We start from the raw sequence: 55,465 nt of genomic DNA on the forward strand, positions 1-55,465 counted from the left end.
GCCCTCGCCCAGACCGGCGAGCAGCGGCGCGCCGGCGGCGGCGACGTCCAGGGCGCGGACGACCAGCCGGGCCGCCGGCCGGCCCGGTCGGGTCGCGGCGGCCGCGTCGGCGTCGAGCAGGGTGTGCGCCTCGCCGTTGACGTCCACGGCCGACCACAGCGCCGTCACGTCGAGACCGAGACCCCCGAGGGCGTCGCGGAGCTGGGTCGGGGAGGTGGGGCGGCTCGGGTCGTCGTGCAGCGGCCACCACTCGTCGTCGCTGTGCCGCTCGTGCGCCGGCCGGCGGTCGAAGAGTTCGGTCAGCGCGAAGTCGTTCTGCGCCGCGACCACGACCACGGCGCCGGCGGCGGCGGTCCGGGCCAGCGCGGTGGCCCGCCGCGCCCAGTCCTGCTGCGGCGAGTCGGTGCTCATCACCCGGTCCACGCCGTCGGCGGCGACCACCAGGTCGAACGCCGTCCCGGCGGGCAGCGAGTCGACGAACCCGTCGAGCGAGCCGGCCACGAAGGTGACCTCGCCGTCGGGCCGCGCGTCGCGCAGCGCCTCCGCGTCGGTCACCGAGCGGACCAGCACCGTCGTCCGGGCGCTGCGCGCGGCGATCGCGGCGATGACGTCGGTGCCGTGCGGGCCGACCACCAGGGCGTGCGAGGCCCGGGGCAGCAGGTCGGCCAGGAGGGCGACCAGCACCGGGCCGCCGGCCGGGGCGCGCCCGCCCGAGTAGTCGCTCCAGGGCTGCATCTCGCCCCGGACGACCTCGACGTTGATCGAGCCGTTGTCAGTCACGTTCGTTCCAATCGAAGAGCATGCGCATCTCGGCCGGCGACATCATCCAGTCGCGCCCGAGTTCCTCGTCGGTGATGTCCCTGGCCACCTTGACATCGATGTCCTTGCCCAGCATCTCGGGCCAGAGCCGGGCCACCCGGGCGATGCCGCCGAAGACGGGGTTCTCGCCCTCCATGGCCATCGGGTCGCCGTAGACGGCCGGCTCGCAGCCGGCGGCGACGCCGAAGAACACCGCCGTGGAGAGCCGGTTGGCGGCGACCCGCTTGTGTCGGCGGAACGCCTCCAGCTGCTTGTACAGGAAGCGCCGGTCGGTGCCCTCGTAGTTCCAGCCCCGCTTGCCGAAGCTGATCACGTCGAAGCCGGCCTTCTCGTAGAAGCCGCGGACCTCGGGACGCTCGTACTCGGTGTAGTAGAGGCTGAACGTCACCGGGCCGGTCTCGGTCTCCCGGATCTCGTCGATCAGTCGGGCGTGGTCACCCTGGATCTTGCCGCCCTCCCAGCCGTGGAAGAGGAACCACAGGGTGCCCTCCCGCTCCTCCTCGGGCACCCGACCCAGGTCGGGTTCGAGGTCCATCAGATAGAGCCAGGGGGCGCCGATGACGTGGTAGTTGCGCCGGCCGAGGGAGTGGCCGCGCCGGCGGGGCGCGTCGCTCCACACGTAGCGCCACGCGCCGTCGAAGAACTCGTGCACCGGGTTCCAGCCGCAGCCGACGTTCCAGCCGTGCTGCAGGTAGCCGCGGATCCGCGGGGGGAACTCGTCGTCCAGGCCGCAGTGCCGGGCGAGGATGTGCGTCTGGCCGTAGTAATGGTTGTGATGGTGCATGATCACCGTACCTCGAGATGCAGTCGGCCGGAGCGGGGTCGCAGGCTGGTCGACCGACCGCCGGTCTCGGCGTCCAACGGCAGCCGGGCGATGAGGAAACCGTCGGCCTGCAGGGCGTACGGCGACCCGCCCGCCGCCGGCAGCGCGAACAGCGTCCAGTCGGCCAGCATCCGGTGCGCCGGCTGGTCGGCCAGCGGCGGCACGTGCAGGTCGACCAGGTCGACCGCGGCGGACCAGCCGTCGGTGTCCGCGCGCAGCTCGCACGGCACGTCGACGTGGTCGTCGGAGTCGTCCAGGTAGCGCCGCCACACCACGTCGCCCAGCGGGCCGTCGTCCCAACGGCGTCCGGTCACCACGAGCCGGTCGCCCGCGTCGATGCGGACCTGTTCGGCGCGCAGCTGCACCGGGCCCTCGAAGACGTTGACGTACTGGTTGGGCGAGCGGGTGACGGTGATCAGCCGGCCGTGGTGCACGGTGGACACCGCGGCGTCCAGCCCGGTGGCGAGCAGCAGCCGCCGGCCCTGGTCGCTTTCGATGCTCGGCACCCGGGCGGTGCGCTGGGTGAACGGGTCGTCCGGGTTGACCGAGTCGTGCAGGTCGTCCAGGGGGATCCGGGCGGTGAACGCCGTCCGGCTGCCGTCGGGCCGGGTGTCCAGGTCGACCCGCAGGTTGCCCGCCGAGCGGGACAGCTGCAGGTACGCGCCGGTCAGATCGGCGGGCAGCCGCCCGGAGAGCGTCAGGGCGTCGTCGGAGACGACCGCCCCGGTCAGCTCCACCGGGCGCACCGACTTGCGCAGGGCAAGCTCCCCGGTGCTGGTGCCGCCGGGCTGGATCCACACGTCGTCGCTGACCCACCCGCCGGTGGCGTGCTGCGGGTTGCCGGGCTGCGGGTTGCTCACCGTGCCGCGCCGGCGCAGCAGGCCGGAGCGGAAGTCGACGGCGAGGTGCGCCGCGGTCACCCCGGCGGGCATGGCGGCCAGCGCCGCGCGGGGCACCCGCACCTCGAAGCCGACCAGCGCCTGCTCGGTGTGCGAGTCGCGGGCGGTGAACCGCTGGACCGGCAGGTCGACCCGCTTGCCGCCGTAGGTCAGCGCCACCCGCAGCGTCGAGTTGGTGCTGGTGGGCAGGTGCCGGATCTCGGCGGTGCCGCGCACCACCAGCGCCGCGTCGTCCCAGCTCAGATCGGTGACGGTGGAGTGCACCTTCAACTCCTGCCGCGGCAGCCGGTACAGCTGGCGCGGCACGCCCGACCCGCCGCTGGCGGCGGGGTAGGCGTTCTCGTAGCGCCAGGGCAGCACGGAGTGTCGGCGGGCCCGGGCGCCGCCGGCCAGGCCGCCGTCGGCGCGGAACTCGGCCAGCCGGCGCAGCAGGTCGGCGTCGCCGGCCTCCAACGCGCGGTACTGCAACCGGTCGTACGACGAGGCGGCCTCCAGCACGGCGGGGTCCAGCCGGTGGGTCAGCCGCTGCCCCAGCGCGACCAGCGGTTCCCGCTCGTGCTCCTCGGCGGTGGCGAACGCCTGCACGACGGTGGCCAGGTCGATCTCGGCGAAGTGCCGGTGCACGATGGGCCGCAGCTCGGGGGCACGCTTGTCGAGCAGGTCCAGCACCATCTCGGCGGAGACGATCCGGTCGGCCAGGTTGCCGTACTGGAACTTCTGCTGGGTGATCGACTCGCCGGACTCGCGCTCACGCCAGAAGTAGACCGGGGCGGCGAGGCAGTCCACGGTGACCGCGTCCAGGTGGCCCTTGAGGGTGACCGGGTAGTCCTCGTACCGGATCGGCGGGAACTCGAGCTTGAACTCGTCCCAGAAGGAGCGCCGGTAGACCTTGTTCCAGACCATCCGGTCCAGCGCCAGGTTCGGGTACTCCAGGATGTGGGTGGCCTGCCGGTCGGCGGTGAAGATGCTGCGGTGCAGGTACGCCACCCGTACGCCGGAGGTGTTGTTGAACCGGCGGGCGTTGCCACCGACGAGGGAGGAGCCGCTCTGGTCGAGGGAGCGGACCATCACCTCGTAGGCGTGCGGGGCGACCAGGTCGTCGCTGTCGACGAAGGTGATGTACTCGCCCTGGCTGTTGCGTACGCCGGTGTTGCGGGCCGGTCCGAGCCCCTGGTTGTCCTGGGTGACGATCCGGAAGCGCGGGTCGCGGTCGCAGAACTCCTGCGCGATGTCGGCGCTGTGGTCCTTGGACCCGTCGTCGACCAGGACGACCTCGAAGTCGCGGAACGTCTGCCGGGTCAGCGACTCCAGGCAGTCCCGGATGTAGTCGCCGACGTTGTAGAAGGGGACGACGATGCTAAGCCGAGGCGCCATGCCGCCTCCTCCCGGCAGCCGGACGCGTCGCGGCTGCGGCGAGACGTCTCGCCACCGTGCGACACCGGACGGGGCTGGCGGCGGACGCCTGGTACTCCACGACACCACTTTCTTCAGGGTTGGGGCCGACGATCGGCACCCAGGCTAGCCGAACCGGGCGTGCCCGCCGATTACCGGCCCGAGCCTGTTGTACCGCGATGTACCGCGAATGCACATGCTGAGGCTGCGCCGACCGGGTCGGTGACGTGACCGCCGTCACCTCCGCTCAGCGGGCAATCACTTTTGGTGATGCCGTGACCAGCGCGTACGCCATCCGCAACGCCAGCCCGCGGGCCCGGCCACGACCGCGTCGGCGGTCGGATCGGCGGTGACCTTCGGGGGTGTGCGCCGACGGTAGACGATGCCGGGCCGGCCGCGACAGGGGCGATGTTCCTGCGCCGGGGCGTACCGGACGCATACGGTCGCAGGTGATGGGCGGTGAGGCGACGTGGACCCGACCGGCCCGGCGGAGCCGGCCGGTGCGGACCGGCCTGCTGCTGGGCGGCCTGGCGATGATCCTGTGCCTGGTCGGGGTGGCCGGGCTGGGGGCGTGGAACCTGCAGGTGATCATCGGGGCCAGCGGCCCGGTGCGGGAGACCGCCGACGGGTTCTTCCGGGAGGTCTCCGCCGGTGAGGTGGACCGGGCGTACGAGCGGCTCTGCGCGCCGGCCCGGGGCCGGTGGAGCGAGGTGGGCTTCGCCGGCTGGGTGCGGACCCCGCCGGTGGTCAGCGGCTACGAGATCGTCGACGTGTCGGTGCGCACCAAGGGCGGCAAGCCGGTCGGCGAGGTGATCGTGCGGGTCACCCGCGACGGGGGCGCCAGTGAGCAGCGGACCCTGCCCATGGTCCGGGAGAAGGGGGAGTGGCGGGTCTGCGGCGACCCGTTCTAGATCAGGAGCGCGGGCCGAGGTCGCCGGAGCGGAAGTGCCGCCGGCAGAGCACCTGGTAGCGCACGTCGGCGGTATCGGCGGTGTCGCCGATGACCACCTGGGCGCCCTCGCGCACGACCCGCCCGTCGACGACGCGGGCGTTGAGCAGCCCCTCCCGGCCGCACCAGCAGAGCACCTCGATCTGGATCCGGGCCACGGAGTCGGCCAGCTCGAACAGCCGCTGCGCGGCGGGGAAGAGGCAGGAGCGGAAGTCGGTGGCCAGGCCGAACGCGTACACGTCGACGTCGTAGCTGTCGACCAGCTCGGCCATCTGCTCGACGTGCTCCACGTTGTAGAAGGACGCCTCGTCGCAGATGAGGTAGTCGACGCGTACCCCCTCGGCCCAGGTGTCGCGGACCAGCGCGCGCAGGTCGAGGTCGTCGGTGACCTCGACGGCGGAGTGGGCCAGGCCGATGCGGCTGGTGACCTGGGGCCCCAGCGACCGGTCGATGCGGGTGGTGACCAGCCCGCGCCGGCCCTGCCGCGCGTGGTTGTAGTTCATCTGCAGGGCCATGGTGGACTTGCCGCAGTCCATCGGCCCCCAGAAGAACTTCAGCGCGGCGGCGTGCAGCGGTCGCCCGTCGACGCCGCGGGCGGCGGCGCAGCCGGCCCGGCTGTCGTCCGGACCCGGGAGGGGGCGGGCCAGGCAGGTCGGGGCGGCAGCGGCGTCGTCGGTCACGTCGGGGCAGCCTAGTCCATCGAGCGGCCCCGATCCGGCCGGTCAGAGCACCCGGGGCGGGGTGTTGCCGGCGGCGACGATGGCGCGCCGGATCGGCACGGCGGCCAGCAGCGCGAAGCCGACCACGAAGAAGATCAGCAGTGAGACCAGGCCCACCCGGTAGGAGGCGGTGAGCTGGAACACCAGGCCGAAGGCGAGCGGGCCGAGCCAGCTGGTGCCCTTGTCGCTGATCTCGTAGAAGCCGTAGTACTCGCCCTCGCGACCGGCGGGGATGAGCTGGCTGAACAGCGAGCGGCTCAGCGCCTGGCTGCCGCCGAGCACCAGGCCGATCGCCCCGCCGAGGATCATGAACGGCAGCGGCGCCTCGGCGGGCAGCCGGAACGCGGCGATGATCACGCCGGTCCAGAGCACCAGGGACAGCAGTACGGTCTTCCAGGCGCCGATGCGCCGGGCGAGCGCGCCGAGGGCGAGCGCGCCGCCGAAGGCGAGGAACTGCACCAGCAGGATCGTCACGATCAGGGTGCTCTGTTCCAGCCGCAGCTCCTCGGTGCCGTACTGGCTGGCCAGGGTGATGACGGTCTGGATGCCGTCGTTGTAGACCAGGAAGGCGAGCAGGAAGAACAGCGTCAGCGGGTACGCCTTGATCTGGCGCAGGGTGTGGCCGAGCTGCCGGAACCCGTCGGTGAGCACGTTGCCGCCGCCGCGCAGCGCCGCGGCGGTGGGGTGTTCGCGCAGCCAGCGCAGCGGCACCAGGGTGAACGCCGCCCACCAGATGCCGGCGGAGACGATCGACCAGCGGGCCAGGTCGAGGGTGCGCTGCGGGTTGCCCTCCTCGCTGAGCATGGTCACCGCGACCAGGTTCAGCGCGAGCAGCAGCCCACCGCCGAGGTAGCCGATGGCCCAGCCGCGGCTGGAGATGCCGTCACGCTCGTCCGGGCCGCCGAGCTGCGGCAGGAACGAGTTGTAGACGACGATCGCGGCCCCGAAGGAGATGTTGGCGATCAGGAACAGCGCCCCGCCGAGCAGATACCGCTCACCGGTGACGAGGGCGAACGCGATGGTCGCGCCGGCGCCGGTGAACGCGGCGGCGGCGAGCAGCCGCTTCTTGTGCGTCGACCGGTCGGCGATCGCGCCGACCACCGGCAGCACGAAGACGGTGAGGAAGACCGACAGCGAGATCAGGTAGGGGTAGTACGAGCCCGCGGCGACCCGGATGCCCAGGGGGTGCACGTAGCCGTCGCAGCTGTCGGCGCCGAGTTCGCAGCCGGCCGCCAGTTCGGTGACGGTGGTGAGGAACGGGCCGAGGAAGACCGTGATGACGGTGGTCTGGAACGCCGAGTTCGCCCAGTCGTAGAGGTACCAGCCGCGCCGTTCCCGGCGGGTGCTGGCCGGCGGTGGGGTGTCGGCAACGGCAGGGGTGACCGTCTCGGCCATCGGGGTCCTCGGGGTTCAGGCGGCCCAGTGGCCGCGGCTGCGGTAGACGTCGCGCAGCACGCCGACGTGATCGGTCATGATGCCATCCACCCCAAGATCAAGTAAGTCGTGCATCTGGGCGGGTTCGTCGATCGTCCAGACATGCACCTGCAACCCGAGACGGTGGCAGTAGGCGAGGAACCGGCGGTCCACCACGGGCACCCGGCCGTAGTGCGGCGGCACCTGGGCGGCGACCACCGACTCCGGCAGCCGCAGCGCCCGGCCGTGCAGCGAGGCCAGCCACAACCGGGCCACCCCGCGCATGCCCAGGCTGGTGGCCACCCGGCCCTGCGTCAGCGCCCGCAGCCGGGTCAGCCGCGCGTCGCTGAACGAGGCCAGCAGCACCCGGTCGGCGGCGCCGGCCCGGGTCACCGCGGCGACCGCCGGTTCGACGCCGGGGTCGGACTTCACGTCGACGTTGAACCGGACCTGCGGCCAGGCGCCCAGCACCTCGTCCAGCCGGGGTACGACGGCGGCGCCGCCGACCCGGACCGAGGCGAGGTCGGCCCAGCGCAGCTCGGCGATGCGCCCGCGCTGCCCGGTGACCCGTTGCAGGGTCTGGTCGTGGAAGACCACGGCCACCCCGTCGGCGGTGGCGTGCACGTCGGTCTCCACGTACCGGTAGCCGAGGCCGACCGCCCGGGTGAACGCCTCGACGGTGTTCTCGTCACCGTCGGCGGCGCCGCCGCGGTGGGCGAAGGCCAGCGGCGCGGGCGCGTCGAGGTAGCCGAAGCGGGGCTGCACGCCCGGCAGTATGCCCGCCCCGGGTGGCGTACGGGTGACCGGCCGGCGACCATCCGACCCGACCGATACTCCCTTCCTATCCGTCCCTGTCATGCCTGAGCGGTCAGGCCAGCCAGCCGGCGGTGGTGGCGGTGACCGCCCGGCCGTCGAGGTCGCTGAGCTTCATGCCGACGAACTGCCGGGCGGTGGGCGAGGTCTGCACCCGGGGTGCCGGTTCGGGGTCGGTCAGGGTGGCGACCACCACCGCCGCGGCGTCCGCCGGGGACTGCGCCGCCGCGAACGCCCCGGCGCTGCGCTGAAGGTACGCCCGCAGCGCCGGCCCGTACACGCCGGCCGCGGCGACGGCGGCGTCGGTGTCGATGCCGACGTTGGCGACGAACTCGCTGGCCACCGCGCCCGGCTCGACAACGGTCACGGTGACCCCGACGGTGGCGGCGAGCGGGGCGAGGGACTCCATGTACCCCTCGACGGCGAACTTGGCCGCGCAGTACGCCTCGTTGAACGGCTGCCCGATCACCCCGCCGACGCTGGTGACGCTCACCAGTCGCCCCCGGCTGGCGCGCAGGTGCGGCAGGGCGGCCCGGCTGACGTGCAGCACGCCGAAGAAGTTGACCTCCATGACGGCGCGCACGTCGTCGACGGTCTCCTGTTCCAGGGTGCCGACGTGTCCGGCGCCGGCATTGTTGACCACCGCGTCGAGGCGCCCGTACCGGCCGATCACGTCGGCCAGCGCGGCGGTGACGGAGGCCTGGTCGGTGACGTCGAGCCGGCGTACGTCGATCAGGCCGGCGACCCCGGCGGCGTCGGCGGCGGCGCGCAGCCGGTCGGCGCGGGACACGTCGCGCATGGTGGCCACGGTCCGCCAGCCGGCGCGGGCGCAGCCCAGCGCGACCTCCAACCCGATGCCGGTGGACGTCCCGGTGATCAGCACGGTCTGCTCGCTCATCTGTTCCCTGCTTCCGTGACGGGGTGCTCCGGGCAGAGTCTCATCGTTCGAGCGCACTCGAAGGCAAACCCGACGACCGTCGCGGCCCGCTCAGCCGGGCGGGCGGCGGCGGTGGGAGCGGCTGGTGTCGATCGGCCGGCCGGGGTCGACGTGCCGGGGCCGGTCCGGCTCGTCGGGGCGCAGCGGCACCAGGGCCGCGGTGATCGCGTCGGTGATCCGGTCGGTGCCGATGCGGGCGGCGCCGGGCGTGCCCCGGTCGAGGTCGTGCAGGTCGAGCGGGTCGCCGAAGCGGACCCGGATCACGGGGCGGCGCCACAGGGACCGGGCGAGGCCGCGCAGCATGCCCTTGGGCGCCCGGTACGGCAGCACCTCGTGCGAGCCCCACTGGGCGACCGGGACGATCGGGGCCCCGCAGGCCAGGGCGAGCCGGGCGGCGCCGGTCTTGCCGCGTTCGGGCCACATGCCCGGGTCCAGGCCGATGCGCCCCTCGGGGTAGACCAGCACCACGGAGCCGGCGGCGACCGCGTCGGCGGCGGCGTCGAGGGCGCGGTGCACGGCGGCGGTGCCCCGGTCGACGCGCAGGTGCCCGGCGCGGCGCATCAGCCCGCCGAGGACGGGGGCGCGGAACAGTCCGCCGGTGGCCATGAAGCGGGGGGCGACGCCACGGGCCCGGCAGGCGGCGGCGAGCACCACCGGGTCGAACGGGCTGATGTGGTTGGCGGCCAGGATCAGCGGCCCACGCCGCAGGGGCACCGGCACGTCGCCGGTGACCTCCAGCCGGGCCAGGGCGCCGACGACGAGGCGGGCGACGAGCTGGGCGGCGCGCCACAGCAGCGGCGGCTTCCACATGGTCGGGGTGTTCATCAGTGACGGATGGTCGCACGCATGAGGGTGACGGTGGGGGCCGGTCCCGGGCCGGGCGGCAGAGGTGATCAGGGTCATTGGTCCCGGGTGGGGTCGGGACCCCCGGCCCTGCCGCTTTGTCTACGACGAGCAGTAGTATTTACTACGTCTCGTAGTATGAACAGCTGGGGGTTTCAGGTGGACGCGTTGGACGTCGCCCGCTGGCAATTCGGTGTCACCACCGTCTACCACTTCCTTTTCGTGCCGCTGACCATCGGCCTGTCCGTGCTGGTCGCCATCCTCCAGACCCTGTGGCACCGCACCGGCGACGAGCGGTACCTGAAGCTGACCAAGTTCTACGGCAAGCTCTTTTTGATCAACTTCGCGATGGGTGTGGTCACCGGCATCGTGCAGGAGTTCCAGTTCGGCATGAACTGGAGCGACTACTCCCGCTTCGTCGGCGACATCTTCGGCGCCCCCCTGGCCATCGAGGCGCTGGTCGCCTTCTTCCTCGAGTCGACCTTCATCGGCCTGTGGATCTTCGGCTGGGAGCGGCTGCCCAAGCGCCTGCACCTGGCCAGCATCTGGGCCGCCGCGATCGGCACCAACCTCAGCGCCTACTTCATCCTCGCCGCGAACTCGTTCATGCAGAACCCGGTCGGCTACCGGATCAACCCGACCACCGGCCGGGCGGAGCTGACCGACTTCGTCGCCGTGCTGACCAACAAGGTCGCGTTGGTCACCTTCCCGCACACCCTGTCCGGCGCGTTCCTGGTGGCCGGGTCGCTGGTCGTCGCCGTCGGCCTGTTCCACGTGATCCGCCATCGGGACAGCGCCGACGCCGGGGCGTACCGGTTCGCCACGAAGTTCGGCTCCTGGGTGGTCCTGGTCTCCTCGGCCCTGGTGATGTTCACCGGCGACATCCAGGGCAAGATCATGACGGACGTGCAGCCGATGAAGATGGCCGCCGCCGAGGGCCTCTACACCACCGAGAGCCCCGCCTCGTTCTCCGTGCTCACCGTCGGCAGCCTCGACGGCAGCCGTGAGGTCTTCGCCCTCAAGATCCCGTACCTGCTGTCGTTCCTCGGCACCGGCGACCCGAACGGCACCGTGCAGGGCATCAACGACCTGCAGGCCCAGTACGCCAGCCAGTACGGCGCCGGCAGCTACACCCCGATCATCCCGGTCACCTACTGGAGCTTCCGCTTCATGATCGCCTTCGGGATGGCCGCCGCCGCGATCGCCCTGCTGGTCCTCTGGAGCCAGCGCAAGGGCCGCACCCCGACCAGCAGATGGCTGCTGTGGGCCGGCCTGGTGATGCCGGTGCTGCCGCTGCTGGCCAACTCCTTCGGCTGGATCTTCACCGAGATGGGCCGGCAGCCGTGGATCGTCTTCGGCGAGATGCTCACCCGCAACGGGGTGTCCCGCACCGTCTCCCTGGCCGAGGTGCTCACCTCCTTCACCGCGTTCACGCTGATCTACGCCACCCTGGCCGTGGTCGAGTTCAAGCTGCTGGTCCGCTATGCCAGGGCCGGCGTACCGGAACTCACCCCGGAGCCCGAGCCCGCCGACGACAGCGACGACGCCGAGCGTCCGCTCGCCTTCGCCTACTGATCCCGGAGCGCATCGTGGAACTGACCACCATCTGGTTTCTCCTCGTGGCCGTGCTGTTCACCGGCTACTTCATCCTCGAGGGATTCGACTTCGGCGTCGGCATGCTGCTGCCGGTGCTGGGCCGCGACGACCGGGAACGCCGCGTCCTGATCAACACCATCGGCCCGGTCTGGGACGGCAACGAGGTCTGGCTGATCACCGCCGGCGGCGCGATGTTCGCCGCCTTCCCCGAGTGGTACGCCACCCTCTTCTCCGGCTTCTACCTGCCGCTGCTGCTGATCCTGCTGGCCCTGATCGCCCGGGGGGTGGCCTTCGAGTACCGGCACAAGCGCCCCGAGGCGTCCTGGAAGCGCCGCTGGGACGCGGCGATCTTCTTCGGCTCGCTGGTGCCGGCGATCCTGTGGGGTGTGGCCTTCGCCAACATCCTGCGCGGCGTGCCGCTGGACGCCGACCACGAGTACGTCGGCGGCCTGTTCGACCTGCTCAACCCGTACGCCCTGCTGGGCGGCCTGACCACGCTGGCGCTCTTCCTCACCCACGGCGCGGTGTTCATCGCGCTGAAGACCACCGGTGAGATCCGCGAGCGGGCCGGCGCGCTGGCCGTGAAGCTCGGCCTCGGCACCGCCGTGGTGGCGGTGGCCTTCCTGGCCTGGACGCTGAGCATCCGCTCCAGCGCGGCGGCCGTCGTGCTCGCCGTGGGCGCGGCCCTCGCCCTGGTCGCCGGTCTCGCCGCCGCCCGGGTACGCCGGGAGGGCTGGGCGTTCACCGGCACCGCCGTGGCGATCGCCCTGGCCGTGGCGACCCTGTTCGCGGCGCTGTTCCCCAACGTCATGCCCTCGACGCTGGACGCCGCCGGCACGCTGACGGCGACCAACGCCGCGTCCACCCCGTACACCCTGAAGATCATGACCTGGGTGGCGGTGGTCTTCACCCCGATCGTGCTGGCCTATCAAGGATGGACCTACTGGGTGTTCCGCAAGCGAATCGGGGTACAGAACATCCCGCAACACTGAAGGGCGCGCATGTGGGGCGCGAGGGCGCGGGGCCGGTGCGAGGGGGTCGCACCGGCCCCGCGGTGCGTTCACGCCCCGGCCAGCTCCGCGTCGGCGCGCCGCTTGAGCAGGGTCAGGACCCGGGCCGTGACGGCCGTGTCGGCGGCGGGAATGTCGGCGTACAGCCGGGCGGTGAGGTCGGCGACGGCGTCCGCGATGCGCTGCCGCCGGGCGGCGCCGGCGTGGGTCAGCGCGAGCCCGGAGCCGCCCGCCGGCAGCTCGCGCAGCAGCCCGGCGGCGGTCAGCTCGTCGAGCGTGGCCCGCGCCGTGGTCTGGCCGACCTTGAGCGCGCCGGTCAGCCGGGCGACCAGATCGGCGCGGGTGGCGACGCCGCCCTCGGCGGTCACGGCGTTCAGCGCGACGGACTGGTGGAAGGTGACTGCGCACCGGGCGAGCTCGCGTTCGAGGACGGCCCGGGTGGCGTAGTGGGCCAGGCCGATGACCTGGCCGTTGAGCACGGTCGACATGGGATCCTCCGCGATGTTGGTGAAGCCAACGTTGGCCGGGCCAACATATCAGAGATCGTGGGTGCGGCCAACGATCGCTGGTAGGGTCCGACCATGGCATCCGCCCCCGACCCGCGCGCCCTGCCGAGCTGGCTGCTCACCCAGAGCGCCGCGCACGCCTCCCGGCTCGTCGCCGACGGCCTCGCCGCGGTCCACGCCCGCGGCTACCACTACCGGCTCCTGGCCGCCCTCGCCGAGGACGGCCCGGCCAGCCAGGCCGACCTGGGTCGCCGCTGCGGCATCGACCGCAGCGACGTGGTCGCCGCCCTCAACGAACTGGCCGCCCGCGACCTCGTCCGCCGCACGCCCGACCCGGCCGACCGGCGCCGCAACGTCGTCACCCTCACCGACACCGGCCGGCACGAGCTGCGCCGGATGGGGGAGACCCTCGACCAGGTCCAGGACACCCTCCTCGCGCCCCTGTCCGCCGCCGACCGCGCCGAGCTCACCCGCCTGCTCACCACCCTGCTGGAGCACCACACCGGGCGGTGAAAACCCGGGCGCGCTCACCGAGGGCGACCGCCTAGGGTGTGCCGGTGCCCGTCACCGTCCGCGAACTCACCACCGCCGAGCTGACCGACGCCTGGCAGCTCGGCCGGCTGGCCTTCGGCTCCGACCCCCAACCACCCCCGACGCCCGCCGACGCACCACCCGGCATGACCCGCTACGGCGCGTTCGACGACACCGGCCGGCTCGTCGGCAAGGCCGTCGACCTGCACCACCACCAGTGGTGGGCCGGCCGTGCGGTCAGCGCCGCCGACGTCGGCGGCGTCGCCGTCGCGCCCGAGGCGCGCGGCCGGGGCGTCGCCCGCACCCTGCTGCGGACGCTGCTGCGCGGCGCCCACGACCGGGGCGCCGCCGTCAGCGCGCTGTTCCCCACCGTCGCCGCCCCCTACCGGGCCTGCGGCTGGGAGATCGCCGGCGTGCTGCGCACCGTCACGCTGCCCACCTCGACGCTGCCCCGGCACCGGCCCGGCGACCGGCTGAGCGTCCGCTCCGGCGGCCCCGCCGACCTGGCCGCCACCCTCGACCTCTACGAGAGCGTCACCCGCCACCGCAACGGCCCCCTCACCCGCCGCGGCGCGCTGTACGACCACTTCCGCGCCCAGCGGGAAGACCTGCCCTACGACGGGCTCACCCTCGTCGAGGACGACGGCCGCCTGGTCGGCTACGCCGGCTGGCAGCGCGGCCGCGGCTACGGCCACGACAGCGTGCTCACCGTCGACGACATCGTCGCCACCACCGACGACGCCGCCCGCGAGCTCGTCGGCGTCCTCGCCAGCTGGCACAGCGTCGCCCCCACCCTGCGGCTGACCCTGCTGCCCGGCGACGCCGTCAGCGCCCACCTGCCGGTGGAGAGCGGCCGCGAACACGAGCAGGACACCTGGATGCACCGCCCCGTCGACGTCACCCGCGCCGTGCGCGACCGGGGCTGGCCGCCGTACGTGCGCGGCAGCGTCACCTTCACCCTCGACGACCCGCTCGCCGACTGGAACACCGGCACCTGGCGGCTGGAGGTCGCCGACGGCGCCGCCGACCTGCGCCGCAGCGACTCCGACACCGACCTGCACCTGAGCGTGCGCGGCTTCGCTCTGCTCTACGTCGGCGTGGCCACCGCGTCGGCCGTCGCCGAGGCGGGCCTGCTGCGCCACGCCGCCGGCGTCGACCCGCGCGCCCTGGACCTGCTCGCCGCCGGCGGGCCGGCACACCTGCACGACTACTTCTGACCCGGACCCGGTGGCGCGGCCCGCTACGGCCCGCGCCACCGGCAGCCACCCCGGACACCCCGTCGCAGGCGGTGCCACGGTGACAGCCGGACAACGGCTAGCGGGCCTCGCGCAGCTCCGCCAGTCGCGCCTCGATCTCGGCCAGCTCGGCGCGCAGCTTCTGGGCCTGCTGCTCCGCCTCCGCCCGCTCGGAGGACAGGATCTGCTCCACCGCCTCCTGCACGCCCGGCACGTCCACCAGCGCCACCATCTTCAACGCCTCCGCCGGCCTGACCACGTACGGCTTCGCCAGCGCCTTGGCGCCCTGCTGCGCGGCGACCGTCCACTCGCCGTCGGCGTACGCCAGGGTCACCGTGAGCCCCGCCGGGCCCTTCGGCTTCGCGGCCTTCACCGGCCGCCGCGCCGGCGCCTTCTCCACCTGCTGCTGCTCCACCTTCGGCTCCTCCCGACGCGGCGCCGGCACCCGCGGGGTGTCCAGCACGAACTCCGGAGCCGCCGGCGCCGCCGGCTCCGCCACCGGCGGCTCCGGCTTCGGCTCCGCCACCCGGCGGCCCGCCCCGCGTGGCGCCACGGCCAGGTCGGCGGGGGAGAAGGGCAGCTCGTCGCGGCCGAACCGGACCACCACGAACTCGTCGGACGCCTCCGGGTCGGTCAGCTCCACCACCTGCCCCACCTGCCCGGCGATCTGACCCGCCGAGGCGGTGAACACCACCTTGGGCTTGCGGCCCGCCGCCAACGCCTCCCGGAAGTTCCGTACCTCGTCAGTGGACAAACCGTCGCCCGCCATCACAGCCCTCTTCCGTACACCTGTTTGATTCCTGCCTTGATACCAGTCGGCTGCGACAACCGGAAGATCAACCCCCCAACGCCCGCAACGCGGCGTCGGCGTGCTCGTTCATGCCCAACTCGCTGTGGACCACCGCCAGCACCCGCCGATCCGGGCCGATCACGAACGTCATCCGCCGGGTGCTCAACGGCCCCAGCGGCAACCGCCGACGCACCCCGAACGCCTGCGCCACCGCACCGTCGACGTCCGACAGCAGCGGATAGTCGAACCCGTGCAGCCGGGAGAACTCCGCCTGCTTCTCCACCGGGTCCCGGCTGATCCCCACCCGCTGCGCACCGACCGCCGCGAACTCCGCCGCCAGGTCCCGGAAGTGGCAGCTCTCCGCCGTACACCCCCGGGTCATCGCCGCCGGATAGAAGAACAACACCACCGGACCGGCCGCCAGCAGCTCCGACAGCCGCCGCGGCGTACCCGTCTCGTCCGGCAGCTCGAAATCCTCGACCAGGTCACCGACACTCACACCCACCACGCACCTCCACATAGCCGTCCGACGCGCGGTGAGCGTAAGCGATCACCCCCACACCGCGGCCACCTCATCGGCCACCGACGCCGCCTGGGCGAACCCCGCCCGCGCGGCGTCCGCCCGCCGCGCCGGATCCAGCACGTTGCGGCCGATCGCCGTGCGCGCCGCCCGGTCCGGCGACACCACCGCCACCCGCGCCGACGACCGCAACGCCGCCACCTGCGCCGCCAACCGCGGCATCGGCCCGAACGCCGACGTCATCGGCGCCAGCACCACCACCCGCTGCGCCCCCGCCGCCAGGTCGGCGTTCACCGCCGAACGCATCCCGCCGTCGATGTACCGGCGGTCCCCGATCGTCACCGGCGGCCACACCCCCGGCACCGCGCAACTCGCCCCGACCGCGTCCACCAGCGACACCCCGCTGTCGGCGTCGAACACCACGAACTCACCCGAGGCCGCGTCCACCGCCGTCACCAGCAACCGCCGCGCCGGCCACTCCCGCACCGGCAACCGCGCCTCGATCACCGCCCGCCGCGACGCCTCCGACGGGGTACGCGCCGCCACCGCCATCGCCCCCACCCGGGCCCGCGCCCGCACCGCGTCCCGGCTGCGGCCACCCGCCCACACCAACCGCGCCACGGCCGCCCACCCGAACCGCGCCGCCAGCTCCCCGTGCGCCGGCGCCAACTGCGCCTCGTACGACTCGGCCACCGGCCGCCCCGAACACAACTGCGCGCCCACCACCGACCCGGCCGACGTGCCCACCACCAGGTCCGCGTCGGCCAGGACCACCCCCCGCCGCGCCAGCCCCGCCAGCAACCCCCACTCCCAGGCCACCCCGGTCACCCCGCCGCCACCCAGCACCAACGCCCGCGTCATGTGTGACCACCCTCTCCGAGACCGTCGCGTGCCGGAAACGGTAGCGTCGGCCCACACGGCACGGGGGAGCGGGACATTGAATCCGGTCACGGTCATCACCGGCGGCAGCCGCGGCATCGGCGCCGCCACCGCCCGGCGGCTCGCCGCCGACGGGCACCACCTCGCCATCGGCTACCGCCGCGACCGCGACGCCGCCGCCGCGGTCGTCGCCGAGGTCACCCGGCTCGGCGTACGCGCCGTCGCCGTCCCCGCCGACACAGGCGACGCCGAGCAGATCCAGCGCCTCTTCGACGCCGCCGCAGACCTCGGGCCGCTCACCGGCCTGGTCAACAACGCCGGCATCACCAGCCCGATCGGCCCCTTCACCGAGCTTCGCGCCGACGACCTGCGCCGCGTCGTCGACGTCAACCTCATCGGGTACGTCCTCTGCGCCCAGCAGGCCGCCCGCCGGCTCACCACCGGCGGCGCCATCGTCAACATCTCCTCCGCCGCGGCCACCCTGGGCAGCCCCGGTGAGTACGTCCACTACGCCGCGGTCAAGGCCGCCACCGACACCCTCACCATCGGCCTGGCCAAGGAACTCGCCCCCCGCGGCATCCGGGTCAACGCCGTCGCCCCCGGCATCATCCGCACCGACATCCACGCCGACTCCGGGGTGCCCGACCGCGCCGACACCGCCGTCGGGCGGATCCCGCTCGGCCGCGCCGGCGAACCCGACGAGGTCGCCGGCGCCGTCGCCTGGCTGCTCGGACCCGACGCCGGCTACACCACCGGCGCGGTGCTGCGCGTCGCCGGCGGCCTGTGACGAGCGGCCCGGAGCATCGCCCCGGGCCGCCCGACGATCAGCTGGTGAACAGCTTCGCCGCCGTGATCAGCGTCTGCACCACCCCGTACCCCAGCAGCGCCGACACGATCAACCACGAGATCCACAGTCGGGCCGTCTGCCCGCCGCGCGACACGTCGTCCCTCATCGCGAACCACTCCTCTCCGCGCCGACCTTCCGCGCGCCCGTACCCTCGTCGTCCCGGCCATCGGCCGGTTCGTGGAACCGCTCCGGCACCGGCCGGATCAGCAGATTGGCGATGAACCCCACCGCCAGCACCCCGACCATGGTGAACAGTGCCGGCCGGTACGCCGCCGCCGTCAACGTCCCCGGCTTGCCCTGCGCGTCGAGGAACGCGTTGACGATCAGCGGCCCGGCCACGCCCGCCGCCGACCAGGCCGTCAACAGCCGGCCGTGGATCGCGCCCACCTCGAACGTGCCGAACAGGTCCCGCAGGTACGCCGGCACGGTGGCGAACCCACCGCCGTAGAACGACAGGATCACGCACGCCAGCAGCACGAACAGCGCCGTCGCGGTCTGCCCGAACAGGGCCAGCAGCGCGTACAGCACCATCCCGACGCCCAGGTACATCAGGTAGATCGGCTTGCGGCCGATCAGGTCCGACGTGGATGACCAGACGAACCGCCCCGCCATGTTGAACAGCGACAGCAGGCCGACGAAACCACCCGCCGCGGCCACCGTCACCGCCGACGTGCCGCCGGAGCGGAAGAAGTCCTGGATCATCGGGCTGGCCTGCTCCAGGATCCCGATCCCGGCGGTCACGTTGCAGAACAGCACCACCCACAGCAGCCAGAACGAGCGGGTCTTCACCGCGTTCGCCGCCGACACGTTCGCCGTGGTCACCATCGGCTTCGCGGCCACCCGCGCCGGGTCGAAGCCCGCCGGCCGCCAGTCCGGCGCCGGCACCCGCACGTTGAACACGCCGAACATCATGATCAGGAAGTAGCCGACGCCGAGTGTCAGGAACAACCACACCAGCGCCGACCCCGATGCCGTCGACCCCGCGTTCGCCGGGTCGTAGCCCGGGTCGTAGAACGACAGCAGCTGCCTCGACAGGGGGGAGGCCACCATCGCGCCACCCCCGAACCCCATGATCGCCAACCCGGTGGCCAGACCCGGCCGGTCCGGGAACCACTTGATCAACGTGGAGACGGGGGAGATGTACCCGATCCCCAGCCCGATCCCGCCGAGCAGCCCGTACCCCAGGTACAGCAGCCACAGCTGCTTCGTGGCGATGCCTGCGGCGCCCACCAGGAAACCGGCCGCCCAGAAACACGCCGAGACGAACATCGCCTTACGCGGCCCGTTCGCCTCCACCCACGTCCCCGCGACCGCCGCCGAAAGCCCCAGCATCACGATCGCGATGCTGAAGATCACCCCGATCGCCGTCTGACTCGCGTCGAAGTGCGCGATCAGCGAGTTCTTGTACACGCTGGTCGCGTAGACCTGCCCGATGCAGAGGTGGATCGCCAACGCCGCCGGCGGAATCAGCCAACGGCTGTACCCGGGCGGCGCGACGGTGTGCCGACGATCGAGTGCGGAAAGCATGTTGCTTCCTCTCCGGAGCATGGCGAGAAACGTTTCCGTTCCTTGCCCGCAGCCCACGCTGTCCCGAAACCAGCCCCGCGCCGGATGGTCGGTCCGCTGAGCCGAACGGTCCCCGGCACCGCTCCGACCATGCGTACGGTCACGCCCGCACAACCCCAGGTAGCCGGGCCGGCGAGCTGCCACGTCGTCCGCCACCGGGGAGGCGGACCGGCAGAATCACGGCATGCCGCTGCTCGTATCCGCCGCCGTCGCGCCCGGCGCCCTGGCCCGCCGACCCCAGGCCGAGATCGACACCGCCGGCCTGCGGCTACGTCCGTGGCAGCCCGACGACGCCGCCGACGTGGTCGCCGGCTACGCCGACCCGGCCATCCAACGCTGGCACTGCCGCGCGATGACCGAACCCGAGGCCCGCGCGTGGATCAGCGCCTGGGCACAGCGGTGGCGGGCCGAAACCGGCGCCGGCTGGGCCATCACCGACCCGTCCGGCGTCCTCGGGCAGATCAGCCTGCGGCACCTCGACCTGCACGAGGGCCTCGCCGAGGTGTCGTACTGGGTGCTGCCCGCCGCCCGCGGCCGCCGCGTCGCCCCCCGGGCGCTGCGCGCGCTGGCCGACTGGTGCCTCACCGACCTGGGCCTGCACCGGGTGGAGCTGCGCCACTCGACCGCCAACCCGGCGTCCTGCCGGGTCGCCGCGCACGCCGGCTTCACCGCCGAGGGCACCGCGCGCGGTGCCGGCCGGCACGCCGACGGCTGGCACGACATGCACCTGCACGCCCGGCTGAGCACGGACGCCTGAAGCGGACGCGCTCGTCATTGACTTAGGCAGGTAAACGCCTGCATAATCATCGGGTGAGCCACGATGCGACAGGAACCGACCCGGTCTTCAAGGCCCTGGCCGACCCCACCCGACGGCTCCTGCTCGACCGACTCCGCGAGCACAACGGCCAGACGCTGCGCGAACTCTGCGAACACCTCGGGATGGCACGCCAGTCGGCGACCCAGCATCTCGACATCCTCGTACGGGCCAACCTCGTCACCGTCGTACGCCGCGGCCGGGAACGACTCCACTACCTCAACCCGGTACCGATCCACGAGATCGAGGAGCGCTGGATCTCCCGGTTCGACAAGCCCCGCCTGCACGCGATCAGCGCCATCAAGAACCAGGCAGAGGAGTACGCCATGACCACCGCAACCACGACCCTCCCGACCTACGTCTACGTCACCTACATCCGGGCCAGCGCCGAGCAGGTGTGGAAAGCCCTCACCGACGCCGACCTGACAAGCCGCTACTGGGCACACGCCAACGTCTCCGACTGGCAACCCGGCTCGACCTGGGAACACCGACGCCTCGACGGATCAGGCGTCGACATCGTCGGACGAGTGCTCGAAACCCAGCCCCCGACGCGCCTGGTCATCACCTTCCAGGGCCCCGACGAGACACCACCGGCCGGACCGTCGGTCGTCACCTTCCTCGTCGAACCGCACCACGACATCGTCCGCCTCACCGTCACCCACGAAAACCTCACCGACCAGGGGATGTACGCCGGAATCTCGCACGGGTGGCCCGCCGTGCTCGCGAACCTCAAGTCGCTGCTGGAGACCGGAGAGGTGCTGCCCAGCGACCCCTGGGAGATGGCGCGGGCGTGCGTCACCGAGTGGAGCAGCACCCCGTCCCAAGGGTGACCCCACCGCCCAACTCCTCACCAACCCCGGCAGCCGTCGTGGCCGGCACCCGCTCGGCCACGCCGTCCACCCCACCCTCACCGGAGGAACGGTCATGACGGGAACAACCACCACCCCGCTCGCCGACGCCGTCGCACTGTGCGAACAATCCGTCGGCTACGCGCTCGACAACCTGTCGGACCTCACCGACGCCGACCTCGACCGCCCCACACCGTGCCCCGACTGGGACCTGCGGACGCTCCTGCTGCACCTCGCCGACGCCGCCGACGCCCTCACCGCACTCGTCACCACCGGCAACCTGAACCTCACCACCACACCGCGACCGCACGTCGACCCGGGCGCCGCCGCGCGCGACCGGATCCACCGGCTCCGCGACACCCTGACCTCCGCGGCCCAGCGCGACCAGAGCGGTCAGACCGCGGAGCAGACCCGGTGGGCGACCACCGCCGCGCACGCCGGCGCGATCGAGCTCGCCGCGCACGGCTGGGACACCAGCACCGCCCGCGGCGCGGACCACCAGATCCCGACCGGGCTCGCCGTCGCACTCCTCGACCTGTCCCGGTCACTGATCGACGACGACGCCCGCTCCCCGCGGTTCGGCCAACCCGTGCAGGTCCCGCCCACGGCGACCCCGAACGACCGCTTCATCGCCTTCCTCGGCCGCCATCCGGCACCGCGCGCCTGACACCCGCCCCGCTCCTGCCCGGCGACACCAGGACGCGACGGGGGAGCGGGGCCCGATCAGCCGCCGGGCCACGCAACGCGCAAAGGGGCCGGGACGCCAGCGACGCTCGGCAACCCCGGCGCGATGTGGCACGATCAAGCAGGTGACCAGCACACCCGCCGCCGCGGCCCAGCGCCTGAGCGACCTCGCGCGGCTGCGCCGCGTCCGCGACCGGATCGACCGGGAGTACGCGCAGCCGCTGGACGTCGAGGCGCTCGCCCGCGGCGCGAACATGTCGGCCGGGCACCTCAGCCGGCAATTCCGGCTCGCGTACGGCGAGTCGCCGTACGCGTATCTGATGACCCGGCGCATCGAGCGCGCGATGGCACTGCTGCGCCGTGGCGACCTCAGCGTCACCGAAGTCTGCTTCGCGGTCGGCTGCTCGTCGCTCGGCACCTTCAGCACCCGCTTCACCGAACTGGTCGGCATGCCGCCCAGCGCCTACCGGCGCACGGCGGGCGGCGCGGCGGAAATGCCGCCGTGCGTGGCGAAACAGGTGACCAGACCGATCAGGAATCAAGAAGCACGGGTCACCGAGCCGCAACTAGCGTGACTGCCATGGACATCACCATCCACACCAGTTCCCTCCCGCACACCGACCCGGACGCCTCCCTGGCCTTCTACCGCGACACCCTCGGCTTCGAGGTCCGCAACAACGTCGGACACGGCAAGATGCGCTGGATCACCGTCGGCCCCGCCGGCCAGCCCGACACGTCCATCCTCCTGGCGCCGCCGGCCGTCGACCCCGGCATCACCGACGACGAGCGCCGCACCATCGCCGAGATGATGGCCAAGGGCACCTACGGCTGGATCCTGCTGGCCACCCGCGACCTCGACGGCACCTTCGACAAGCTGCAGGCAGCCGCCGACGCCGAGGTCGTCCAGGAGCCGACCGAGCAGCCGTACGGCATCCGCGACTGCGCCTTCCGCGACCCCGCCGGCAACCTGATCCGCATCCAGGAACTGCGCTGAGCCGTCCGGCGACCACCGTCACGACCTGCACCGCCGGCGTCGTGAACAAGCCCGCGCACGACGCCGGCGGCGACCGCGAAGGCGGCCCCGCGTGACAGATGGAGACACGATGAGCCCGGCCACCCCGTCACCTGCGCCGCACGCGGCCGACAGCCACGATCTGATCCGCGTGCAGGGCGCGCGCGTCAACAACCTCAAGGACGTCAGCGTCGAGATCCCGAAGCGCCGGCTGACGGTCTTCACCGGCGTCTCCGGCTCCGGCAAGAGCTCGCTGGTGTTCGGCACGATCGCCGCCGAGTCGCAGCGGATGATCAACGAGACCTACAGCGCCTTCGTGCAGGGCTTCATGCCGACGCTGTCGCGGCCGGAGGTCGACCTGCTCGAAGGGCTGACGACCGCGATCATCGTCGACCAGGAGCGGATGGGCGCCAACCCCCGCTCGACCGTCGGCACCGCCACCGACGCCAACGCGATGCTGCGCATCCTCTTCAGCCGGCTCGGGCGGCCGCACATCGGCTCGCCAAACGCGTACTCCTTCAACGTCCCCTCGGTGAAGGCCAGCGGTGCGATCACCATCGAGCGCGGCGAAGGCAAGACCAAGACCGAGAAGGCCACCTTCAACCGGCTCGGCGGCATGTGTCCGCGCTGCGAGGGCATGGGCTCGGTCACCGACTTCGACCTGTCCGCGCTGTACAACGACAGCTTGTCGCTGAGCGAGGGTGCGCTGACGATCCCCGGCTACAGCATGGACGGCTGGTATGGCCGCATCTTCAGTGGCTCCGGCTACTTCGACATGGACAAGCCGATCAAGAAGTTCACCAAGAAGGAGCTCCACGACCTGCTCTACCGGGAGCCGACCAAGATCAAGGTCGAGGGCATCAACCTCACCTACGAGGGCGTGATCCCCAAGATCCAGAAGTCGATGCTCTCCAAGGACGTCGACGCGATGCAGCCCCACATCCGCGCCTTCGTGCAGCGGGCGGTGACCTTCACGACCTGTCCCGAGTGCGACGGCACGCGGCTCAGCAAGGAGGCCCGGTCGTCGAAGATCGAGGGAAAGAACATCGCCGACGTCTGCTCGATGCAGATCAGCGACCTGGCGGACTGGGTGCGGGGCCTCGACGAGCCGTCGGTGGCACCGCTGCTCACTGCGCTGCAACACCTCCTCGACTCGTTCGCGGAGATCGGGTTGGGCTACCTCTCGCTCGACCGGCCGTCCGGGACCCTGTCCGGGGGAGAGGCGCAGCGCACCAAGATGATCCGCCACCTCGGATCGTCGCTCACCGACGTCACCTACGTCTTCGACGAGCCCACGATCGGGCTGCACCCCCATGACATCGAGCGAATGAACGACCTGCTGCTGCAGCTGCGGGACAAGGGCAACACCGTGCTCGTCGTGGAGCACAAGCCCGAGACGATCGCGATCGCCGACCACGTCGTCGATCTCGGCCCCGGCGCCGGCACGGCGGGCGGCACCGTCTGCTTCGAGGGCACCGTTGAAGGGCTGCGGGGGAGCGACACCACCACCGGCCGCCATTTCGACGACCGGGCGACCCTCAAGGAGTCGGTGCGCTCGTCCTCCGGCACGCTGGAGATCCGCGGCGCGTCGACGCACAACCTCCAGGACGTGGACGTCGACATCCCGCTCGGGGTGCTCTGCGTGCTGACCGGCGTCGCCGGCTCCGGCAAGAGCTCGCTGATCCACGGCTCGGTCGCCGGCCGCGACGGCGTGGTCGTGATCGACCAGGGCGCGATCCGCGGTTCGCGACGGAGCAACCCGGCCACGTACACCGGCTTGCTCGAACCGATCCGCAAGGCGTTCGCGAAGGCCAACGGCGTGAAGCCGGCGCTTTTCAGCTCAAACTCCGAGGGCGCGTGCCCCACCTGCAACGGCGCCGGCGTCATCTACACCGACCTGGGCGTCATGGCCACCGTCGAGTCCACCTGCGAGGAGTGCGAGGGGAAGCGGTTCCAGGCGTCGGTGCTCGAGTACACCCTGGCCGGCCGGAACATCGCCGAGGTCCTCGCGTTGTCGGTGACCGAGGCCGAGGAGTTCTTCGGCGCCGGCGAGGCGCGCACGCCGGCCGCGCACGCCATCCTCGACCGGCTCGCCGACGTCGGGCTCGGCTACCTCAGCCTCGGCCAGCCGCTCACCACGCTCTCCGGCGGCGAGCGGCAGCGGCTCAAGCTGGCCACCCGGATGGGCGAGAGGGGCGGCGTCTACGTCCTGGACGAGCCGACCACCGGCCTGCACCTCGCCGACGTCGCGCAGCTGCTCGGCCTGCTCGACCGGCTCGTCGATTCCGGCAAGTCGGTCATCGTCATCGAGCATCACCAGGCGGTCATGGCGCACGCCGACTGGATCATCGACCTCGGTCCCGGCGCCGGCCACGACGGCGGGCGGATCGTCTTCGAGGGCACACCCGCCGACCTCGTCGCCGCTCGCCGCACCCTCACCGGTGAGCACCTCGCGGCGTACGTCGGCGCCTGACCGGGGGCCGCCCACCTGTTGGTTCCGATTCGATAATTCACATTATGTAAAGCTGATCGGGTAGGGGCCTCCTCCGGGAGGGGCGCGGGCCGCCCCCAGACCGAGCGCCGACCAGCGCTGGACCGGCCAGCGCGCCGCAGACCGCCGCCGTGGCATCGAACGTGGCGGCCACTCAGGCACGCACGGCGGTCCGGAACGACCCGTCTGCAGGCGGTGCAACATGGCGACCAGCACCACCGCGCTGACCGTCCCCGCCGCCAGCTCCAGCCACACGACGTAGTGGACAGATCACCAGGAACGCGCGGGCGGCGGCAGGCTGGTGGGCCGCTGCCCCGCGCGACGGTGACGCTGTTGGTGGCCACCGCGGCGGTGAGGTACGCGATCAGGCCGACCGCGACGGCGGCGGCGAACCAGCCATGCGCGACAAGGACGTGCCGGCGAGCGGCCGGCCATCCGCAGCACGGCGGTGCTGAGCGCGGTGAGTGAATTCGCGACGCGGCGCAGCAGGGTCCCCATCTCGGACGGACGCTGGCCGCTCCCCTCCTCTGCGGGTAGCCCGGAACCTGAGAAAGATGCATAATATGCCTTATGCATGACAAACGGGACGAATCGGTAGGACCGCTGATCGAGGAGTTCCTGACCGCGCGGGCCACCCGCAAGCCCTCCCCCCACACGCTGGAGGCGTACCGACGGGATCTCCGCGGCGTCGCCGCGCTGGTGGATGCGGGCACCGCCACTCCCCTCCCCCTCAATGAGCTGATGATCTCGGACCTCTCCCCCCGGGTGATGCGGGCGGCGTTCGCCCGGTACGCCGCTCCCCGCGCGGCGTCGTCGGTGCACCGCGCCTGGTCGGCCTGGAACAGCTTCTTCACGTTCCTGGTCGCCGAGGGCGTGGTGGCGGGCAATCCGATGCCGGCGGTCGGGCGTCCGCGCGCCCCGCTCCCCCAGCCCAAGCCGCTGCGTGGCGAGGACACCCCGGAGGAACTGCTCGCCTCGGCGGCCCGGGAGGACGAGCGGCAGCGGGACCCGTGGCCGGAGCGGGACCTGGCGGTGCTGGCCCTGGCGCTCTGCGCGGGGCTGCGCCTGTCGGAGCTGCTGGCGTTGCGGGTCTCGTCGTTGTCCGGGCGGGCCGGTGAGCGCCGGGTGGGCGTGGCGGGCAAGGGCGGCCGGCCGCGGGTGGTGCCGATCGAGCCGGAGCTGGACCGGGTGCTGGTCGCCTATCTGGACAGTCGGGGTCGCCGCTTCGGGTCGCGCAGCGTACGGCCGGACTCGGCGCTGCTGGTGGACCGGCGGGGTGAGCCGCTGCGCCGGGGCGGGCTGCAGTACCTGGTGGACTCCTGCTACCGGCGGGCCGGGATCACCGACCGGGTGCCGCAGGGAGCGCGACTGCACGCGCTGCGGCACACCTTCGCGACCCGGTTGGCCGAGGACGGGGCGAGCGCGGCGGAGATCATGCGGCTGCTGGGGCACGCGTCGTTGGCGTCGTCGCAGACGTACATCGAGGTGACGGCGGGTCAGCAGCGGGCGGCGGTGCGGTCCAACCGGACGAACCGGACGCTGGCCGGGTTGCTGCCGTCCGCTCAGGACTCCTGAGGTACGCCGAGTTCCCGGGTGTCGGGCCCTCGTTGGAGGGCCCGACCGTCAGGTGTCCGAGGGCGAGAACCTCTGCGGGTCGGGCTGATGGATGGCCTCATGCCACATGATTGTCTCGGACGGTCGGGCGGTACGTCGCGATGATCACACCGGTTGTCGTCGGCGTGCAGTCGGCCAGTTCCATCGTGGCGTAGCCGTCCTCGCCGTCGGCGAACAGCTTCGTCCCCGTGCCGAGTGTGAGTGGGTGGATCGACAGCATGTAGACGTCGACCAGGCCGGCCGTGGCCAGCGATCGCACCAACTCGCCGCTGCCGAGCACGACCAGGGTGCCCTCGACGTCGCGCTTGAGCGCGGCCACGGCGTCGGTCGCGTCGCCGTGCAGCAGCGACGAGTTCTGCCAGGGCAGTGGTTCCCTCAGCGTTCGCGAGGCGACGTACTTGGGCTTGCGGTTGAGGACCTCGGTGTACGGGTTGCCGTCGGTCTGCGTGGACCAGAAGCTGTGGAACTGTTCGTAGGTGCGGCGGCCGAAGAGCATCGCGCCGTCCTGACTCATGCTCCTGCCCATCGTCTCGGCCATGACATGGTCGGCATACGGACGAGCCCAGCCGCCGTGCGGGAATCCTCCCCGTACGTCTTCGTCCGCCCCACCCGGCGCCTGCATCACCCCGTCGAGCGATACGTTCTGCACCACGACGACCTTGCCCATGACGGTCTCCTCGCGTAGCGGCCAGCCCTTCGCGGGCCTCTCTCCAGCTACACGAACGCCTCCGTCCCGGGATCGACATCGCGCGGGCGAGGATCCGGGTCTGGAGGGGCCTTCTTCAGCGGATCGACGGTCGGGTTGCCCGACGACGCGCCGCTGCCGGTGTCGTCGGACGTGGACGTGCTGGTGGTGCGTGACGGGCCGGCGGCGAAGCGGGGCAAGTTCCGTCACCGGGGGGTGCTGCTGGAGGTGACGGCGCTGACCTGGGACGACCTGGGTTCGCCGGAGGTCGTGGTGGGGTCGTGGGTGTTCGCGCCGTCGTTCCGTAGGGACACGGTGATCGTGGACCCGACGGGTCGGCTGGCCGGGATCCGGGGCCGGGTGTCGGCCGGGTTCGCCGACCCGGAGCAGGTGCGGCGCCGCTGCGCGGGGGTGCGCGAGCGGATCGAGGTGGCCCTGCGCGCCCTGGACAACGGCGCGCCGCTGCACACGCTGGTGATGGGGTGGCTGTTCCCGACCACTCTGCCGGCGGTGCTGCCGGTCGTCGCGGCGCTGCGCGATCCGACGGTGCGTCGGCGTTACCCGCTGGCGCGGGAGGTGCTGGCCGCGCATGGCCTGGCCAACCGGTATCCGGAGCTGCTGGACACCCTCGACGGTGGGCTGCTCCCCGACGGGGCGGCCGGTGCGCGGCGGGTGCGGGAGCACATCGCCGCGCTGGCGGGCACGTTCGACGAGGCGGCGCGGGTGGCGCGTACCCCGTTCTTCTTCAGCGGGGATGTGACGGCGGCGGCGCGGCCGGTGGTGGTCGACGGGTCGGAGGAGTTGGTGGCGGCGGGCGCGCACCGGGAGGCGATGTTCTGGGTCGTGGCGACGTACGCGCGCTGTCACGCGATCCTGGCGGCGGACGCGCCGGCGCGGGAGGTGGCGTTGCGGCCGGCGTTCGTCGCGGCGCTGGCCGACGTGGGGGCGGTGGGCGCGGCGGATCGGCGGCGGCGGGTGGACGTGGTGCTCGGGTGGCTGCCGCGGTGGTGGGAGGTGGCGGATGCGATCCGCTGCCGGGATGTGGCAGGCTGAGGTCGGACGCGACTGGCGGCACGGGGATGGGTCAACCATCGGGGAGCTCGTCGCGGGGGTCGACCGCCTGGGCCTCCGCGGACGAGGTGAGCCATGTCTGTTTCCCCTTCCGCGACGACGACCACGGCCCGGCTGCTGCCGGGTAAGCCGGTGGCGGAGAAGATCCTGACCGAGGTGGCCGAGGGTGTGTCGGCGTTGCGGGCGGCCGGGGTGACCCCGGCGTTGGCGACGGTGCTGGTCGGTGACGACGACGCGAGTGCCGGCTACATCCGGATCAAGCAGCGGCAGGCCGCAGAGCTGGGGTTCGAGTCGCCGCACGTGCACCTGCCGGCGTCGGCGACGCAGGCGGACCTGCACCGGGTGCTGGAGGACTTCAACGCCGACGCGCGGGTGCACGGGGTGCTGCTGCAGTATCCGATCCCGGGGCATCTGGACTACGACCGGGCGTTGCAGGTCCTCGACCCGGACAAGGACGTGGACGGGATGCACCCGGTGAACATGGGCCGGTTGGCGCTGGGGCTTCCGGGGCCGCTGCCGTGCACGCCGGCGGGGATCGAGGCGCTGTTGGCGTACCACGGGGTGCCGGTGTCCGGTCGGGAGGTGGTGATCCTGGGTCGGGGTGCCACGTTGGGTCGGCCGCTGGCGATGTTGCTGGCGCAGAAGCGGCCGACGGCGAACGCGGCGGTGACGGTGGTGCACACCGGGGTGGCGGACTGGCCGCGCTACACGCGGCGGGCGGAGATCCTGGTGGCGGCGGCCGGGGTGCCCGGGATCGTCCGGCCGGAGCATGTGCGGCCGGGCGCGGTGGTCGTCGGCGGTGGGGTGCGCTACGAGGGGCGGCGGTTGCTGCCGGACGTGGACGAGTCGTGCGCGGAGGTGGCGGGGGCGATCACGCCGCGGGTCGGCGGGGTGGGCCCGACGACGGTGGCGATGCTGTTCCGCAACGCGCTGCGGGCGGCGCAGGGGGCGGCCGGGCGGGGCTGAGCGGGCGGGGCCGGCCGGTTCCGCCGTTGGGGGTGGGTCAGCCGAGGTCGACGACGAGGGGCCGGTGGTCGGAGATCGTCGAGAGGGGGGTGTTCACGGCGGTGACCGGCGGTAGCCGGTCCAGGCCCTGCCGGTCGGCCAGGACGTGGTCGAGCTGTACCCGGGGCGCCGCGGCCGGGTAGGTGGGGCGTCGGCCCAGTGGCCGCCAGCCGGACAGCAGTTGGGCGGGGCCGGCGGGCAGGTTGAGGTCGCCGAGCAGGATCCGCGGGGCGGGCAGGGCGCGCAGCGCGCGGACGACGCGGCGTAGTTGGAGGATGTTCCAGCCGGGGACGAAGGACAGGTGGGTGGCGGCGACGGTCAGTGGGCCGTGTGGGGTGTCCAGTACGGCGGCGAGGACGACGCGGGGTTCGTCGCGCAGCAGGACCACTCCGCCGCCGGTGCCGGGCACGTAGATCGGGGATCGCACCGGTGCGGGGCGTAGCCGGGTGACCTGCCAGGAGCGCACCGGGTGGCGGCTGACCAGGCCGATGCCGTAGCAGGGTTCGCCGTGCCCGTCGTCGTCGTGGCGCAGCGGGCGGAACTGTTCGCCGGGGGTGCCGACGACGGCGGCGGCGAAGCGGTGTTCGGGGGCGTCGAGGGCGCGGGCGGCGATGGCGGTGAGGTCGAGGTTGCCGCTGCGTGACTGGTCGCGGTCGACTTCTTGCAGGGCGAGCACGTCGGCGTCGAGGGCGCGCACGGCGGTGGTGAGCCGGTCGGGGTCGACCAGGCCGTCGGTGAGGGAGCGGCCGTGCAGCAGGTTGAAGGTCGCCAGGCGCACTCCTGCACCCTACGTCCCCGTGGCACAGTTGCCCGATGGTCAAGGCGTTGCTCTGTTCGGTGCTGCTGTTCGTCGCGGTCGCCTCGGTGGGGTTGTGGCTGCGCCGACGTCGGGGGCGTTGAGGCCGGTGGCCGGCGGTGAGGTCGGCCACAGGGTGCGGCGGTGTGTCGGGGCGGGTGGGAAGAATGGCCGCCCGTGGATCCCCTGTCGCTGACTACCCTGCTCACCGCGGCCGCCATGGCGGGCTGGGTCGATGCGGTGGTCGGTGGGGGTGGGTTGCTGCTGTTGCCGGCGCTGCTGGTGGCGGCGCCGGGGGTGCCGGTGGCAACTGCCCTGGGCACGAACAAGCTGGCGGCGATCGCGGGTACCTCCACGGCGGCGGTGACGTATGCGCGCCGGACGAAGGTCGATTGGTCGGTGGCGGGGCCGTCGGCGGGTCTGGCGGTGCTCTGCGCGGGGGTGGGCGCGGCGTTGGCGGGTGCGGTGCCGGCGGGGGCGTACCGGCCGGTGGTGCTGCTGGTGCTGGTGTCGGTGGCGCTGTTCGTGGTGTTGCGGCCCCGGTTGGGGGTGGTGGCGGTGCCGGGGCGGCGTACCCGGTTGCGGGTGACCGCGGCGGTGGCGGTGGCCGGGGTGGGCATCGCCCTGTACGACGGGCTGATCGGGCCGGGTACGGGCACGTTCCTGGTGGTGGCGTTCACCGCCCTGGTGGGGGCGGATTTCGTGCACGGTTCGGCGATGGCGAAGGTGGTCAACGCCGGGACGAACCTGGGCGCGTTGGTGGTGTTCGCGGCGACCGGGCACGTGTGGTGGCTGTTGGGCGCGGCGATGGCGGTGTGCAACATCGCCGGGGCGGTGCTGGGGGCGCGGATGGCGTTGCGCCGGGGCGCGGGTTTCGTGCGGGTGGTGCTGCTGGTGGTGGTGCTGGCGCTGGTGGCGAAGCTGGGTTACGACCAGTGGCTGGCCGGCTGAGCGGGATCGCCCGGCCGGCCGGCCGTGGGCGGGTCAGGCGTGTCGGGCCACGTCGTCGTAGCCGAGGCGCGGCAGCCGGGGGTACCAGGCGTCCGGTCCGGGGTGGCCGATGTTGACCAGCAGCAGGGACTTCCAGCCGGTGTCGGCGAAGAATTCCTTGTCGACGCCGGCGGTGTCGAAGCCGCCCATCGGGCCGGCGGCCAGGCCGGCGGCGCGCACGCCGAGCAGGAAGTAGCCGACCTGGAGGCCGGCGTTGAACCGGGCCATCTGCTCCCGGCCGGCCGGGTCGCCGGCGAAGTGTTCGCGCATGCCGGGGCGGATCGGGAACACGGTGTCCAGGTGCTCGTGGAAGTCGGTGTCGGCGGCGAGCACGGCGACCACCGGGGCGGTGGCGGTCTTGGCCCGGTTGCCCTCGGCGACGTGGGTGAGCAGCCGGTCGCGGCCGGAGCCGGGGCGGACGAACAGCACCCGTAGGGGCTGGATGTTCATCGCGGTCGGCGGGTACTTGACCAGGTCGAAGATGGCGCGCAGCTGGGCGTCGTCGACCGGCTGGTCGGTGAAGGTGTTCGCGGTGCGGGCCTCGGTGAACAGCTGGGCCTGGGCCTCGGGGCTCAGGGTGATCAGGTGCTCGGGCAGAACGTCGGTCATCGGTTTCCTCCGACTCGCGGGAAAGGTGCTGCTGCAACGGTAGCAGCTAGCTTTTTAGAAGTATCTAACGCGATGGTAGGACCACGTATGCTGGTCGCATGACTGCCTGCCCCCCGGCCGACGGCGGACCCCGCGCCTGTCCCGGGGGCCTGACCCGGGCCTTCGCGTTCCTCGGCAAGCGGTGGAACGGGGTGATCCTCGGCACCCTGTCGCACGGTCCGGCCGGTTTCGCCGACCTCACCCGGGCGCTGCCCGGGATCAGCGAGTCGGTGCTGTCCGACCGGCTGGGTGAGCTGGCCCGGGTCGGCCTGGTCAGCCGCACCGTCCGGGAGGGCCCGCCGCTGGGGGTCAGCTACCGGCTCACCGAACGCGGGGCCGCGCTGCTGCCCGCCCTCGACGCGCTGGCGCGCTGGGCCGACGAGAACCTGCCCGCCGAGCCGGCCGGGGGCTGCTGACCCGATGCCGGTCCGCGCCGAACACGACCGGGAGGCCCTGGCTGCCCTGCTGCGCCGCGACCCGGTGCTGCACGCCTACCAGCTGGGCGATCTGGACGACTTCTTCTGGCCGTACACCTCGTGGTTCCGCCGAGGCGACCAGGTCGCGTTGCTCTACCACGGGGTGACGCCGCCGGTGCTGCTCGCCTTCGCCGCCCCGGACGACCTGCCGGAGATGGCGGCCCTGCTGGCCGACCTGGCCCCGATGCTGCCGACCCGGGTCTACGCCCACCTCTCCCCCGGCCTGCTGGAGGTGCTGGGCCGCTGGTACGCCGTCGAGCCCGGTGGCGGCCCGCACCACCGGATGGCCCTGACCGACCCGGCCCGGCTGGCCACCGTCACCCCGGTCGGCGACGTGCTCGGCCGTGCCGACCTCCCGGCCCTACGCGCCCTCTACGCCGCCGCCTACCCGGGCAACTGGTTCGACCCGCGGATGCTCGACACCGGCCAGTACGTCGGGATCCGGCACGGCGGTGACCTGGTGGCCGTGGCCGGGGTGCACGTGTACTCGCCCGCGTACCGGGTCGCCGCGCTGGGCAACGTCACCACCCACCCCCGGGTACGCGGGCAGGGCCACGCCGCGGCCGCGGTCGCCGCGCTCTGCGCCCGGCTGCGCCCGCACGTCGACCACGTCACGCTCAACGTCAAGGCAGACAACACCGCCGCCGTGCGCCTCTACGAACGGCTCGGCTTCACCCGGGTGGCCGACTTCGGCGAACACCCCCTGACCGCTTTCGATCGCGCACGGGAGTCTGCCATGTCCAGCCGCCACGCCGGGTCAACAACCCGACCCTGACCTGGGCCGATGTCGGACCGGCCGCGGGTCCGCGGCCCCCTAGCGTCTCCCGGCAGAGGCCGCGTCATCACGCGGCGGAGCCGAAGGAGTACGTATGGCAATCAGCGCAGGACAGCGCCGGAGTCGGTGGGCGGTCATCGCCGCCGCCACGACGGCGCTGGTCACCGTGGCGGCCGCCCCGGCCGTCGCCGCACCGGGCGTCGACCCGGCCACCGTGGACCGCAGCGCGAACCCGGGCACGGCCATCCCGATCAGCAAGGTCGTACACACCCCGCCGATCCCGCCCAAGCCCGACATCGTGCTGCTGGTCGACACCACCGGCAGCATGCACGACCCGATCGACGACGTGCAGACCAACCTCCAGCAGGTCATCAGCAACGTCCGGGGGGTGCAGCCGGGCGCGCAGTTCGCGGTGGCCTCCTACCGGGACGAGGGCGACGGCGCGGAGCTGTTCCGGGTCCGGCAGAACCTCACCGGCGACGCCACCGCCCTGCAGACCGCGGTCAACGGCCTCGCCGCCGGCGGCGGCGGGGACGAGCCGGAGGCGTGGGTGAACGCGCTGTTCCAGGTCTCCGACGGCGCGATCGCCTACCGCTCCGGCAGCAGCCGTCTGGTGGTCCTGATCGGCGACGCGCCCAGCCACGACCCGAGCGCCGGGCACACCCTCGCCCAGGCCACGGCGGCCCTGCAGGCCGACGAGGCCAAGGTGCTGGCGGTCAGCGTCACCGGCGAGGGCAGCGGTCCCGGCCTCGACGTCACCGGTCAGGCCACCGCGGTCACCGGCGCGACCGGCGGCCAACTGGTCGACAGTGCCCCGGACACGGTCACCGCGGCCATCCTCAGTGGCCTGCGGGACCTCGACGTCACCGTCACCCCGACCGTGACCTCCTGCGACCCGGGGCTGACCGTCACCTTCGACGCCGCCTCGCGCACCCAGCAGAGCGGCACCGACGTGCCGTTCGCCGAGACCATCACGGTCGCCGGCGACGCGACGCAGGGAGCAACCCTGCACTGCACCGTCGACTTCCTGCTCAACGGCCTGTCCGGCGGGCCGGCGTTCGTGGAGCAGATCGCCGTCACCGTCAACGACGTCACCCCGCCGGTGGTGGTCGTCGACGACAGGACCGTCGAGGCGACCAGCCCCGCCGGAGCGGTGATCAACTACCCGGCCACGGCCACCGACAACGTCGACGGCCCGCTCACCCCGACCTGCGCGCCGCCGTCGGGCGGCACGTTCCCGCTGGGGGCCACCACGGTCACCTGCTCGGCCACCGACGCGGCCGGCAACACCGGCAGCGACACCGCGGTGATGCGGGTGGTCGACACCACCGCGCCGGTCACCCAGTGCGTGCCGACGAACAACCCGAGCGGGGACAACACCCCCGGCTCGTACAACCCGGACGGGTTCTACCAGCTCACCGCGACCGACATCGTCGACACGGCGGTGCAGGTCTTCATCGCCGACGCCGCCGACCCGACGGTCACGTTCGGCCCGTTCCCCGCCGGCACCAAGATCAAGCTGGTGCAGGCGCCGGGCGCCCAGTCCAGGGTCAAGGACGGCACCGGCGACATCGACTACAAGGTCACCCTGCGCGGTGACGCCCTGATCACCGCCGTGGACGACTACGGCAACAAGTCCACGGCGACCTGCCTGGTGGCGCCGCCGCCGAAGTGACCCGAGCGTGAGTCGCGGGGGTGGCCGGCACGCCGGTCACCCCCGTCCCGCGTACGGGGTGGGTCAGCGGCGCCGGCTGGGCGAGTCGAAGCGGCCGGCGCGCACCTCGCGCAGGGCCCGACGCCGCACCTCCCCCCGCAGGGTGTCGACGTAGAGCCGGCCGGCGAGGTGATCGGTCTCGTGCTGCAGGGCCCGGGCCAGAAAGCCGCTGCCGGAGATGGTCAACGGCTCCCCGTGCCGGTCGAAGCCGCGCACCGTGGCGTGCATCGCGCGGGAGGTCGGGAAGTACAGCCCGGGGATCGACAGGCAGCCCTCGTCGTCGTCCTGCGACTCCTCGGACAACTCGATGCTCGGGTTGACCATGTGCCCACGGTGCCCGTCGGCGTCGTAGACGAAGACCTGCGCGCCCACGCCGATCTGCGGGGCGGCCACCCCGGCGCGCCCGGGCGCGCCGAGCAGCGTGTCCATCAGGTCGTCGACGAGGGTCTGCAACTCGGCGTCGAAGCTGGTCACCGGCTCACAGGCGGTGCGCAGCACGGGATCACCGATGATCCGGATCGGGCGTACGGTCATGTGCAGAAGGCTATCCGGGCGTTACGGCGGCGGCGGCCCCACCCCGGCGGTCACCGGTCGGCGATCAGCACGGCCACCCCGTCGAGGATGCGGGCCAGCCCGAACTCGAAGGCCCGCGCCGGGTCCGAGGGCCCCTGGTACTCCTGACCGGCGGCGGCGCCGACCCGGGCGGCGGTGGGGAACCGTCGCGGGTCCATCGCCTGCTCCAGGTAGGGGGCGTGCGCCCGCCACCACTGCTCGTCGGTCATCCCGGTGCGCTGGGCGGCCTGGGCGGCCTCCACCGCGCCGCGCACCGCGCCGTGGACGTAGCCGTCGACGAGGGTGACGACCGCGTCCATCTCCAGGTCGGTCAGGCCGATCCCCTCGACGGCGCGCAGCTCGTAGTCGTACTTGGCGGTCACGTTGGGGCCCAGCGGCGGGCGGGTGGTGGCCACCTGCAGCAGCCAGGGATGCCGCAGGTAGAGCGCCCAGTTCTCCCGGGCGATCTGCTCCAGGCGGGCCCGCCAGCCGCCCGGGACCTCCCGCGGGCGGGCCGTCTCGCCGTAGACGGTGTCGAGCATGACGTCGAGCAGCTCACCCTTGCCCGGCACGTGCGTGTAGAGCGACATGGTGCCCACGCCGAGCCGCTCGGCGACGCGGCGCATGGACAGCGCGGCCAGCCCCTCGGTGTCGGCCACCTCGATCGCGGCCCGCACGATCCGGTCCACGCTCAGGTCGCCGCCCCGGCGGCTGGGCTTCTCGCTGGTGCGCCAGAGCAGGGCGAGGCTGCGCGCGGGGTCCCCGGTGCCGCTGTACTCGACGGTCATGCCGCCACCCTACGGACCGGTGGCGTACGGCTGCGGCTGCGGCGCCCGGTCAGGGTCGGGTGGACCGGTACGCCCGCGGCGACTGCCCGTAGGTGGCGCGGAACAGCCGGCTGAAGTGCGCCTTGTCGGCGAAGCCCCAGCGGGCGGCGATGACCTGCACCGGCTGGTCGGCCAGCAGCGGGTTGGCCAGGTCGCGGCGGCAGCGCTCCAGCCGTCGGGTGCGGATCAACGCGGCGACGCCGAGGTCGGCGTCGGCGAAGAGCCGGTGCAGGGCGCGCAGCGACAGGTGGTGGGCCGCGGCCACCGCCGCCGGGGTGAGCTCCCGGTCGGCGAGGTGCCGCTCGACGAACGCGGTGACCTCGGCGCGGGTGGCGTTCTGCCGTACCTCGACCGGCAGCCGCGGCTCCCCGTCGAGCTGCCGGGCCAGGGTGGCCGAGATCAGGTCCAGGGCGACCGCGGCGAGCGCCGGCGCGTCGGCGAGGTGGTACTGCTCGGGGTGGGCGGCGATGCGCCGCAGGTACTGGGCGGCCAGCGCGGCGATGCCGGCGTCGGTGGGAATCCGGGTGGCGAGCAGCCGGCGTACCCGGTCCGGGGGGATCGGCAGTTCCCGGTGCGGGATCTGCACGGTGATGGTGGCCGCCAGGCCGGCGCCCACCGCGTCGTGGACGGCCACGTGTGGGCGGGAGACGTCGAGCAGGGTGAACTCCGCCGGCTCCATCCCGGCCTGCCGTCGATCCTGGCTCAGTACGCTGCGCCCGGCGGTGGGCAGGGCCAACTGGTAGACCTCGGCGTCGTGCTGGCGGACCAGCCGCTCGGGCCGGATGGAGTACAGCGACGGATAGCGCAACGCGGTCATCCTGATCCGGCCCAGGTCGACGACGCGGGCCTCGGCGACGAAGTCGTCGAGGTGGGCGCTGCTGATGTGCGCCGGGGCGGTCTCCTGGGCCACGAGCTGGTGCCAGAAGTCGAACCGCTCGGCGGGCGGCAGCCCGCGGGTGTCCACCACCTCGGTGCGCAGCACCGCACTCCCCCCGTTCGCGCGTGCCGGCCATTGTGGCACCGGCCCGCCCGGATGCCCAGGGTCGGTCAGCCGGTGGCGAGCAGGGCGCGCACCGGGGCGGCCTTCGCCGCGGCCTCGGCGACCTCGGCGGCCGGGTCGCTGTCCCAGGTGATGCCGCCGCCGGCCCAGACGTGCAGCCGGTCGGCGTCCGCGGCGGCGGTGCGGATGGTCAGCCCGAGGTCGAGGCCCTCGGCGCCGACCCAGCCGAGCCCGCCCATGCTGGCGCCCCGGCCGACGGGTTCCAGGGCGGCGATCCGGTCCAGGGCGGCGAGCTTCGGCGCACCGGTGACCGACCCGCCGGGGCAGACCGCGCGCAGCAGGTCGGCCAGGCCCAGACCGTCGGCGACGGCCGCCGACACGGTCGACTCGGCCTGCCACAGGTCGCACCAGCGGCGTACGGCGAACAGCTCGTCGACCCGGACCGACCCGGTGCGGGCCACCCGGGCCAGGTCGTTGCGCTCCAGGTCGACGATCATGACGTGCTCTGCGCGTTCCTTGGCCGAGTCGAGCAGCTCCCGCCGGCCGGCGGCGGTGGCCGGGCGGGTGCCCTTGATCGGCCGGGTGACCACCCGGCCGCCGGTGACCTCGACCAGGGTCTCCGGGGAGGCGCAGCCGATGGCCCAGCCGTCGCCGTGCAGGGTGCCGCCGTAGCGGGCCCCGGGCAGCGCCGCGAGCCGGGCCAGCGCCGGGCGGGGGTCGCCGTGGTAGCGGGCGGCGGCGTGCCCGACCACGTTGACCTGGTAGACGTCGCCGCGGCCGATGGCGGCACGGACGGCCTCGACGGCGTCGGCGTGCTGCCCGGCGGTCCAGCTCTCCCGCCATGGGCCCAGCCACCACGTCCCGGTGTCGGCGGCGGGCGGCGCCGGGCGGGGCGCCGCGGCGCCGTGGCCGAAAACGACCACGGCGAGGTCGGGCAGCGCCGGTGCCGGGGTGGGGGCGCCGGGCCGGGCGCCGACCATGGTGGCCCCGGCGGCGGCGGAAACGTGCAGGGCGGCCCCGCAGACGCCGTACGGGTCGTGCCGGCCGGGCCGGGCGAGGTCGGCGACGCCGAGCCCGTGCGAGGTGAGGAACTCCTGGGCGAGCGCGGCCGGATCGCCACCGTCGGTGACCCGCCACTCGAACCGCTCCCGTTCGACGAGCACGCTGCGGCAGGACGCCGGCACCGCCGGTACGTCGATCAGCGGTTGTGGGAGCGTTTCCACGCCGTCTGGACCATTCTTCCTCATCCGTTCAGCGGATTTCCGGTGAACAAGACGGATGCCTGCTCGATTCGGCGCGCTTCCGCTTGGTACTGTGCGTCACTGGTCATGTGAACCATGACACAGTGCCCCCACAGTCCGGAGAACCCGATGTGCCTGCACCAACCCACCTGCCCCTCCGCCGAGGCGACCGACCGGGAAGCCGCCCGCGTCATCGCCTGCTTCCGTGAACAGGGCTGGAGCCTGCTCTGTAACGGTGTCATCGTCTTCGAGGACACCGGGGAACTGCTCCCCGACGGCAGCACCATCGCCCCGCACCGCGGCCCCGCCCGGCACGCCCTCGTCGCCTGAACGATCACGTTCCGTAACAGGAGCTGGTCACCCCGCACCAGGCTAGTCCCCCAACCGGGGCAAGCCCTCCCCAGGTGGACCCACCGGGGCGGCACGACGGCCGCCCCGGCCCCGCGACGGGTCAGTCCTCGAACGCCTCCGGCGCCGGGCACGAGCAGACCAGGTTCCGGTCGCCGTACGCGCCGTCGATGCGCCGCACCGGCGGCCAGTACTTCGCCATCCGGTCCACCGACCCCGGGTACGCCCCCACCGACCGCGGATACGGGTGCGGCCACGAGTCGCCGCTGACCATCGCCGCGGTGTGCGGCGCGTTGGCCAGGGGGTTGTCCCCTGCCGGCCACTCTCCGGCGCCCACCGTGTCGATCTCCGCCCGAATGGCGATCATGGCGTCGCAGAAGCGGTCCAGCTCGGCCAGGTCCTCGCTCTCGGTCGGCTCCACCATCAGCGTCCCCGCCACCGGGAACGACATCGTCGGGGCGTGGAAGCCGTAGTCGATCAGCCGCTTCGCCACGTCGTCGACGCTCACCCCGGTGGCCTTGCTCAGCGGCCGCAGGTCCAGGATGCACTCGTGCGCCACCAGGCCCTTGTTGCCGGCGTACAGCACCGGGAAGTGCCCGCGCAGCCGCGCCGCCACGTAGTTCGCCGCCAGCACCGCCACCCCGGTGGCCCGGGACAGCCCCTCGGCGCCCATCATCCGCAGGTACGCCCACGGAATCGGCAGGATCCCCGCCGAGCCGTACTTCGCCGCGGAGATGGCCGGCTGCGCGTCGACGTGCGAGCCGAGCGGGTCGCCCGGCAGGAACGGCGCCAGGTGCGCGCGTACCGCCACCGGACCGACGCCCGGGCCGCCGCCGCCGTGCGGGATGCAGAACGTCTTGTGCAGGTTCAGGTGCGACACGTCCGCGCCGAACTTCCCCGGCTTGGCGAAGCCGACGAGGGCGTTGAGGTTCGCCCCGTCGACGTACACCTGCCCGCCGGCGTCGTGGACCTTCGCGCAGAGCTGCGCGATGCCCGTCTCGTACACCCCGTGGGTCGACGGGTAGGTCACCATGATCGCCGCGAGGGCGTCGCGGTGCTTGTCGATCTTCGCGTCGAGGTCGACCAGGTCGACGTTGCCGTCGGCGTCGCAGCCGACCACGACCACCCGCATGCCGGCCATCACCGCGGACGCCGCGTTGGTGCCGTGCGCCGACGACGGGATCAGGCACACGTCCCGGTGCCCCGCGCCCCGGGAGGCGTGGTAGGACCGGATGGCCAGCAGCCCCGCCAGCTCACCCTGCGAACCGGCGTTGGGCTGCACGCTGACCGCGTCGTAGCCGGTCACCTCCGCCAGCCACCCCTCCAGCTGGGCGATCATCTCCCGGTACCCGGCGGTCTGCGCGTCCGGCGCGAACGGGTGGATGTGCGCGAACTCCGGCCAGCTCACCGGCTCCATCTCGGTGGTGGCGTTGAGCTTCATCGTGCACGACCCGAGCGGGATCATGCCCCGGTCCAGCGCGTAGTCGAAGTCCGACAGCCGGCGCAGGTAGCGCAGCATCGCCGTCTCCGAGTGGTGGGTGCGGAACACCGGGTGGGTGAGGAAGTCCGAGGTGCGACGAAGCTCCCGCGGCAGCGCCGCGTCCACCTCGCCGGCCACCGGGTCCACCCCGAACGCCGCCCACACCGCGTTCAGGTGCGCCCCGGTGGTGGTCTCGTCGCAGGAGATCCCCACCCGGTCGGCGTCGACCAGGCGCAGGTTCACCCGCCGCTCGGCGGCGGCCGCGACCACCTCGGCGGCCCGGCCGGGCACCCTCACCGTCACCGTGTCGAAGAACGCCACGTCGGCGACCTCGACGCCGCCGGCGCGCAGCCCGGCCGCGAGCCGCGCCGCGTGGTCGTGGGTACGCCGGGCGATCTCCCGCAGCCCGTCCGGGCCGTGGTAGACGGCGTACATGCCGGCCATCACCGCCAGCAGGACCTGCGCGGTGCAGATGTTGCTGGTCGCCTTCTCCCGGCGGATGTGCTGCTCGCGGGTCTGCAACGCCAGCCGGTAGGCGGGGTTGCCGTCGGCGTCGCGGGACACCCCCACGAGGCGGCCGGGCAGCATCCGCTCCAGGCCGGCGCGCACCGCCAGGTAGCCGGCGTGCGGCCCACCGAAGCCCATCGGTACGCCGAAGCGCTGGGTGGTGCCGGCGGCGATGTCCGCGCCGATCTCACCGGGGGCGCGCAGCAGGGTCAACGCCAGCAGGTCCGCGGCGACGGTGACCAGCGCCCCGGCGGCGTGCGCGGCCCGCACCAGCGGCGCGTGGTCGCGTACCGCCCCGGACGCGCCCGGGTACTGCAGGTGCAGGCCGAAGAACTCGCCCGGCAGCTCGTCGGCGTCCAGGTCGAGCACCCGCACCTCGATGCCGAGCGGCTCGGCCCGGCTGGCGATCACGGCGATGGTCTGCGGCAGGGCGTCGGCGTCGACGACGTACGCCGGGCTCTTGCTCTTCGACGCGCGGCGGGCCAGCGTCATCGCCTCGGCCGCGGCGGTGCCCTCGTCGAGCATCGAGGCGTTCGCGGTGGCCAGGCCGGTCAGGTCGGTGACCATGGTCTGGAAGTTCAGCAGCGCCTCCAACCGGCCCTGGCTGATTTCCGGCTGGTACGGCGTGTACGCCGTGTACCAGGCCGGGTCCTCCAGCACGTTGCGCCGGATCACCGCCGGGGTGTGCGTGCCGTGGTAGCCCAACCCGATCATCGACACGGCGACGGTGTTGCGGGCGGCCAACGCGCGCAGCTCGGCGATCGCCTCCTGCTCGCTGGCCGGGGCGGGCAGGTCCAGGGTGCCGTGCCAGCGGATCACCTCGGGGATCGCCGCGTCCATCAGCTCGTCGATCGAGCCGTAGCCGACGGCCTCCAGCATCCGGCGCTCGTCGGCCGGGTCGGGGCCGATGTGACGGTCGGCGAACTGCTCTGCGGTCATGAGCGGCGCTCCTACAGGGGCGAGGTCGACAAGTCGGCCTCCCCCTGAGTCACGCGCAAGCGCTCCACAGTGCCTGCCCACGTGGTCCTTTTGCCTGAGAGGTTCCGGGGAGGAAGCTGCCCCTTCGGCGCCGCCCGGATGCTGCTGGGCGGTCTCTCCCGCGTGGGTGGTACCGGCACCGTCAACGCTACCAGCGTCACCGTTTCCGGCAGATGTCGTACCCCGTCACAGGGCGACGGGGGCCGCTCCCGCCGGCACCGCGCCCTCACCCGCCGCCGGCGCGGCACCGGCGCGGACCCGGTCGGCCAGGGCCGGCAGCAGCCGCCCCAACGGCGCGTCGAGGGTCAACGCGGCGTACGGGTCGCCACGGGTCGGCCCCTGGTTGGCGATGACGACCGGGATGTCCAGTTTCGCGGCGCGCAGCACGAACCGGCGGCCCGACATCACCGTCAACGACGAACCGAGCACCAGCAGCAGCCGCGCCCCGCCGACCATCGCGAAGCAGCGCGACACCCGCGGCGCGGGCACCGTCTCGCCGAAGAACACCACGTCCGGCTTCAGCATGCCGACGCCGCAGAACGTGCAGTCGACGACGCGGAACCCGGCCACCTGATCGTCGTCGAGCTCCACGTCACCGTCGGGGTTCACCGCCCCGGCCGCAGCGTCGAAGCCCGGGTTGGCCTCGCGCAGCCGCCGGTCCAGCTCCTCCCGGGAGGTGCGGTTGCCGCAGTCCAGGCAGACCACCTCGTCGAGGCGGCCGTGCAGCTCCACCACCCCCGGGCTGCCCGCCGCGGTGTGCAGCCCGTCGACGTTCTGGGTGATCACCCCGTCGACCAGGCCGGCGGACTGCAACCGGGCCACCGCCCGGTGCCCGTCGTTGGGCGCCGCCCGGGCGATCATCCGCCACCCCAGGTGGCTGCGCGCCCAGTAGCGCCGCCGGGCGAGCGGGTCGCGGGTGAACGTCTGGTAGGTCATCGGGCTGTGCCGGCGGGCCGCGCCGCTGGGCCCCCGGTAGTCGGGAATGCCCGACTCCGTGGACAGCCCCGCCCCGCTCAGCACCACGACACCACCGCCGGCCACCAGGCCGGCCAGCGCGTCGATCGTCTCCGTCACCCGTCCATGCTGCCTCAGCGACCCCACCGGCGGCGACCGCTGCGCCGTGACGGTCGTCGCGCCGGCCCACCGCGACCGGGCACCCCACCGGGGCCCGGCGGGCTAGGTTGGCAGGTATGCGCGTCGTCATCGCCGGAGGACACGGCAAGATCGCCCAACTGCTGGAGCGGGAACTCGCCGGCCGCGGCGACGCCGCCGTCGGCCTGATCCGCAACCCCGCGCACGCCGCCGCGCTGCACGCCCTCGGCGCCCACCCGGTGCTGACCGATCTGGAACACGCCGGCGTCGACGAGATCGCCGGGCACCTCACCGGCGCCGACGCGGTCGTCTTCGCCGCCGGCGCCGGCCCGGGCAGCGGCGCCGCCCGCAAGGACACCGTCGACCGGGCCGCCGCGGTGCTGCTCGCCGACGCCGCCCAGGCCGCCGGGGTACGCCGCTACCTGCTGATCTCTTCCATGGGCGTGGACGACGCGCCAGCCCCGGGCACCGACGAGGTGTGGGCGGCGTACCTGCGCGCCAAGAAGGCCGCCGAGGACGACATCCGCGCCCGGGACCTGGACTGGACGGTGCTGCGACCCGGCCGGCTCACCGACGACCCGCCCACGGGCCGGATCACGCTCGCCCAGCGGGCCACCCGCGGCGCGGTCACCCGCACCGACGTCGCCCGGGTCGTCGTCGCGCTGCTCTACCACCCGGCCAGCCGGGGCCAGGTCCTGGAACTCGTCGGCGGCGAAACCCCGATCGCCGACGCGGTCGGCGCCGTCGCCGGCTAGCCGCCCAGGACCGCCCGCAGCTGCGCGCTGGCCCCACCCGCCGCGGCCGCGTCCGCCCGCAGCTGGTCCGACTGCGCCGTCAGGTACGCCTGCCAGCGGCTCAACTGCTGCTGCGCCGCCGCCACCGCCGCCAGCGCTGCGGCGTGCCGCTCCTCCAACTGCTGCAGGTTGCGCTGCAGATCGTGCGACGCGCCGGCCACCTGGCCGGGAGCGCCCAGGTCACCGGCGCGCCGATGCGCCTCGGCGAGGATCTCGTCGGCCTGCCGGCGGGCGTCGGCGATGATCTCCGCACCCTCCGCGCTGGCCTCACCGATGGTCCGGTTCGCCTCGTCCTGGGCCCGCATCGCCAACTCCACGGCCATCGGATCGGGCCCCTGCGGCGCGCTGCTGGGCAGCGTGCCGTGCCGCAGCATCTCCACCTGGCTGAGCAGCCCCTGGTTCTCCCGCTTTTGCCGCTCCAACTCGTTGAGCAGCAACGAGATCCGGTCGTCGGCCGAGCGGATCACATCGGCCACCTCTTCGGCGGACAACCAGTGACTGCCCCGGAACCGTCGGGCCTCCAACATGGAGAGCTGCCGCCCCACCTCCCCCTGGTCGCCCAGCGGAGACATGGAGATGCGGTCGGTGTGGTCGATGCTCATCGGGCACCTGTCCAGCTGAAGTCGCGCGGGGCAGCGGCGCCGGCCTCGGCGAGGGGCGGGTAGAGGGAGTGATCGTAGCTCTCCGTCAGGATCTGCTCGGGCTGCACACCCGAGCGACCCAGAACCGTGATGGTCTCCCGGATCATCTCCGGGCTGCCGCACACCAGTACCTCGGTGTCCCCCCACGGGCCCAGCCGCACCGCCGTGTCAGCGGCCTTGCCGATCGCGCCCTGCCAACCCCAACCCGTCTCCACCGTGGGCACGTACCGCAGCCAGCCCGCGCCGCCGTTCTGCCAGGCCGCCGCGGGTGGCATCGACGCGAGCTGCGCCAACGCGGTGTCGTCGTACAGGTCGTCCGGGGTACGACCGCCCACCACCAGGGTGGTGCGCCGCCCCGAACCCTGCTGCAACGCCTCGATGACCGCCCGCAGCGGCGCCAGACCGGTACCCCCGGCGATCAGCAGCAGCGGCAGGTGCGGCGACCGGTCGTACGACGACAGCGCCGTACCCGTCGGATGGCCCAGCAGCAGCCGGTCACCGGCGCGCAGCTTGCGCACCAGATGAGTGGAGAACCGGCCGGTGGCCCGCACGTGGAACTCGATCGTCCCGTCCGCCCGCGGCGCGTTCGCCGGCGACAGGTACCGCCACGTCCGCAGCTGCGGCACCTGCACCGGCAACGACTGCCCCGGCAGGTAGTTGCACAGGTAGTTCGGGCGCACCGTGAACACGGCCACGTCCGAGCGCCGCCGCTCCGCGCCCAGCACCTCCGCCTCCCAGTACGGCGGCGAGCTGCGCTCCGCCTCCGCCGCACCGGCCAGCATCAGCTTCGCCACCGCCTCGTAGGCCGCCGCCCACTCGGCCCTCAACGCCGGCGTCCAGTGCGGCCCGAGGAACCGCTCCAAAGTGGTCAGCAGCGCCTGCCCCACCCAGATGTAGTGCCGCTCCCCCAGCATCACCGGATTGCCGCGCTGGTCCTCGCCGTGGAACCGGCGGTGGTCGGCGCCCAGCCGCTGGGTGAACGACGTCAACGCGCTCGCATCGTCCAGATTGGTGATGATGTGCCCGAGCGCCGCCAGGAGCTTGTCCTCCTGGTACTGCATGTTCGTCGGGAACATCGACCGCGCCTCCGGCGCCACCATGAACAGCGTGGCGTAGAAGTACTTGGCCGCCTCCGGGCCGGCGGCGGAGAACTGGCTCCAACTCTGGCGCAGCGCCGCGTTGTCCATCGTCAGTCCTCCTGCGCGCGGGCGATGTCGTGACGCTCCCGCAGAGTCAGCTCCACCACGCCGCTGGGGTCGTAGGCGCGGATAGTCTGCCAGAGATTCGGGTTGGGCACGTTGGTGTCGTAGTAGCGGTGGTGCACCGCGTGCAACGCCGCCCAACCCACGCTGCCGTTGAGCCACGACCAGTCCCCGTGCACCGCCCGCCCCGCCCGCTCCTCCTGCTCGCAGAACTTCATGAACAGCTCCGACTCGGTGTGCGGATCCGACACCCGCACCCCGGCCACCTTGAACGAGTGCAGCACCGCCTGGTTGATCACCAGCACCGCGTGCTCCCGCCACAGCGTGTCCTCCTGGTCGGTGTCCAGGCCCAACGCCGCCGCCACCACCCGCAACTGGTCGTAGCGCTCCCGGTCGCCCATGTTGCGGGTGCCGATCTCGTCGCCCAGGTAGTGACCGTTGAACGGGGCACAGCTGTAGTCCACCCCACCGACGCGCATCCGCATGTTGCTGATCACCGGCAGCGCGTGCCAGCGCAGCATCAGATCCGCGAACCAGGGATAGCTCGGGTGGCTCAACGCCACCTCCCGCACCAGCTCCCGCGGCACGTCCACCACCGTCGGATCCTCGTGCGCCGTCTCGATGACCCACGGCAGCAGGTCGAACCGCCCCGGCACCGGCGGCGGCCGCCAACCCAACCGCGTCGCCGCCTCCGTCATCCCCACCTGCGCCGGGTCACCCAGCACCGCGCCGTCGTCCAGCCGGTGCCCGCAGTAGCGCACCAACTGGTCGTTCCAGATCCGCGCCCGCGGACCCACCCCCGGACGGTCCGGCGCGAACACCGTCATCACCGACTGGATCCGCCCGCCGTTGTCCCCGGCCGCCAGGTGCGCCGCCAGCTCCCGCACGATCCCCGCCACCGTCGCCACGTGCCGGCGGTCGCGCACCTTCAACCCCGCCCACCGGATTCGCCCCACGCACCGCGCCGACTGCCGCCACGCCACCTTCGCGCCGTGGACCAGCTCGTCGCGGGTGTGCCGGTACGACCCGGTCAGCGCGATCTCCTCGCGGACCTCCGCCAACCGTGCCGCCAGCCCGGGCAGCCTCCGCTCGTCGTGGTACAGCGCGAGGAACTCCTCGGCCTCGTCGGCGATGTCGTCCACCGGCCCGACGACGGGCACCGCGCCGTGCGGCTCCCGCCGGCCCGGGGCGCCCGTGACCGGACAACCGGCGACATCGGAATGCTCGGCGACGGCGCTGCCGGCCCGTACGGAGGGAAGGCCAACATGGTGATCAATGTGCACTTCGCTCGTTTCCCCGTCCTCCGGCAGACTCCGGTGCGACCCCCGCACCGTCCTCCGCGCATCAGCTCGACACCACCACCGGACATCACTGAGAGTGACGAACCGGCTTCGTGGTGATCGCCTTGCACAGGATTCCTGGGAAGAACACAACTGTCAACAAGATGACTCCACGCGGGAGTGTTCACAATGGACCGTGCCTGCGGGCGTCCCGCGCCCGGGCCCGAACACCCCACCACCCGCCAGCATCAAGACCGACAACCCGGGCGAGTCCGCACACACGAAAGCGCCGCGAACCACCCGGCCCGCGGCGCCCTGAACAACGACAACGTCAACCCGCGCGACGCCGCGCCCGCCGCGCCGCCAACTCGTCACCCACCACGTCCGACTCCGACTCCGGCGCCGGACCGGCCGCCGTTGCCGGCTCCGCCGGCAGATGCGACAACGAACCCTGGATCTCCTTGAACGCCCCACCGATCGCGATGCCGAACACGCCCTGGCCCCCCTGCAACAGGTCGACAACCTCCTCCGGCGACCGGCACTCGTACACCGTCGTACCGTCCGAGATCAGCGTGATCCCCGCCAGATCCTCCACCCCACGCGACCGCAACGCCTCGATCGCCTTCCGGATGTTCTGCAGGGACACCCCGGCATCCAGCAACCGCTTCACGACCTTCAGCACCACCAGGTCCCGGAACGAGTACAACCGCTGCGTCCCCGACCCCGACGCGTCCCGCACACTCGGCACCACCAGCGCCGTGCGCGCCCAGTAGTCCAACTGGCGGTAGCTGATCCCCACCGCATGGCAGGCCGTCACACCCCGATAACCGACCGAACCGTCACCGTCAGTCGCCACCGGCGGCGGCACCGCACCCGGCTCGCCCCGCTCCACACCTGGCTCAGGATCCCGCGGCTCGTGCATCCCGACAACCTCCCCGTCAGTGCGGTGACACGTCGTTTCCGGAACGTGCACCCCTCGACACGGCAACCCTATCGCCGTGCTCAGGAGTTACCGCGGAGAAAGGGGCGCGACACGCCGCGCCACGACACGACGAACCACCACACCCATCGGAAGGTCACTCACCGTGACCGCTCCGGCCACCGAGAAGGATCGGCACTCAGCCGGCGAAATCCTCCGGACGCACCTGGTCCAGGAACTCGCGGAACTTCTCCACCTCGTCCTCCTGCTCGTCGGGAATCACGATCCCCGCCTCGCTGAGGACCTGCTCCGCACAACGAATCGGCGCACCGACCCGCAACGCCAACGCGATGGAATCACTGGGCCGGGCCGACACCCGCACCCCGTCGCCCAGCAGCAGATCCGCGTAGAAGACGTTCTCCTTCAACTCGGTGATCTCCACCGCCCGCAACGGCGCCTTCAACGCCGCCAGCACATCCCGCAACAGATCATGCGTCAACGGCCGGGCCGGCTTGACCCCCTGCTGCTCGTAAGCGATGGCCGTGGCCTCGACCGCGCCGATCCAGATCGGCAGATAGCGGTCCCCCTCGACCTCCCTGAGCAGGACGATCGGCTGGTTGCTGGGCAGCTCCACCCGAACTCCGACCACGCTCAGCTCGCGCACCGCCGCCTCCGTGTCGTCGTCACCTACGCACCGCGCCCTTCCCTGCACGGTACACGGACCGCGACACGGTCGTCCCATGCGCACCAGCACCACGCCCCGCGCCAGAAAGGGGTTACCCCGGCAAGCCTACGGCACGCTCCCCGGGGCAGATCTTTCCGCACAACACCACACCGGCCGGCTCACCGACCCAACGTCGACCGCAACCCCACCCGCACCAACGCCGCGTGCAACTGCTGCGACAACGCCACCAACTCCCGCGCCGTCTCCGCCGCCCGCGCCCGCGCCGCCGGATCACTCTGCCGCGCCAACGGCGCCACCAACTGCGCGAACAGACCGATCTCACGATCCGCCGCCGACCGGTACGCCCGCAGATGCCGCGGCTCCAAGCCGTACGCCGCCAACCCCGCCACCGCCCGCGCGATGATCAACGCGTCCGCGTCGTACCAACCCGGCGGATCCGGCACCAGCACACCCAGCCGCTCCAACTCGCCCAACGTCGACTCGTCGATGCCACTGCGCGCCACCAGATCGGCCCGCCCGAGCCGCACCTGCGACGACTCGGGCTCGTCCACCGACCGGCCCGGCACCTCACCACCAGGACCCACCGCCACCAACGTCGGCCGCGGCCGCCCCGGCGCCCCACCGCCGGAGTCCCACTCCGCCAACTGGTCACGGATCACCCGCAACGGCAGATACTGATCCCGCTGCGCGGTCAACACGAACCGCAGCCGGGCAACGTCGTCCCAGCTGTACTTCCGGTAACCCGCCGCCGTCCGCTGCGGCTCCACCAGACCCTCGGCCTCGAGGAAGCGCAACTTCGAGATGGTGACGTCCGGGAACTCCACCCGCAACTGACCCAGCACCTCGCCGATACTCATCAGCGGGTGCGACCGGGCCGCCCCGGATGGCATGGAGGCCGCAGGCTCGTTCACCCCCGGCCGGCCTCCTCCTCCGGGCGCGGACCGGCGATGAACACCACCCGGAACTTGCCGATCTGCACCTCGTCGCCATTGCTCAACGTGGCCGCCTCGACCCGCTCCCGGTTCACGTACGTGCCGTTCAGGCTGCCCACATCCCGCACCGTGAACGTGCCACCGTCGCGGTGGAACTCCGCGTGCCGCCGCGACACCGTCACGTCGTCGAGGAAAATGTCACTGTCCGGATGCCGGCCACTCGTCGTCACATCGTGATCCAGCAGGAACCGGGCACCCGCGTTCGGGCCCCGACGAACCACCAGCAGCGCCATCCCGGGCGGGAGAGAGCCGGACATGCGGCTCGGCACCACATCGGTGTCCGGGCCCTCCAGCACTTCGTCCAACGAACCGAGATTGAGCGTCGAAGTGACGTCGAGCGGGGGGAACTCGTCGCCTGGGCGCGTCATGGGACCACCTCACGGATCTGTTCGGTCAGCGTCGGGGTAATGGCGGGTCTGGCCGCCGGGCAGGTCACACACCCGGCGGCTGGCTCCCCGTGCCAGGGAAGGCAATTACACAACGCTCAACTGTTGTTTTCTCGGTCGACTGGGCGAGCCTAGCCAGCGCCGAAATGCAGGGCAACCGGGACGCGCGCAGAACATCACCACGCCCGCCCGGGGCATGTCAGCTCCCGGTGAGCTCGCGGTACGCGTCAGCGGTCAACAGACCGTCCAGCGCCGCCGGGTCGTCCGGCGTGATCTCCAGCAACCAACCGGCGCGGTACGGATCCGAGTTGATCACCTCAGGGGTGTCACCCAGCGCGTCGTTGCGCGCCGCCACCGTACCGCTCACCGGCGCGTAGATCTCCGACACGCTCTTGGTCGACTCGATCTCACCCAACGGCTCGCCGGCCGCCACCACCGCACCGACCTCCGGCAGCTGGACGAACACGATGTCACCCAGCGCGTCCTGCGCGAAATGGGTGATGCCAACCCGGACGGCGCCGGCCTCGGCACCCACCACCCACTCGTGCTCGGCGGTGTAACGCAGATCCTCAGGAATCACCAGACGCGTCCTTCATCCATCGGTGCGCCGGGCGGTACCCGGCGCGGCCGCGCCGGTCAGGAGACCGGACGGGCGTGTTCCAGCTTCATCGGCGCGTGCAGCACCGAAACCTCGGCAACCTCACGCTCCTCGACGATCACGTTACCGCCGTCGCCCGACACCACTGCGGCCACCCCGCCGGGAATGTTCAACGCGGTACGCATCGTCTCCGGATCACCGATCACCGTGATCGTGAACGGACCCGTCAACGTCCGCCCGTCGACCTGCAACGCCCCGTTCCTGCCATCCAGGAAGTACGTCGACGCGATGATCCGCACCGTCACCCGGTCGGCACCGGAAACCTGCATCGCCTCCGCGCCCGCGCCCCGCAACTCCTGCACCGCGTCCAGGATCCGGTCCGCCCGGATCCCCTTCGGGCCCGGCTCGAACCGCACCGTCAACCCCGGACCGCGCGCCGGCAGCGTCCCCGCCAGGATGCCCAGCTCGTCCGCCCGACGCGTCGCCTCCTCCAGCGCCGCCTGCCGGCCCTGCTCACCCGAGCGCAGCTGCCGCTGGCTCTCCTCCAGCCCGGCGATGTCCTGCTGCAGCCGCTTCTCCCGCGAGTCCAGATCCGAGAAGATCCGAACCAGGTCCTCCTGCCGGGTCGCCGCCAACGTCGGATCCGTCGACGTCGTCTTCAACTGCACCACCAGGGTGAACCCCAGCAACGCCAGCAGTACCGCGATCATCACCCCGGCCGAGCTGACCCGCCGCCACACCGGCGCAGGCGCAGCCACCGGCTCCGGGGTCGACCCCACCGCCTCCGGTCGCTCCTCCACCGGCCGCTGCGCCAGGTTCACCGTCGCGTCGCCGTCATCGCCGGTCGCCGGCTGCCCCGCCGCCACCTGGGCCAGGTTCACCGTCTCCCCGCCGTCGTCGGCCGACTCCTCCGGCTCCGGCTCCGCCGGCGGCACCAACGGACTCAACTCGTCCGGGTCCGGCGCGTCCGGCCGAGGATCCGGCTCAGCCGCCGGCCCCGACGGTCGGCCCGGCCCCGCCGGCTCCGGCCACCCCGTACCGGTCTCCCGATGCTCATCGCTCATTGCCACAAACCTACGCCCGGAACAGGTGACGACGGATCGCCGCCACATTGCCGAAGATCCGCACCCCGAGCACGACCACCACACCGGTGGAGAGCTGACCGCCCACCCCCAACTGGTCACCCAGGTACACGATCAGACCCGCCACCAGCACGTTCGAGATGAACGACACCACGAACTGCTTGTCGTCGAAGATCCGGTCCAGCTTCGCCCGCACCCCGCCGAAGACCGCGTCCAGCGCGGCCACCACGGCGATCGGCAGGTACGGCTGCAACGCCGAGGGCACGGTCGGATCGAAGTAGATCCCGAGAACCACACCGACGAGCAGCGCCAGCACCGCGATCATCGGACACCTCCGGAGGGGCGGGGAGAGGCTCCCGAGCCGGACGGCCCGGGACTTGTCGAGGTATCGGCGGCCGACCCCGACGGCGACGGGCTCGGACTGACCGAAGGCTCCGCGTAGCGTAGCCGCGGCTCCGGAGCGGCCGGCAGCGTGACGTCCTCCGCATCCCGCACCCGGAACGACAACCCGGTCGTCTCCGCCACCCGACGCATCAGGTACGCCGCCCGGCTCTCCTCGAAGTCGTCACGCATCGTGTCCGGGCCGATCGCCGTCACCTTGTACGGGCTGGTCACCGGCCGGAAATCCACCAGGATCGCGGCACCCGCCGAGCGGATCGTCGACGTCGCCGTCAACCGCTGCCCGTTGATCGCGATCGCCTCGGCCCCCGTCGCCCAGAGATCGTTGGCGACCTTCTGCAGATCCGAGTAGTACACCCGCGGCGGCCCCACGTCGGAGTCACCGGTCACCGCGTCGTCGTCCTTCGGCGCCGCGTCGGCCAGCTCCACCACCACGCCGTCCCCGCGCACCCGACCCAGACCGGTCCCCGCCTCCAGGTTGCGCAGCCGCGCCGCCCGCGAGCCGCTCAGCGCCGCGTCCCGCTGCCGGCCGACCTCCTCGCGCAGCCGGTCGGCCCGGACGCTCAGCTCGTCGGTCTCGCTCTCGCGCTGCTTGATCTGCGCGATCAGCCCGGCCCGCGCCTGGCTGCGGCTCGGCTCGTCGGCCATCGTCTCCTGGTACGCCACCGCGAACAGGAACCCGACCACGGCGAGGACCACCGCCGCCACCGCCCGGGCGGAGCTTCCCCGCCACCCTGCCGGCGCCGGCGCGTCCCGCCGTCGGGCCGCCGCGTCGGCGTAGCCCGGGTCCAGCGGGTTACGGAACAGCTCGGTGAGGAAGTCCGGGGCGTACACCCGCCCGGCGCGCTTCTCCTCGCCCTGACCGGTGGTCATGCCGCCACTCCCCCGGAGCGCCGGCGGACCGCCCGGACCAGCCGGGAGGCCTGCACCACGTACATGACGCCGGCGACCCAGTAGAGCACCAGACCCCACCACGCCAGCCCCCAGCCGATCGCCCCCGCCGCGGTCGCCGCGGCCGGCGTGGCCGCGGCGAGCAGCAGGAGCGGGAACGCCGCGAGCAGCAGGAACGTGGCGGTCTTGCCGACGTAGTGCACCGGCGGCGGGCCGTACCCGTGACGTCGCAGCACCGCGAGCGACCCGACCAGCAGCAGCTCCCGGGCCAGCAGCGCGGCCGTGAACTGCCACGGCACCACCTCGCGGGCGGTGAAGGCGAGCAGCGTGGCCAGGATGTAGAGCCGGTCGGCGAACGGGTCGAGCAGCTCGCCCAGGCGGCTGACCTGACCCAACCGGCGGGCGATCCAGCCGTCCACCCAGTCGGTGGTGCCGCCGATGGCCAGCACCACGACCGCCGCGACGTCGGCCTCCACCACCAGGAAGAGCCAGAGGAACAGGGGTACGCCGAGCAGCCGGAAGAAGCTGATCACGTTCGGCAGGGTCCACACCCGGTCGCGAGCGGCGTCGGCGGATCCCTGCGGGTGCTCTGCCGGCCGACGCGACACCGATCCTCCCTCCGCAGCACGATCCGGGCGCCTGTCAGGCACCACGGCGGTACGTGCGTGCTACCGGGCCGGCGAACGCCGGCACCATCGGCGATCCCGGGCCGGGACCTCCCCCTGATGCGGCCCGTGGGCTGGCGACCCCGGGCCGGTTGAGTTGCGCAGCCACTATATCGGGCTCACGTCCGTGCCCCCGAGCCCCGCGTCGGCGTCGGCGGCCCTTCGCTTCTGTGCGCTGCGCCACTACCCGTGGCGCATCCTAGGACACTAGTTGAGCGCGAAAAGCGGCCAACGGGTCCTCTTCCGGGCGCCTCTCAGGCGGTGCGGGCGGGAGCGCCGGTCCGTGGCGTCGACGCTCCCGCCTCCGCGGCCTGCGCGAACGCCAGCAACGCGAGCAGCAGCTCGTGCTGGGTGCGCGACGGCATCCGGTCCAGCACCGCCTGGACAGCGCGGTGCCGCCGGTCCCTCAGCTCCCCCAGCAGGCTCTCCGCCGCAGCCGTGAGGACCAGGCGGACCTCCCGCCGGTCGCGTGGATCGGCCACCCGCCGGAGCAGGCCGGTCGCCTCCAGGCGGTCACAGAGGCGGCTGGCGGAGGACGGGACCACGTCCAGCAGCTCGGCCAGCCGGTTGACGTTCGTCTCCGGCCGGTCCCGGATCAGGGCGAGCACCCGCAGTTGGGTCGGCGGGACCGTCACATGATGTCGGGGGCTGGCGGAATCGAGCACGCCGATGAGGGCCTCGGCCGCAGCGTCAATCGCCGCGGCAAGATCCGGAGGTCGCTCCACCAGCTGTCCTCTGCGATTGTCCCGCTCTTGTGCCGCTTCCGACCCGGTGACCATCCGCACTACCCGTCCCGACCGCTGACCCCGTGCCAGTCCAGGCACACGACGACGGCGTCGTCGCGCAGATCGGTGTCGGCATGATAGGCGAACAGCTCGCGCATCACCGTACCAACCGCCTCGGCCGCCGGCTGCAGCCGCGTGGATCGCATCGACCGGGCCATCGCCCGCACGCCGTAGGCCTCCTGACCCCCCGGCTCTGCGGCGTAGACGCCGTCGCTGACCACGAAGAGGCGGTCCCCGGGCTCCAGGTCGAACTCCTGGACGGTGTACCGGGTCTCGGCGAACATGCCGAGCGGGAGCTGCTGCTCCAGCGGCATCTCGGTGACCGTGCCACCGCGCAGCCTCAGGACGTGCGGGGAGCCGGCGTCGACCGCGCGGACCCGGCCGGTGACGGTGTCCACCGCGAGCAGCAGCGTGGCCACGTGCCGCTCCCCACGGTGCTGGTAGAAGATGGTGTCCGAGGCCAGCTCCGCCTGCTCCACCAGCCCACCGCCGGAGCGGCGGGCGTTGCGCATCGCGTTCACGGTCAGCGCGGTGAGCATCGACGCCGCCAGGCCGTTGCCGGTGCCGTTGAGCACGGTCAGGGTCAGCCGGTCGCCGTCCACCGACCAGTCGAAGTGGTCCCCGCCCACCGTGTACGCCGGCTCCAGCTGCCCGGCGAGCAGGAACGCGTTGTGGGTGACGCTGCGGCCGGGCAGCAGGTCCCACTGCATCTCGGCGGCCATGCTCAGGCGCTCCCGGCGCCGGGCGCGGCGGTACCGGTCGGTCTCCCGGTCCGCGGCGCGCAGCGCGGTGGCCAGCACCCCCGCGATCTCCTCCACCCCGCCCACGGTGGCGTCGTCCGGGTGCCGGGGCAGCTCGACCAGGAACACTCCCATCCGCTCACCCCAGCTCGTCAGGGGCACCCAGATCCGGCAGACGCCGTCCTCCCGGCTGTCCAGCACCGGCTGCTGGCTGCTGAAGCAGCGCTGGACGACGCCGGGGCAGGAGAGGAAGCCCGCGTCGGGCAGCTCCGGGTGGAGCACCGGCCAGAGGCCGCTGATCCGGTAGTCGGCGAGGAAGACGTCCACCCGGGACGCGGCGAGGGTCGACCGCACGGCCCGGTCGACGGCCTCGACGAGCTGGTCCGGCGGGGCGTCGTGCAAGGCACGGGCCACCGCTGCGGGCGCCTCCGGCATGCTGGTCCTTCCGAGGGGATTCTTGCTGTAGGGCAAGAATCATACGGAGGCCCCCGCCGGGCGGCGCACCGGTGGTCAGTCGGCCGGCCTGGTGGCCAGTCCACCGTAAAAGGCGTCCGGCACCGCGGCGGGCTCGCCGTGCGGGCGCCATCGGGACACCGGCAGCACGCTGTCTTCCGTCGGCCGCCACCGGCCCAGCAGTGCCGGGAACGACGTCGGCGCGCGCATCCGGAACT

Annotated in this window: 58 protein-coding genes, 1 pseudogene and 2 riboswitches (1 of these 61 cut by a window edge); of the genes and pseudogenes, 21 read left to right on the forward strand and 38 right to left on the reverse strand. The window is 72.7% G+C overall.

Annotated elements, in window-relative coordinates:
• The 3 genes and pseudogenes from V6U81_RS19615 to V6U81_RS19625 all read right to left on the reverse strand — a co-directional run.
• A pseudogene (locus V6U81_RS19615) lies at window positions 1–780 on the reverse strand (hypothetical protein); the annotation flags it as partial.
• Window positions 773–1,603: a hypothetical protein gene (locus tag V6U81_RS19620; RefSeq protein WP_334491305.1), complete on the reverse strand. Its 831-nt coding sequence runs from the start codon at window positions 1,601–1,603 to the stop codon at window positions 773–775. The gene V6U81_RS19620 and the pseudogene V6U81_RS19615, both read right to left, overlap by 8 nt.
• 2 nt (window positions 1,604–1,605) lie before the next feature.
• Window positions 1,606–3,915 carry a glycosyltransferase gene (locus tag V6U81_RS19625; RefSeq protein WP_334491306.1) on the reverse strand — a complete coding sequence of 770 codons (2,310 nt, stop codon included), beginning with the start codon at window positions 3,913–3,915 and terminating at the stop codon, window positions 1,606–1,608.
• A gap of 470 nt (window positions 3,916–4,385) precedes the next feature.
• Between V6U81_RS19625 and V6U81_RS19630 the strand changes: the two genes are divergently transcribed.
• On the forward strand, window positions 4,386–4,844 hold the full coding sequence (locus V6U81_RS19630) for an Rv0361 family membrane protein (protein WP_334491307.1): 459 nt from the start codon (window positions 4,386–4,388) through the stop codon (window positions 4,842–4,844).
• A gap of 1 nt (window position 4,845) precedes the next feature.
• Here the strand turns inward: V6U81_RS19630 and V6U81_RS19635 are convergent, their stop codons facing one another.
• The 5 genes from V6U81_RS19635 to V6U81_RS19655 all read right to left on the reverse strand — a co-directional run bounded on the left by V6U81_RS19635 (window position 4,846) and on the right by V6U81_RS19655 (window position 9,589).
• The gene (locus V6U81_RS19635) at window positions 4,846–5,562 is read right to left on the reverse strand and encodes a thymidine kinase (protein ID WP_334491308.1); all 717 of its coding nucleotides are present in this window, start codon (window positions 5,560–5,562) and stop codon (window positions 4,846–4,848) included.
• Between the two features lie 42 nt (window positions 5,563–5,604).
• Window positions 5,605–6,996 carry an MFS transporter gene (locus V6U81_RS19640; RefSeq protein WP_334491309.1) on the reverse strand — a complete coding sequence of 464 codons (1,392 nt, stop codon included), beginning with the start codon at window positions 6,994–6,996 and terminating at the stop codon, window positions 5,605–5,607.
• Window positions 6,997–7,011: 15 nt separating this feature from the next.
• Window positions 7,012–7,779 (reverse strand): glycerophosphodiester phosphodiesterase family protein, encoded by a 768-nt coding sequence (locus V6U81_RS19645; RefSeq protein ID WP_334491311.1) that lies wholly within the window; start codon window positions 7,777–7,779, stop codon window positions 7,012–7,014.
• Between the two features lie 103 nt (window positions 7,780–7,882).
• The gene (locus tag V6U81_RS19650; RefSeq protein ID WP_334491312.1) at window positions 7,883–8,725 is read right to left on the reverse strand and encodes an SDR family NAD(P)-dependent oxidoreductase; all 843 of its coding nucleotides are present in this window, start codon (window positions 8,723–8,725) and stop codon (window positions 7,883–7,885) included.
• Between the two features lie 90 nt (window positions 8,726–8,815).
• Window positions 8,816–9,589 (reverse strand): lysophospholipid acyltransferase family protein, encoded by a 774-nt coding sequence (locus tag V6U81_RS19655; RefSeq protein WP_334491313.1) that lies wholly within the window; start codon window positions 9,587–9,589, stop codon window positions 8,816–8,818.
• Between the two features lie 177 nt (window positions 9,590–9,766).
• On the opposite strand from V6U81_RS19655, the gene V6U81_RS19660 reads away from it, so the two are divergent.
• Together V6U81_RS19660 and cydB are read left to right on the forward strand one after the other, a co-directional pair.
• Entirely contained in the window at window positions 9,767–11,182 is a 1,416-nt protein-coding gene (locus tag V6U81_RS19660; protein WP_334491369.1) for a cytochrome ubiquinol oxidase subunit I, read from the forward strand.
• 14 nt (window positions 11,183–11,196) lie between these two features.
• The gene (cydB, locus tag V6U81_RS19665) at window positions 11,197–12,195 is read left to right on the forward strand and encodes a cytochrome d ubiquinol oxidase subunit II (protein WP_334491314.1); all 999 of its coding nucleotides are present in this window, start codon (window positions 11,197–11,199) and stop codon (window positions 12,193–12,195) included.
• A 68-nt stretch (window positions 12,196–12,263) separates the two neighbouring features.
• Here cydB and V6U81_RS19670 read toward each other — a convergent pair whose 3' ends face one another.
• Entirely contained in the window at window positions 12,264–12,701 is a 438-nt protein-coding gene (locus V6U81_RS19670; RefSeq protein ID WP_334491315.1) for a hypothetical protein, read from the reverse strand.
• A gap of 93 nt (window positions 12,702–12,794) precedes the next feature.
• Between V6U81_RS19670 and V6U81_RS19675 the strand changes: the two genes are divergently transcribed.
• On the forward strand, window positions 12,795–13,232 hold the full coding sequence (locus V6U81_RS19675; protein WP_334491316.1) for a MarR family winged helix-turn-helix transcriptional regulator: 438 nt from the start codon (window positions 12,795–12,797) through the stop codon (window positions 13,230–13,232).
• 38 nt (window positions 13,233–13,270) lie between these two features.
• Window positions 13,271–14,467, forward strand: a complete 1,197-nt coding sequence (locus tag V6U81_RS19680) for a GNAT family N-acetyltransferase (protein WP_334491317.1) — start codon at window positions 13,271–13,273, stop codon at window positions 14,465–14,467.
• 97 nt (window positions 14,468–14,564) lie between these two features.
• Here the strand turns inward: V6U81_RS19680 and V6U81_RS19685 are convergent, their stop codons facing one another.
• The 3 genes from V6U81_RS19685 to V6U81_RS19695 form a co-directional block, all read right to left on the reverse strand.
• Window positions 14,565–15,254, reverse strand: a complete 690-nt coding sequence (locus V6U81_RS19685; protein ID WP_334491318.1) for a hypothetical protein — start codon at window positions 15,252–15,254, stop codon at window positions 14,565–14,567.
• A gap of 67 nt (window positions 15,255–15,321) precedes the next feature.
• Complete coding sequence (locus tag V6U81_RS19690) at window positions 15,322–15,795, reverse strand: peroxiredoxin (RefSeq protein WP_334491319.1); 474 nt, start codon at window positions 15,793–15,795, stop codon at window positions 15,322–15,324.
• A gap of 30 nt (window positions 15,796–15,825) precedes the next feature.
• Window positions 15,826–16,656 carry a patatin-like phospholipase family protein gene (locus V6U81_RS19695; protein ID WP_334491320.1) on the reverse strand — a complete coding sequence of 277 codons (831 nt, stop codon included), beginning with the start codon at window positions 16,654–16,656 and terminating at the stop codon, window positions 15,826–15,828.
• Window positions 16,657–16,732: 76 nt separating this feature from the next.
• Here V6U81_RS19695 and V6U81_RS19700 point away from each other — a divergent pair, with 76 nt between their 5' ends.
• Window positions 16,733–17,461 carry an SDR family oxidoreductase gene (locus V6U81_RS19700; RefSeq protein ID WP_334491321.1) on the forward strand — a complete coding sequence of 243 codons (729 nt, stop codon included), beginning with the start codon at window positions 16,733–16,735 and terminating at the stop codon, window positions 17,459–17,461.
• A gap of 37 nt (window positions 17,462–17,498) precedes the next feature.
• Here the strand turns inward: V6U81_RS19700 and V6U81_RS19705 are convergent, their stop codons facing one another.
• Together V6U81_RS19705 and V6U81_RS19710 are read right to left on the reverse strand one after the other, a co-directional pair.
• Complete coding sequence (locus V6U81_RS19705) at window positions 17,499–17,627, reverse strand: MFS transporter small subunit (protein ID WP_334491322.1); 129 nt, start codon at window positions 17,625–17,627, stop codon at window positions 17,499–17,501.
• On the reverse strand, window positions 17,624–19,048 hold the full coding sequence (locus V6U81_RS19710) for an OFA family MFS transporter (RefSeq protein WP_334491323.1): 1,425 nt from the start codon (window positions 19,046–19,048) through the stop codon (window positions 17,624–17,626). Before V6U81_RS19710 ends, V6U81_RS19705 begins: the two co-directional genes overlap by 4 nt.
• Window positions 19,049–19,271: 223 nt before the next feature.
• On the opposite strand from V6U81_RS19710, the gene V6U81_RS19715 reads away from it, so the two are divergent.
• The 7 genes from V6U81_RS19715 to V6U81_RS19745 all read left to right on the forward strand — a co-directional run bounded on the left by V6U81_RS19715 (window position 19,272) and on the right by V6U81_RS19745 (window position 26,511).
• Complete coding sequence (locus V6U81_RS19715) at window positions 19,272–19,844, forward strand: GNAT family N-acetyltransferase (RefSeq protein WP_334491324.1); 573 nt, start codon at window positions 19,272–19,274, stop codon at window positions 19,842–19,844.
• Between the two features lie 53 nt (window positions 19,845–19,897).
• Window positions 19,898–20,731: an ArsR/SmtB family transcription factor gene (locus V6U81_RS19720; protein ID WP_334491325.1), complete on the forward strand. Its 834-nt coding sequence runs from the start codon at window positions 19,898–19,900 to the stop codon at window positions 20,729–20,731.
• Window positions 20,732–20,825: 94 nt separating this feature from the next.
• Window positions 20,826–21,416, forward strand: a complete 591-nt coding sequence (locus V6U81_RS19725; RefSeq protein ID WP_334491326.1) for a TIGR03086 family metal-binding protein — start codon at window positions 20,826–20,828, stop codon at window positions 21,414–21,416.
• Window positions 21,417–21,558: 142 nt separating this feature from the next.
• Window positions 21,559–22,008: a helix-turn-helix transcriptional regulator gene (locus tag V6U81_RS19730; RefSeq protein ID WP_334491327.1), complete on the forward strand. Its 450-nt coding sequence runs from the start codon at window positions 21,559–21,561 to the stop codon at window positions 22,006–22,008.
• 5 nt (window positions 22,009–22,013) lie between these two features.
• Window positions 22,014–22,427, forward strand: coding sequence for a VOC family protein (locus V6U81_RS19735; protein WP_334491328.1), 414 nt, complete (start codon window positions 22,014–22,016; stop codon window positions 22,425–22,427).
• 109 nt (window positions 22,428–22,536) lie between these two features.
• The gene (locus V6U81_RS19740; protein WP_334491329.1) at window positions 22,537–24,918 is read left to right on the forward strand and encodes an ATP-binding cassette domain-containing protein; all 2,382 of its coding nucleotides are present in this window, start codon (window positions 22,537–22,539) and stop codon (window positions 24,916–24,918) included.
• A 588-nt stretch (window positions 24,919–25,506) separates the two neighbouring features.
• Complete coding sequence (locus tag V6U81_RS19745; protein WP_334491330.1) at window positions 25,507–26,511, forward strand: tyrosine-type recombinase/integrase; 1,005 nt, start codon at window positions 25,507–25,509, stop codon at window positions 26,509–26,511.
• Between the two features lie 97 nt (window positions 26,512–26,608).
• On the opposite strand, the gene V6U81_RS19750 is transcribed toward V6U81_RS19745, so the two are convergent.
• Window positions 26,609–27,217: a dihydrofolate reductase family protein gene (locus V6U81_RS19750; protein ID WP_334491331.1), complete on the reverse strand. Its 609-nt coding sequence runs from the start codon at window positions 27,215–27,217 to the stop codon at window positions 26,609–26,611.
• A gap of 135 nt (window positions 27,218–27,352) precedes the next feature.
• On the opposite strand from V6U81_RS19750, the gene V6U81_RS19755 reads away from it, so the two are divergent.
• Together V6U81_RS19755 and V6U81_RS19760 are read left to right on the forward strand one after the other, a co-directional pair.
• On the forward strand, window positions 27,353–28,288 hold the full coding sequence (locus V6U81_RS19755) for a hypothetical protein (protein WP_334491332.1): 936 nt from the start codon (window positions 27,353–27,355) through the stop codon (window positions 28,286–28,288).
• Window positions 28,287–28,368, forward strand: a riboswitch (ZMP/ZTP riboswitch). It overlaps the preceding gene by 2 nt.
• A gap of 13 nt (window positions 28,369–28,381) precedes the next feature.
• Window positions 28,382–29,272 (forward strand): bifunctional 5,10-methylenetetrahydrofolate dehydrogenase/5,10-methenyltetrahydrofolate cyclohydrolase, encoded by an 891-nt coding sequence (locus V6U81_RS19760; protein WP_334491333.1) that lies wholly within the window; start codon window positions 28,382–28,384, stop codon window positions 29,270–29,272.
• Window positions 29,273–29,309: 37 nt separating this feature from the next.
• On the opposite strand, the gene V6U81_RS19765 is transcribed toward V6U81_RS19760, so the two are convergent.
• A complete protein-coding gene (locus tag V6U81_RS19765; protein WP_334491334.1) occupies window positions 29,310–30,089 on the reverse strand; it encodes an endonuclease/exonuclease/phosphatase family protein in 780 nt (259 codons plus the stop codon).
• Window positions 30,090–30,284: 195 nt separating this feature from the next.
• On the opposite strand from V6U81_RS19765, the gene V6U81_RS19770 reads away from it, so the two are divergent.
• Entirely contained in the window at window positions 30,285–31,058 is a 774-nt protein-coding gene (locus V6U81_RS19770; RefSeq protein ID WP_334491335.1) for a sulfite exporter TauE/SafE family protein, read from the forward strand.
• A gap of 33 nt (window positions 31,059–31,091) precedes the next feature.
• On the opposite strand, the gene V6U81_RS19775 is transcribed toward V6U81_RS19770, so the two are convergent.
• Window positions 31,092–31,706, reverse strand: a complete 615-nt coding sequence (locus V6U81_RS19775) for a malonic semialdehyde reductase (protein WP_334491336.1) — start codon at window positions 31,704–31,706, stop codon at window positions 31,092–31,094.
• Between the two features lie 98 nt (window positions 31,707–31,804).
• On the opposite strand from V6U81_RS19775, the gene V6U81_RS19780 reads away from it, so the two are divergent.
• From V6U81_RS19780 to V6U81_RS19790, 3 genes are all read left to right on the forward strand, one after another.
• The gene (locus V6U81_RS19780; RefSeq protein ID WP_334491337.1) at window positions 31,805–32,161 is read left to right on the forward strand and encodes a winged helix-turn-helix transcriptional regulator; all 357 of its coding nucleotides are present in this window, start codon (window positions 31,805–31,807) and stop codon (window positions 32,159–32,161) included.
• Window positions 32,162–32,165: 4 nt separating this feature from the next.
• Complete coding sequence (locus V6U81_RS19785) at window positions 32,166–32,996, forward strand: GNAT family N-acetyltransferase (RefSeq protein ID WP_334491338.1); 831 nt, start codon at window positions 32,166–32,168, stop codon at window positions 32,994–32,996.
• Between the two features lie 94 nt (window positions 32,997–33,090).
• Window positions 33,091–34,671: a VWA domain-containing protein gene (locus tag V6U81_RS19790; RefSeq protein ID WP_334491339.1), complete on the forward strand. Its 1,581-nt coding sequence runs from the start codon at window positions 33,091–33,093 to the stop codon at window positions 34,669–34,671.
• Between the two features lie 63 nt (window positions 34,672–34,734).
• Here the strand turns inward: V6U81_RS19790 and def are convergent, their stop codons facing one another.
• The 4 genes from def to V6U81_RS19810 form a co-directional block, all read right to left on the reverse strand.
• Window positions 34,735–35,244: a peptide deformylase gene (def, locus tag V6U81_RS19795; protein ID WP_334491340.1), complete on the reverse strand. Its 510-nt coding sequence runs from the start codon at window positions 35,242–35,244 to the stop codon at window positions 34,735–34,737.
• A 50-nt stretch (window positions 35,245–35,294) separates the two neighbouring features.
• Complete coding sequence (locus V6U81_RS19800; protein ID WP_334491341.1) at window positions 35,295–36,050, reverse strand: TetR/AcrR family transcriptional regulator; 756 nt, start codon at window positions 36,048–36,050, stop codon at window positions 35,295–35,297.
• A gap of 49 nt (window positions 36,051–36,099) precedes the next feature.
• Window positions 36,100–37,071 (reverse strand): AraC-like ligand-binding domain-containing protein, encoded by a 972-nt coding sequence (locus V6U81_RS19805; protein WP_334491342.1) that lies wholly within the window; start codon window positions 37,069–37,071, stop codon window positions 36,100–36,102.
• A 65-nt stretch (window positions 37,072–37,136) separates the two neighbouring features.
• Window positions 37,137–38,336, reverse strand: coding sequence for a chorismate-binding protein (locus tag V6U81_RS19810; RefSeq protein ID WP_334491343.1), 1,200 nt, complete (start codon window positions 38,334–38,336; stop codon window positions 37,137–37,139).
• A gap of 123 nt (window positions 38,337–38,459) precedes the next feature.
• On the opposite strand from V6U81_RS19810, the gene V6U81_RS19815 reads away from it, so the two are divergent.
• Window positions 38,460–38,660, forward strand: a complete 201-nt coding sequence (locus tag V6U81_RS19815) for a DUF5999 family protein (protein WP_200214490.1) — start codon at window positions 38,460–38,462, stop codon at window positions 38,658–38,660.
• Window positions 38,661–38,781: 121 nt separating this feature from the next.
• On the opposite strand, the gene gcvP is transcribed toward V6U81_RS19815, so the two are convergent.
• Both gcvP and V6U81_RS19825 read right to left on the reverse strand, forming a co-directional pair.
• On the reverse strand, window positions 38,782–41,604 hold the full coding sequence (gene gcvP, locus V6U81_RS19820; protein WP_334491344.1) for an aminomethyl-transferring glycine dehydrogenase: 2,823 nt from the start codon (window positions 41,602–41,604) through the stop codon (window positions 38,782–38,784).
• 72 nt (window positions 41,605–41,676) lie between these two features.
• A riboswitch (glycine riboswitch) is annotated at window positions 41,677–41,775 on the reverse strand.
• A 54-nt stretch (window positions 41,776–41,829) separates the two neighbouring features.
• The gene (locus tag V6U81_RS19825; RefSeq protein ID WP_334491345.1) at window positions 41,830–42,717 is read right to left on the reverse strand and encodes an NAD-dependent protein deacetylase; all 888 of its coding nucleotides are present in this window, start codon (window positions 42,715–42,717) and stop codon (window positions 41,830–41,832) included.
• A 116-nt stretch (window positions 42,718–42,833) separates the two neighbouring features.
• Between V6U81_RS19825 and V6U81_RS19830 the strand changes: the two genes are divergently transcribed.
• Window positions 42,834–43,490 (forward strand): NAD(P)H-binding protein, encoded by a 657-nt coding sequence (locus V6U81_RS19830; RefSeq protein ID WP_334491346.1) that lies wholly within the window; start codon window positions 42,834–42,836, stop codon window positions 43,488–43,490.
• Here the strand turns inward: V6U81_RS19830 and V6U81_RS19835 are convergent.
• The 15 genes from V6U81_RS19835 to V6U81_RS19905 all read right to left on the reverse strand — a co-directional run.
• Window positions 43,487–44,131 (reverse strand): hypothetical protein, encoded by a 645-nt coding sequence (locus V6U81_RS19835; RefSeq protein WP_334491347.1) that lies wholly within the window; start codon window positions 44,129–44,131, stop codon window positions 43,487–43,489. The genes V6U81_RS19830 and V6U81_RS19835 overlap by 4 nt on opposite strands.
• Window positions 44,128–45,357, reverse strand: a complete 1,230-nt coding sequence (locus V6U81_RS19840; RefSeq protein WP_334491348.1) for a globin domain-containing protein — start codon at window positions 45,355–45,357, stop codon at window positions 44,128–44,130. Before V6U81_RS19840 ends, V6U81_RS19835 begins: the two co-directional genes overlap by 4 nt.
• Window positions 45,358–45,359: 2 nt before the next feature.
• On the reverse strand, window positions 45,360–46,532 hold the full coding sequence (locus V6U81_RS19845; protein ID WP_334491349.1) for a nitric oxide synthase oxygenase: 1,173 nt from the start codon (window positions 46,530–46,532) through the stop codon (window positions 45,360–45,362).
• A gap of 451 nt (window positions 46,533–46,983) precedes the next feature.
• A complete protein-coding gene (locus V6U81_RS19850) occupies window positions 46,984–47,574 on the reverse strand; it encodes a MerR family transcriptional regulator (protein ID WP_334491350.1) in 591 nt (196 codons plus the stop codon).
• Window positions 47,575–47,770: 196 nt separating this feature from the next.
• Window positions 47,771–48,235: a bifunctional nuclease family protein gene (locus V6U81_RS19855; RefSeq protein ID WP_088979125.1), complete on the reverse strand. Its 465-nt coding sequence runs from the start codon at window positions 48,233–48,235 to the stop codon at window positions 47,771–47,773.
• A gap of 179 nt (window positions 48,236–48,414) precedes the next feature.
• Window positions 48,415–49,113 carry a transcriptional regulator FtsR gene (gene ftsR / locus V6U81_RS19860; RefSeq protein WP_334491351.1) on the reverse strand — a complete coding sequence of 233 codons (699 nt, stop codon included), beginning with the start codon at window positions 49,111–49,113 and terminating at the stop codon, window positions 48,415–48,417.
• Between the two features lie 50 nt (window positions 49,114–49,163).
• Window positions 49,164–49,616, reverse strand: a complete 453-nt coding sequence (gene odhI, locus V6U81_RS19865) for an oxoglutarate dehydrogenase inhibitor Odhl (RefSeq protein WP_088962138.1) — start codon at window positions 49,614–49,616, stop codon at window positions 49,164–49,166.
• A 217-nt stretch (window positions 49,617–49,833) separates the two neighbouring features.
• A complete protein-coding gene (gene gcvH, locus V6U81_RS19870) occupies window positions 49,834–50,214 on the reverse strand; it encodes a glycine cleavage system protein GcvH (protein ID WP_334491352.1) in 381 nt (126 codons plus the stop codon).
• A 56-nt stretch (window positions 50,215–50,270) separates the two neighbouring features.
• A complete protein-coding gene (locus V6U81_RS19875; protein ID WP_334491353.1) occupies window positions 50,271–51,296 on the reverse strand; it encodes a DUF881 domain-containing protein in 1,026 nt (341 codons plus the stop codon).
• 10 nt (window positions 51,297–51,306) lie between these two features.
• Complete coding sequence (locus tag V6U81_RS19880; protein ID WP_334491354.1) at window positions 51,307–51,639, reverse strand: small basic family protein; 333 nt, start codon at window positions 51,637–51,639, stop codon at window positions 51,307–51,309.
• Window positions 51,636–52,586 (reverse strand): DUF881 domain-containing protein, encoded by a 951-nt coding sequence (locus V6U81_RS19885; RefSeq protein WP_334491355.1) that lies wholly within the window; start codon window positions 52,584–52,586, stop codon window positions 51,636–51,638. The genes V6U81_RS19880 and V6U81_RS19885 overlap by 4 nt, the downstream gene beginning before the upstream one ends.
• Entirely contained in the window at window positions 52,583–53,212 is a 630-nt protein-coding gene (gene clsA / locus V6U81_RS19890) for a cardiolipin synthase ClsA (RefSeq protein WP_334491356.1), read from the reverse strand. Before clsA ends, V6U81_RS19885 begins: the two co-directional genes overlap by 4 nt.
• Window positions 53,213–53,523: 311 nt before the next feature.
• The gene (locus V6U81_RS19895) at window positions 53,524–53,994 is read right to left on the reverse strand and encodes a MarR family transcriptional regulator (protein ID WP_334491357.1); all 471 of its coding nucleotides are present in this window, start codon (window positions 53,992–53,994) and stop codon (window positions 53,524–53,526) included.
• Window positions 53,995–54,053: 59 nt separating this feature from the next.
• Window positions 54,054–55,229, reverse strand: a complete 1,176-nt coding sequence (locus V6U81_RS19900) for a PP2C family protein-serine/threonine phosphatase (protein ID WP_334491358.1) — start codon at window positions 55,227–55,229, stop codon at window positions 54,054–54,056.
• A gap of 75 nt (window positions 55,230–55,304) precedes the next feature.
• A protein-coding gene (locus V6U81_RS19905) for an SAM-dependent methyltransferase (protein WP_334491359.1) crosses the window boundary here: on the reverse strand, window positions 55,305–55,465 show its final stretch. It continues 586 nt past the right edge of the window; the window shows 161 of its 747 coding nt (coding positions 587–747); its start codon lies beyond the right edge, outside the window — the gene reads right to left on this strand; its stop codon occupies window positions 55,305–55,307.

The sequence above is a fragment of the Micromonospora lacuserhaii genome, from assembly GCF_036902735.1.
Lineage (GTDB): Bacteria > Actinomycetota > Actinomycetes > Mycobacteriales > Micromonosporaceae > Micromonospora.

Coding starts and splice junctions, on each gene's coding strand:
- V6U81_RS19675 (WP_334491316.1), top strand. CDS start 12,795: ATGGCATCCGCCCCCGACCCGCGCGCCCTGCCGAGCTGGCTGCTCACC.
- V6U81_RS19650 (WP_334491312.1), bottom strand. CDS start 8,725: ATGAGCGAGCAGACCGTGCTGATCACCGGGACGTCCACCGGCATCGGG.
- V6U81_RS19630 (WP_334491307.1), top strand. CDS start 4,386: ATGGGCGGTGAGGCGACGTGGACCCGACCGGCCCGGCGGAGCCGGCCG.
- V6U81_RS19745 (WP_334491330.1), top strand. CDS start 25,507: ATGCATGACAAACGGGACGAATCGGTAGGACCGCTGATCGAGGAGTTC.
- odhI (WP_088962138.1), bottom strand. CDS start 49,616: ATGACGCGCCCAGGCGACGAGTTCCCCCCGCTCGACGTCACTTCGACG.
- V6U81_RS19885 (WP_334491355.1), bottom strand. CDS start 52,586: ATGACCACCGGTCAGGGCGAGGAGAAGCGCGCCGGGCGGGTGTACGCC.
- V6U81_RS19875 (WP_334491353.1), bottom strand. CDS start 51,296: ATGAGCGATGAGCATCGGGAGACCGGTACGGGGTGGCCGGAGCCGGCG.
- V6U81_RS19780 (WP_334491337.1), top strand. CDS start 31,805: ATGACTGCCTGCCCCCCGGCCGACGGCGGACCCCGCGCCTGTCCCGGG.
- V6U81_RS19785 (WP_334491338.1), top strand. CDS start 32,166: ATGCCGGTCCGCGCCGAACACGACCGGGAGGCCCTGGCTGCCCTGCTG.
- V6U81_RS19880 (WP_334491354.1), bottom strand. CDS start 51,639: ATGATCGCGGTGCTGGCGCTGCTCGTCGGTGTGGTTCTCGGGATCTAC.
- def (WP_334491340.1), bottom strand. CDS start 35,244: ATGACCGTACGCCCGATCCGGATCATCGGTGATCCCGTGCTGCGCACC.
- V6U81_RS19790 (WP_334491339.1), top strand. CDS start 33,091: ATGGCAATCAGCGCAGGACAGCGCCGGAGTCGGTGGGCGGTCATCGCC.
- V6U81_RS19810 (WP_334491343.1), bottom strand. CDS start 38,336: ATGAGGAAGAATGGTCCAGACGGCGTGGAAACGCTCCCACAACCGCTG.
- V6U81_RS19620 (WP_334491305.1), bottom strand. CDS start 1,603: ATGCACCATCACAACCATTACTACGGCCAGACGCACATCCTCGCCCGG.
- V6U81_RS19850 (WP_334491350.1), bottom strand. CDS start 47,574: ATGCACGAGCCGCGGGATCCTGAGCCAGGTGTGGAGCGGGGCGAGCCG.
- V6U81_RS19670 (WP_334491315.1), bottom strand. CDS start 12,701: ATGTCGACCGTGCTCAACGGCCAGGTCATCGGCCTGGCCCACTACGCC.
- V6U81_RS19815 (WP_200214490.1), top strand. CDS start 38,460: ATGTGCCTGCACCAACCCACCTGCCCCTCCGCCGAGGCGACCGACCGG.
- V6U81_RS19830 (WP_334491346.1), top strand. CDS start 42,834: ATGCGCGTCGTCATCGCCGGAGGACACGGCAAGATCGCCCAACTGCTG.
- V6U81_RS19685 (WP_334491318.1), bottom strand. CDS start 15,254: ATGGCGGGCGACGGTTTGTCCACTGACGAGGTACGGAACTTCCGGGAG.
- V6U81_RS19840 (WP_334491348.1), bottom strand. CDS start 45,357: ATGGACAACGCGGCGCTGCGCCAGAGTTGGAGCCAGTTCTCCGCCGCC.
- V6U81_RS19710 (WP_334491323.1), bottom strand. CDS start 19,048: ATGCTTTCCGCACTCGATCGTCGGCACACCGTCGCGCCGCCCGGGTAC.
- ftsR (WP_334491351.1), bottom strand. CDS start 49,113: ATGAGTATCGGCGAGGTGCTGGGTCAGTTGCGGGTGGAGTTCCCGGAC.
- V6U81_RS19740 (WP_334491329.1), top strand. CDS start 22,537: ATGAGCCCGGCCACCCCGTCACCTGCGCCGCACGCGGCCGACAGCCAC.
- V6U81_RS19800 (WP_334491341.1), bottom strand. CDS start 36,050: ATGACCGTCGAGTACAGCGGCACCGGGGACCCCGCGCGCAGCCTCGCC.
- V6U81_RS19760 (WP_334491333.1), top strand. CDS start 28,382: ATGTCTGTTTCCCCTTCCGCGACGACGACCACGGCCCGGCTGCTGCCG.
- V6U81_RS19775 (WP_334491336.1), bottom strand. CDS start 31,706: ATGACCGACGTTCTGCCCGAGCACCTGATCACCCTGAGCCCCGAGGCC.
- V6U81_RS19705 (WP_334491322.1), bottom strand. CDS start 17,627: ATGAGGGACGACGTGTCGCGCGGCGGGCAGACGGCCCGACTGTGGATC.
- V6U81_RS19640 (WP_334491309.1), bottom strand. CDS start 6,996: ATGGCCGAGACGGTCACCCCTGCCGTTGCCGACACCCCACCGCCGGCC.
- V6U81_RS19735 (WP_334491328.1), top strand. CDS start 22,014: ATGGACATCACCATCCACACCAGTTCCCTCCCGCACACCGACCCGGAC.
- V6U81_RS19750 (WP_334491331.1), bottom strand. CDS start 27,217: ATGGGCAAGGTCGTCGTGGTGCAGAACGTATCGCTCGACGGGGTGATG.
- V6U81_RS19655 (WP_334491313.1), bottom strand. CDS start 9,589: ATGAACACCCCGACCATGTGGAAGCCGCCGCTGCTGTGGCGCGCCGCC.
- V6U81_RS19835 (WP_334491347.1), bottom strand. CDS start 44,131: ATGAGCATCGACCACACCGACCGCATCTCCATGTCTCCGCTGGGCGAC.
- V6U81_RS19695 (WP_334491320.1), bottom strand. CDS start 16,656: ATGACGCGGGCGTTGGTGCTGGGTGGCGGCGGGGTGACCGGGGTGGCC.
- V6U81_RS19625 (WP_334491306.1), bottom strand. CDS start 3,915: ATGGCGCCTCGGCTTAGCATCGTCGTCCCCTTCTACAACGTCGGCGAC.
- gcvP (WP_334491344.1), bottom strand. CDS start 41,604: ATGACCGCAGAGCAGTTCGCCGACCGTCACATCGGCCCCGACCCGGCC.
- V6U81_RS19900 (WP_334491358.1), bottom strand. CDS start 55,229: ATGCCGGAGGCGCCCGCAGCGGTGGCCCGTGCCTTGCACGACGCCCCG.
- V6U81_RS19715 (WP_334491324.1), top strand. CDS start 19,272: ATGCCGCTGCTCGTATCCGCCGCCGTCGCGCCCGGCGCCCTGGCCCGC.
- V6U81_RS19725 (WP_334491326.1), top strand. CDS start 20,826: ATGACGGGAACAACCACCACCCCGCTCGCCGACGCCGTCGCACTGTGC.
- V6U81_RS19690 (WP_334491319.1), bottom strand. CDS start 15,795: ATGTGGAGGTGCGTGGTGGGTGTGAGTGTCGGTGACCTGGTCGAGGAT.